The following is a 57671-nucleotide window of genomic DNA, read 5'->3' as shown; positions in this document are numbered from 1 at the left end:
AAAGCTTGCAGGTAGGTGGTTACACGGTCACGCGTCTTACAGTGATACGGTGAAACGGTGATACGGTGATGCGGGGATACAAGCAGTTACACGGTGATACAGTGATACAGTGATGCGGTAATGTCGTCATTCCGTCACACCGCTTGCCCGATTACTTCGAAGAGGTGGGCGGGTCGCGCCGTCAAGAGGACAGTGACGCGGTGATACAGTGATACGGTGATGCGGTGAAACGGTGAAACGGTGATGCAGGGATACGGGTTATGCTGTCACACCGTCACACCGTCACGCCGTCAAACGGTTCTGCGGATTAAACGATGCTACGAACCGCAAACCTCGAATTTACCTGCCTCAGGCAGGCCGCGAACCGCCAACTGCGTAGTTCGAACCTCAAACCTCAAACCTCGAATTTACCTACCGAAGGTAGGCTTCGAACTTCAAACCTCAAATTTACCTTCCGGAGGCAGGCCTCGAACTTCCTTCATTCAATCACGATCCTCTTTCCGTAAAACCTGGGCTGGGTGTTCAGGGCGAGATCGATAAAAACCTTTACCCGGGCAAAATACTCCCGAAAATACACCTGGAATCCCCCGGTGCCGGAAAGTCCTTCTGCATTATACCCTATGGCATCCAGGCCTTTGACCTGGGCCAGGAAGATGGCTCTCTCATTATGGAATTCCTGGGAAATGACTGTTACGTGCTCCAGTCCAAAGACATATTTTGCCCGAACCATGGAGTCCAGCGTCCTGAAACCGGCAAAATCCAGGAAGATCCTCTCGGCGGGGACTCCGCCGGCGATAAGGTCTTTTTTGATCGTATTGGGCTCGTTGTAATACATGGTCGCGTTATCCCCGCTGACGAGTAAAAAATCAATTTTATCAGCCTTGTAGAGGGCGATGGCTGCTTCTATCCGGTGGGAATAAAAGGGGTTCAGCTCGGTGGGGGAGTTGTACCGGCTGGTACCCAGGAGTAAACCGACGCGGTTGTGGGGTAGATCCTCCATCTTCGAAAAAGTCTTCCCGATGGTGGCGATCTCGATCACTGAAGTGGATGCCAGCAACAGCACAACTGCACTAAGTATGGTCAGCAGCAGGATTTGCCGGATACGTTTCTTCATCAATACGGGATTATTAGCGGGGAGTGTATAAAGCTAGCTAATTTTTAAATAAAATGAAGCGGCAGCTCTCCTATGTGCTCCACGCACCACATTTTAATAATGTTTAACATTATTACAAAAACTTTAAACAAAAATTGGGAAAATGCTGGTGAATTAGGGCGTAAGTTTACGGTAATCAATTAATTAAAAACAAAAACACCATGATTAAGAGTATCAGTTTATGGAGCCTTGTCGCCTTTTTTTTAATGGCTTGCGGGGAAACAAAAGAAAAGAAAGAGAATACGACGGAATCAGACCAGATGGAGGTTGCAGAGGCCTACACTCCGGACACCGAAGAAGAATTGCCTACGATTGTTGGAATTGCTGTGGATAACGCGGATTTTTCAACCCTGGTTACCGCTCTGAAAAGTGCAGACCTGGTAGAAGCCCTGAACGGAGAAGGGGAATTTACTGTATTTGCACCGAACAACGCAGCCTTCGATAAATTACCTGACGGCACGGTGGCCGAACTGCTAAAGCCGGAGAACAAGGAAACCCTGACAGCGGTACTTACTTACCACGTAGTGGCGGGATTATATACAGCGGGAGATGTTGTCCAGGCACTGAAAGACAACGGGGGCAGCTTTACCGCCGAAACCCTGCAGGGAAGCAGGATCACCTTTAAAATGGAAGGCGATAAAGTGGTGCTCTATGATAATAAAGGAAATGCCGTGAACCTGATCGCGACAGATATCAAGGCTTCTAACGGTTATATCCACAGCGTGGATACCGTACTGATGCCGTAAACACGATTGCTTTACCATAATTGATCAGACCGGGCTTTATGCCTGGTTTTTTCGTTTGCAGGCTACTTCACATGGACACCGAATTTTATTCTCTGGTAAGTATTTAACTGTCCCCGCACACTTTTCTTTGTTGTTCGTCCTAATTCAATTTTATTCAAGAGGGTAATTCCTTAAATAAGCAATCCCGCAACAAGCGCACATAACACCTAAACTATACTGATCATGAACAAAGTAGATGATTGTTGCAGCATCCAGCCCTATTTTAAAGTACACCCGGGGAAACTCGATTCCTTTAAAAAGCTTTGCGAGCGATTCGTGGACCAGACCAAGAAGGAAGATAATTGCCTTTATTACAGTTTTACCTTCCACGATGACGAGGTGTACTGCAGGGAGGCCTATTCCGATGCCGACGGTGTCCTGGCACATTTACAGAACGTTGGTCCTATCCTGGAGGAGGCATTAAAAATTGCTGACCTCACCAAACTGGAGATCCACGGCCCGGAGAAAGAATTGAAAAAATTGGAAGATCCATTAGCACCGTTTCACCCGGTATTTTGGACGCTGGAATATGGCTTCAGAAATGTGCCTGTGTCCTGACGTATTCCGGTAGTTAATTATCGGTTCCTGAAAGCCCCGTTTAATACCGGGGCTTTTTGATGTTCTCTATGCTTAATTATACCACACCGCGTACCGCTTTCGCCGCAGTTCCAGGGCCAGGGTTTCTTCCATTCTTAGTGCTTCTTCCCGGCTGTCTATGGGGGCGATATGGTTGAACAGGCTTCCCCTCAGGTAGAGCCCGTATTTTTCTACGATATTCGATGATATTTTATGCCCCTTCTTATTGCGGTGGCCACTCTTATGTTGGTCAAACCGTTCTTTGGGTGTCTTACTGGTCATTCCAACATACAGGCATTCCAATACCCCGTTAAATTGTGGATTAGCAGCCCGGAACCTGGCATTTTCCGTAAATACGCGTTTGGACAGTTCTATGACATAGATGTGGTAAGTTGTTTTAGGCATTACGTTATCTGGTATGGTGCCAAATATACAGCATCACTGGTTTTAAAAATACCAAAACAGCCTTGGTATGGATTCCGGCTAAAGAATGATGCAAACTTTACTCCCAGAGGATAGTGTAGCTATAATTTGAAGAAGATATAAAAGAAAACAGCGATGGCCAGTATACATAGAATGAGTAAAAGATATTCCCGGCGCTTGTCCCTGGAGGCCTCCTGCCTGATGGTTTCCACGGCAGCTGACTCCTGCTCGGCAGAAAACTTAGTGAAGACAGCCCGTTCCGGATGATGAATCCCGGAATAGATCGTTTCCCGTTTATCAGCCTGGAATTTCTGGCGATTCGAGGGACGCATCGACTTATTTTGCCTGATGCGTTTTATCATGTCCAGTATATGTCCGGCCGAACTCATGATCGTTTTTCTTAAATATAGTAAATTTTCTTCACTTCATCAGCCGGGCTACGTCGTTATTATATGAAACCCCTGGTTCTCATTATGTCCAAGCTATGGATGTGATATTAATTTATTGCCCGCTTTTCTGAAATATACCAATTCCCAGGCTTTAACCAGACCGTCTTCCGGCCGATCTCCAGGGGTATTCTTTTTTTCCTTTTATAGACCAGGGTCAGGATAATGACCAATAGTACCGTAAACAGTCGAAAGATGTTCGCGTAGGTGTTTCCCATGGCATTTTGGCTGACGTCGAAAAGTGCCCAGGCCAGGTTCATAAAAAGGTGTAAACAGATGGGCACCCAGATGTTATACCCCCATTCTACGAAGATCCACGCAAATAATATCCCGCCCAGGAAGGTGATCAAAAAGATCATCAGGGACTCCATGGGGTCTGTGCTTTGATACAGGTGTAGTAAACCGAATACCAATGCCCCGAGAAATACGGATAGAATAAACCCGAGCCGGGTGTACCTGTACAGCTGCCCGAACAGGAAGCCCCTGAAGTACAGTTCCTCGAAAAAGGCTGCCGCAAGGACCCCCACTAAAATGTCATTCCATGAGAGTTCGGGGTTAATTTTAAAGAAAACAGCATACCCTATATACATGGGCAGGGTACATACCAGGGCAAAGACAGCTCCTGTAAGGAAAGGACGGTTCAACCCTAAAGCGCTGAAGAATTTCTTCCGGGGGTGTAAGAGCAGTAATCCCGCGAAAAGAGGTATGCCGGACAAGAGATACGCAAGGTTGTGGCTGATACCAAATTGCCCAATACCTTCATTTATCCAGGTCCTGACCTCCCTGAAATAAAGCATGTCTAAAACGAAATATAGGGCGAAGGTCAGCAGGGTAAGAAATATCACTCTCCTTGATCTGTCCATAATCAAAGTATTTGACACACGTATTATATTTTAAAACATTGACCGCTTTTATCGCCGCACAGGTCTGGGCTTCTGGGACCCGTTTACTTGCGCTTCCCTACTTCTATCCGGATAAATTCAGGTAAATAATTGGGAGTACAACCTCTTGACACTTTCTCGTCCCGGTAAAGACCGAATTTCTCTCCCATCGCTATACAGCGTGCCCGGTACGAGTGGTCAAAAATGCCAATCCAGGCTGCTGTAAAATTCATAGCCCACTGTACTTCGGGATCTTCTTCTTGTATCTTTTCATCTATTGCCTCAAGCAAACGCGAGGTATTAGGAGGCGGAGTCTGGCCTGTCCATCGCAGCCGTGCCTGGTAATACCAGAAGAGCCTGCGCTGAAGTACTGAGGGACTGTCTTCCCAGTTTTCCATCAGGGCGATGGTCTTTTTATCCCGGCTCAGCTGGTTGGCCATTAGCCAGTCTGAAAGCTGTGTACGTTCGTTAAACGGGTGTTCCTCCATATCCCCGAACAGCATATCCAGCAATTCTTGTGTCAGCAGCTTTTTGTCAAACAAGAGAATAGCTAGCTGACGGCACATAAAGTTCCCGGTACCCCAAAGCTCCATGCCCAAAGAATGGTCTTTTTTAATTTCCTTTGCAATTTTCCGGAGATCTCCCAGCTTGGTGTTGTCCTGGCATATTTGTGAATAGATCTTACGGGCTTCGGTTGACAATTCTGTAATCATAAGCAGTTCAATTTGAATGTAAACTATTTATGGTGTTCACAATCATTTTCATTAAATACTGATAGCCCGGAACTGTACTTCTATTTGGGCTCAAGACCCATGACATAATCGTAACTTTCATCCAGAAGTTTTACCATCTTTTCCCGGTTGCTGAGCATTGTTTCAGGGATCAGAACGTAGCCGTCCATTACAGAATTATGCGATCGGAAATGAGACGATCTGAAAGCCGCAATATATCTTTCCTGAACCTCGGGGGAGTAACGGATCCCTATATCTCCTGCATGGTTAAGAAGGGAGAACATATACCCGTTGGCCGAGGTATAAGGCATTGTTTTGCCTTTGCGCTCAAACCGGGGACAACTTGCTACCAGTTGATCGTAGACTTTTAATCGCTCCTCCCACTTGCTCATATTTCCCTTTTGATGACGTCCTTTCATTTAATAATATGGACTACCCTAAAGATAGGGAATATTCATAGATCAATCCTTGTAATACATTCAGGATCCCTATATAAACTGGGATCAACGCCTGGGCTGGAGATGACTTCTATCCTAGCAGGCGTCAACTGTATACGGACATTCTTCCCCACAGATCATCCTAAGTTGCCGGGGAAGTATCTTTAGACGGATCTGCCGGGCAGGGGGCATAAGTTCTCCGTCCAACTGCCATTGCCGGGCTTCGGTTAAATTGATGACTGCACTGGTGGTACTGATGATCTGCCGGTCCTCGTCCGGGAATAAGGATTCTTCGATAGCTGCCAGGGCAGATTTTAATAAAGTAGAGACAGCGATCTCTTTAAAGATCACCACCTCGAATTTACCGTCATTGGGCGCGGCATCCTTTGTCAAGGGGATCCCGGTTCCGTATTTCCGGGCATTGCAGAAAGAGACCATGCTGGCATTCCCTTTATAACTGCCCTCATCAGTTTCCAGGGTATAATCAAAACTACCACCCTCGAGGAACTCCTGGATAAAATTAGCAGCATTGTGCAAGGTATCCTTTTTGGAATTCTCCATCCGGGCTATCAGATTGGCATTTGCCCCGATATCCCCCAGGTGCAGCAGGTGGTATTTTTCATTTACCTGTATCATATCCATCCAGATCTTGTGTTTTTGTTCTATTGCCTGTCTAAAGGCTTCCACAGGATCTGAGGGTATCCCCAGGTCTTTGGCCAGGCCGTTGGCAGTACCTCCTGGGATAATCCCGAACAATAGCTCATGTTTCCTGGCATGAAGAGCAGCCCTGTTCACGGTCCCATCCCCACCCAGGGCAACGAGTAGCTCATAGGATGTCCCGGACAGCAATTCTTCTATCTTCTCATCATCATTCTTCCCGGTCGTGGTATAAATATCGAGACTGATGTTTTGAAGAAGCGCTTCTCTTTTTATGGTCCCAAGCAAATTTTGCTTATCGGAATTGCCGGATACCGGGTTGATCACTAAAAGTACCTTCATACTGCTGAGCGATTAAGAATTGAGGTTAATGTTTCTATAGCTTCGCCGGGCTTGTCACCGTCTTTAAAATAGATGGCGGGGACACCGGTAGCCTGCAACTTTTGCCAGTAGTTTTCGCGCTGCCTGTCAAAACTGCTCTGCCGGATAAAGACTTTTTGGATCCTTCCGGGGTAGTTCCGGATGATGGAGGTATACACCTCCATATCGCGCTGTGTATCATCCCCGATCAGGATAAAGCTCTTGTCCGGTTGCTGGGTCAGCAGGGTCTTCAGGTGGTTATACTTATAATCTTTCCCTTTCTTCGGTTTTGGCAACTGGTATAATTTCAAATAGGGACTCAGTAACAATGCTCCCTGGGGTAATTCCTGCGTATTGATAAAAGCATAGATCAGCTCAAACAAGTTGGACTCGCTCTTGGACAAATAGGTGACCCGGATATGCTGTTGTTTAAACCATTCCATCAGCTGGTAGGTATAGGCTACCGCTTTCCTTTTACGGGGACGGATAAAGAGGATGCTGTAGATCCTTTTAAGGGCCGAGGCCGTATGCGAGTGCAGTACGGTGTCATCCAGGTCTGAAACCACTTCCAGGGAAGAGGAGTTCTGGGGGAAATAGTACGGGTATCCTCCCGGAAGTTCCAGGATCTCACCCTGATGAGAGAGCTGCATCTCCCCCGGCATAAATTTATCTAAGAGGCAGGAGAACCTGCCCTTTCTATTGGTCTTAACGGTCTGTTCTTCTGTGTTAGTCCTTATCCGTAGCCTTACCCCTGAGGCCGGTTTCCGGAAATAAGAGAACAGTACTTCTATTAAATGCCCCATCCAGGTGGCATGTACTTTCCGTTGTTTATAATCACCATGGATCACCGTTCCTTCGATCCAAACTTTTTCGGTGAATTCCAGGGCGGTAATCTGCCAGATATATATTGACGTCTTTTTTCCCATATGAGTGTAAGCAGCAGGGGAATGAAAATACAACAGATTTCACAGGAGTTTGGTTGGGATTTACAGAAATCGTGTTCCATTTACGATTGCAAGGATCACTATGACAACCCGGCAGCGATCCTTACCCAATAACCTGGTTGCATTGGCGGCAATCGGCCTCGCCGATGAGCTTTCCCTCCTCGTTTAGGTCGTATCCACAACAGTCAGCGAATTTATCTTTCAACATATTCTTGGCACGGCGAATCCGGGCTTTTATATTGGGGAGGCTGATACCGAGCGACTCCGAGGCTTCCTGCTGTTTCTTGCCCTGTATATAGACAAGTTCAATACTTTCCCTGTAGCCCGGAGGAAGTTCTCTGATAAAGCGGTCAAAGCAACAGGGTTCCGGTTCCCTTTCTATGGAATTCCCGGAGCCGGGGTCGATAGCGGCAACTAACCGGGCTTCGCGTGAAAGATGGTCCTTCATCGTGTTCCTTGCTACCTGGAAAAACCAGGATTCCAGTTTTTCCGGGTCTTTTAACTGCCCGAGTTTATGATGTACTTTTAAAAAGGTTTCCTGAAGTATATCCATCGCAGCTTCAGCATCCCCCAGCTGCTTCAGCAGGAAATAGTACACCCGGTCCCGATATAGAAATGTGATCTCTTCAGTGGTCATATTCCTAATATAACAAAAGACAGGCCAAAAAGCCTGTCCCGGGAATTAATTACAGCAATCGCACTTGGTGCAGTCACAGTTGGTACATGGGCAGTTGGCCGTAGCACAATTTTTACAATTACACTGGGTGCAATTACATTGAGTACATATACAGGTATTCATAGCTGACAAATTTTTAAGTTCAACAGGTAGACCGGGAAATCCAAAAAAAGATACATAAAACTGTCATTAATTTGGATGGATGGTCTTAAGAAGATAGATCCGATTGTCTTCAGGCCCTGGCCGGGGCGTAATACTTATTCCTGAGCCAGAATGAGACACGCACCAGCAGGATGAGGGCCGGCACCTCCACCAGGGGACCGATCACCCCTGCAAAGGCCTGCCCGGAATTCAGTCCAAACACGGCAATAGCTACGGCTATGGCCAGTTCAAAATTATTGCCTGCGGCAGTAAAAGCTACAGAAGCGGTCTTATCATATGTTGCTCCCATCGCTTTGCTGAAGAAGAAGCCTATAATGAACATCAGGGTAAAATAGATCAACAGCGGCACTGCGATCACCAGTACATCCATAGGGATCTCGACAATCAGTTCCCCTTTCAGGGAGAACATGACCACGATAGTAAACAGCAGGGCGACCAGGGTAAGGGGCGAGATAGCCGGGATAAATTTTTCGTTATACCAGGCCTCTCCCTTTAGTTTTACCAGTACCAGCCTGCTCAGGATGCCCATCAGGAAAGGAATGCCCAGGTAAATGGCCACACTTTTGGCTATGGTGGCAATGGATATATCGACGATGGCTCCGTCAAATCCAAAATAGGGGGGGAGTACCGTGATAAAGATCCAGGCATAAAAACTATAGGCAAAGACCTGGAAGATACTGTTCAGTGCCACCAGTCCTGCCCCGTATTCACTGCTGCCTTCGGCCAGGTCGTTCCAGACCAGCACCATGGCGATACAGCGGGCAAGCCCGATCAGGATAAGTCCGACCATATATTCCGGGTAATCCCGTAAGAAGATGATGGCTAGGAAAAACATCAGTAATGGCCCGATGATCCAGTTCAGTACCAGGGATACAGAGAGTATCCTGACATTTCTGAATACCCGGGGTAAGAGGGCGTAATTCACTTTTGCCAAGGGAGGATACATCATCAGGATCAACCCGATGGCGATAGGGATATTGGTGGTCCCGCTGCCGAAGCTGTTAATGACAAGCGGGAAGGAGGGAAAGAAATACCCTATGCCTACCCCCACAGCCATCGCGATAAAGATCCACAGGGTGAGGTTGCGGTCTAAGAAACTCAGTTTTCCGGATGCCATGCTTAAGACTTGATTTGGGAAAATACGTATAACATTTCAGTAGCGATCTGCAGGCTGCGCTCCCTGTATTTTTCCGCTTGCTGCGGACTATTATCATAGGCCTTGGGGTCTTCATATGTGACCGGGATGCGGACTTCGGCCCCTGCGATGAAGGGACAACCGGCGTCGGCCTGGGAACAGGTCATCACAGCGGCAAAACCGGATTTTGGATTAAAATCGTGGTCCAGGGTTTTTGAGAAACCGATCACCGGGTGTTCCTGCTCTGCGAATTTAATGCTGTAAACCGGGTTGTTTGTTTCGGAAAGAGCCCGGATCACAAAACCGGATTCTTCCAGGGTTTTTGCGGCCACTGGGAAGAGGGCTGTGCTTTCCGTCCCGGCCGAATAACACTGTACGTTCTCAATACCAAAATAAAAGGCCATGGCCTGGGCCCATACCTGTGATAAATGGCTCCGGCGCGAATTATGGGTGCAGATAAAATTGAGACGGATCGCCTCCTTCTTCTTTACCTTGACCTGGATAAAATCGAGCAGGGGTTGCAGGGTTTCCTTTCTTTCGGCAGGGATATTATCGGGGTCCAGCGCTGCGACCTGATTGGCAATGGCTTCGTAAACCCCCGGTTTGGCAGTGATCATACTTTATTTATTAAAATTTTAATACTTAGCAGCAATTCCCGTCAGGGGAACAGCAGGGCTCTTCGTTCTTATTGACCGGGCTGAACAATTCTTTTTCAACAGGGATACCACAGTTATCCTTAGCCAAGCAGTCGGTTTGCTTGCTGGTCAGCAGGAAATTGGTACCGTCAAAATCCAGCCCGAATTTACCAATGGTGTCACCCTGGTATTCCACCTCGATCTCCAGGTCACCAATGTCCAGTTTCTCCTGGGAGAGTTCTATAATGTGGAGTAGTTTTTCCGGGTGCAGGCGGTGGTCGTAGTCATCAGCGTTCCAGAGCTGGAAATTCACTACCTCTTCATGCCGGACGGTGCCGCCACAATCAATGAAATGCTTGGTGATCTTCCCTACCTCGGTGACATGGAAATGGTTTGGTACCAGGTCCCCGTTGGGCAACTGGAAAGCGATCTGTTCCAGGCGGGCCAGTTTGTCTTTTATTTCTGAGAGTCTCATATTTTTATTTATTGCGATTAAACGATGAATGGGTATAAATTTTTTTAGCAGCACCCGGGCTCGGACAGGTCCTGGTCCAGGAATTCGAGAAGGACAGCTTTCATATCTGTCCAGGCTTCAGGATCGATACAATAGCAGACACTGGTTCCCTCTACATTGCCTTTGATCAGTCCCAGTAGTTTTAATTCTTTCAGGTGCTGGGAAATAGTGGGCTGGGCCAGGCCGATGACGTTGACCAGGTCTCCGCAGACGCAGGAGTCTATCTTAAATAGATGCTGCAGTATAGCCACCCTTGCGGGGTGACCGAATACCTTGGAGATCATAGCGATCCGGTTCTGCTGTTCGGTAAATATTTCGGTTTTGGTCAATCCCATGATCCACTATATTGTTTCATTGCAATATTACGATGAATAGTTTATACCGGCAAGAATTCTTTTAAATATTTACGAGTCTATAGAAAGCACCCAGCGGGATTATATCAAAGAAAGCAGATAGCCAAGCAGTGCCCCACCGATGACCGTCCACATGGCATTGATCTTCTTCAGGCCAAAGGTCAGCAGCAGGCTGATGGCCGCAATGACCATGGCTCTCCAGTCGGTCAGGGTGTCCCTGGCCATTACGAAAAGTACGGCGACCATCACGGCTACTGCGGCAATATTCACACTGTCGAGAAAGTACCCAAGTATCTTGGATTGCCTCATTTTGGGCACCAGGGGATTGAGGATAAGGACAAATAAGAAGGAGGGCAGGAAAATACCGAGGGTCGCTGCAACAGCGCCCCAGAATCCCGTTAGCTGGTAACCGACAAAGGTGGCTGTGGAAAGTACCGGGCCGGGGGTAAACTGCCCGACGGCTACCGCATCAATTAACTGTTGCCTGCTAAGCCAGCCCCGGGTTACCAGTTCGGCATCCAGGTATGCGAACAAGACATAGCCGCTCCCATAAAGCACCGCTCCTACTTTTAAAAAGGTCCAGAAAACTTTCAGGGAGGTGATCCCACTCAATGCAGTAACCGGTGCCTGTAGCAGGAAAAAGGGTAGAAATGTCCGCAGTTTTGCCCCGGATTGATTCCTGAAGTAGAAATAAAAGGCTCCCAGTACCCCGGCGCCCAGCAGGGCGAGGATCTCGTTCATGCCCAGCAGGCTGGCAGCCAGGACGAAGAAGCCCAGTACTCCCAGTTCCCAGCCTTTCAGGGCTTTTTTGCCCAGTTTCAGGATCGCAGCGGCAATGATGGCCAGTACAGCAGGTTTTATCCCGAAGATAAATGGTTCTACTGCAGGCAGCTGCCCGTATTCGGCGTACAGGTAGGCAAAGATGCCCGTGATCACCACGGCCGGGAAGATAAAGCAGGCCCCGGCTACAAAGAGTCCCGGAATTCCGGCCCGTTCGTGCCCGCAGTGCATGGTCATTTCGGTCGAATTAGGACCCGGGATAAGGTTGGTAGCGCCCATCAGGTCCAGGAAATGCTGCCGGTCCATCCATCTTCGCTTATTCACGATCTCTTCCTCCATCATAGCGATGTGGGCCGCGGGACCGCCAAAGGCGATACAGCCCAGTTTAAAGAATACCGCGGCTACCTCTTTAATTTCTTTCATCTTGTACTGGGAAGAATCATTATTTAAGCACTACGAAAAAGTCTTTTAAGCCACTGAGAATACTCTGTACCGCGTAAGCTGCGAGGATCAGTCCCATTACCTTACTGATGACGGTGATCCCGTATTCTCCAACCCGCTTTTGAACAATACTGGCAGCGAGTAAAATAAACATGGTGAGTATAATTACCAACAGTACCAGTCCTGTGGTGATCGCCTGTTGTTCGATGGAATAAAGTTTATTATCCGTTAAGAGTACCACCGCCATGATCGCGCCGGGCGATGCTATGGATGGAATTGCCACGGGGAAGATGGTAATATGCCTGTAATCGTGGATGAGGTGTTTTTCTGATTCGGGTTTTCCTTCTCCGAAGATCATGGTAAGTGCAAAGAGGAAGAGGATTACCCCACCCGAAATTTGGAAGGCATCCAGGGTAACCTCCATACCTTCCATGATAACCTGGCCTACCACGATAAAGAATAAGAGGATGAGGAAAGCGACCCCGGAAGCCCTCATGGCAACTTTCCGCTTGTGCTTCATGTCCAGCTGCTTGGTGGCCTCGAGAAAAACCGGGACGGATCCCAGCGGATCGATCACAGCGATCAGGAAAAATATTTTGGTCAGGACCTCGGTGAGCATATCATTGTATATTTTGACCCTTGGTAGTGAAAGATAAGCCCTGGGACCCGGAAGTGGAGATCATGACACCTTCAAAGTAGGGTTCATGTACGCCTGCTTTCACGACCCAGTCGAACAGGAAATTGGCACCGGTGCCCCCGGCCTGGTCTTTTTCATCGATCACGATTTCTACGGTTTCCAGGGGGGCGATATAGATAGGCTTGTTAAAATAGGTCCTGATAAGTTTCCCTTTGGTATCAAAGTATTCTGCTTTCGCGATATATACCGTGTCCTTTTTATTGATGTTCCTCATGCTGACGGTGGCGGTAAGATCATGTGTCCTGTGTTCGGTCTGGCTGTAGATCTGTGAATAGACAGAAAGGTAACTGGATCCCTCTTGCAGGGAATCGCCGGGGATAGATAAAATCGTCCGTTTATCCCAGTTGACCGGGTCACTGGAGCTGACGTTCCCTTCCTCCTTGCAGGAGAGGAAGAAGAAAAGCAGGGACAGAAAGAAAAAGAAGTACTTCATAAGGCCACTAATTATTCACAAAGTTACGGAGCTGTTTTTTAATCCAGTCGCACTGGTAAAAACTGAAGTCCTGGATTTAAATATAATCGGGAAATTGCAGAATCCGTGCAATTTCTTACTTCTTTAATCCATCCGGCATGATAAAAACTACTGGGAATCGTCATAAGTTTTCGAGGAATCGGCCAAAAGATCCTGGATCTCCCTGAGCTCCCCCTTGGTTAAATGCCGCCATTTCCCGAGCGGTACATCCAGGTTGATATTCATGATGCGGTAACGCTCCAGTTCCACCACCCGGTTCCCAAGGTGTTCACACATACGCCGGATCTGCCTGTTCAGTCCCTGGGTCAGGATGATCCTGAAACGAAACCTGTCCAGCTGCTCTACCACGCATTTCCTGGTTACAGTTCCCAGGATGGGTACCCCGTTGCTCATTTTGTGTATGAACGACTTGGTGATGGGATATTTTACCGTGACCAGGTATTCCTTTTCATGGTTATTCCGGGCGCGGAGGATCTTATTGACGATGTCCCCATCACTGGTCAACAGGATCAGGCCCTGGCTGTCTTTGTCCAGCCTGCCGATCGGGAAAATACGTTCGGGGTAGTTGATGTAATCGATGATATTATTCTTTTCCCGCCGGGTATCCGTGGTACAGACAATACCACGGGGTTTGTTGAAAGCGAGGTACACCTGTTTGCTCTCCTTCCCGGTGATCAGTTTTCCGTTCAACCGGACTTCGTCCCCGGGGGATACCTTACTCCCCATTTCCGCCAGCTTCCCGTTAATGGTCACCTGTTTCTTCTCTATCAGTTTATCGGCCTCCCTGCGGGAACAATAGCCAACTTCACTGAAATATTTATTGATTCGAACCAAATTCTGATCGTCCATATGCGCTGCAATAGTCTGCTGTTTACCGGGCAGATTAATGATATCCGGTCAGGCTTCTGAATTCCCGATTACAAATTTACTGCTTTTTAAAACTTTTGCGGCCTGCATAGGCGTAGAGAAGGAAAGCCCCGAAGGCCAGGGCGAGCAAACCACTTATCCGGGCATAGGGATTTAAGGCGGGGATAAGCGAGGAGATAAAGTGTTGAAAATCATCCCGGCCGGCAAGCAGCAGGATAATGGCCGCCAGCACAAAAAGGTATCCCAAAACTTTTAGAACACGGGGGAACGCGGAGTTTTTTGCAGTCAGGATGAACAGGATACCGATGAGCAGTCGCAGCACAATAGCTGTAACATATAGCCCTGTACTTGTCATATTGGTCTCTATCCACCCGATAATAAATTTTGGGTCATAGATCAGTGATACCCCTGCGAGGAGCATCAGCCATGCAAATATCCTGATCGTAAAAATCATCTTTGTCCGATTTCGGGGGTACCTGGCCTGTAGCCAGTCCCTTCTATATAAAGATAAGCTAAAATTAAAGGAGGTATTTATGACAAGTATCAGGCAGGGCAATCAGGGGGAACCAGGATTATTGTGCTAATTGAAATTCAGGGTTTAGAAACTCGTAAACCTGTTCCCCGATCCTGACGCTAATAACGTCGTCATCAATTTTTTTCAAAACATCATGAGTGTTTTCAAGTTCCAGTTCTTTGACAAAAAGAATCCTTTGTTGTGATTTGTTAATGGCATTGCGGAATACTCTACCTCTTTTTAAAGGACCATTCTTACTGGAGACTACTTGGATGGGAACTTCATGATTTAAATGGGTGGATGTACTGCTTAACGCGATCAAAACAATTAATGCGTTCTTATAGCCATCATACTTTTTCCAAAAGCCGGTCATTATATTTATGTCGGATGTGGCCATGTAATCCAGGTTGTAAAAATCCCCCTGTATTTCATTGAACGTATTCCCCTTGTTGTAAAAGAGGTAAGGAAGGAGGTTAAAATAATTCCCTTTATAGTCGGGATTCATAGCTGCGATTCCATTCTTATGCAAAACATTGAGCGGAATTTCCGGCTCAATTTCATCAAGAACAATTTGGGAGGAACTGGAGCAGGAATGCAGACATAACAGGAATGCTGCAAAACACAAAATCCTCATATAAATTAATTGTTTAGGAGTTCTTTTTGATTACAGGGAAACCCCCTGTATGGCGATTAAATATATAGAAAATATTCAATAGAGCAATTGAAAGCTGGAGATGCGGATTATACAGGCGTACATTAAGCGGTACACAAGTCTTTTCGTTAAGATAGTCTACGACTGAGGTTTACTTAATAAATCCAGACTAAGCAATATCTGGTAAGGCGTCAAATTCTGCTTCTTTACGTTTGGTCCAGTCTTTCATAGCCTCCGAACCGGGGGATACCATCCTGTCTCTCATCTCCTGCATTGCCTTGAGATGTGCCTTATCATTCTTTTGAAACATCTCCATTCCGTGATTTTTGCTCATTTCAGCGATTTCGGCGTAAGAATTCGCCATGAACTCCAGGTCGCATGCTCCCCCCAGTTGTCTGCAAGTCATTTTTTTCATATTTCTAAAGTTAGTCAATTATTGCAAACGGCTGAAGCTTAGTGGATTTCCGGCATTATTTCTTCAAAATTCCCATATACCTGGTCCAAGGGCCTACTTCTTGTGTATACTGTTTCGCCATTACCCTCGAAATTTGTGCGATGTGCCCCAGGTCATGTACAGCCCAGGCCGAGATCAGCTGTTTAAGCGTTACTTCCCCAAATTCAGGGTGAACTCCCACCCGGTCCAGATCTTCCCGTTGTATGTTTAAAGAAGCTAATTCTTCAAGATTATTCATTCGTAAAAGTCTGAATTCATCGAGCAGGGACTTCACAGGTATATTCTGATCCGCATCCATTTGAGCAAATCTGTCAAAAGGGGTAAATGATCTATTTTCCGAATCACTTAATATGATCCGGATGCGCACCATCCAGTCTGTTTTTTCGCCAAAAACCAGGTGACCGACCACATCATAAGGACTCCAAGTATTTTCACCTTCATTATTGCGTATCCATTCTTTTGAGAGGCCATTCAAAAGGGACTCGAGGACTAAGGGAGTGTTTTCAAGAATTTCAATGGCCTTTTTTAATTCGAATTCCATTATTCGTTCTATTTTCAAATAGTACCTAAAAGTATCATTCGGACCTTGCATTAATTAGTTCAATGGACACTACCGCGGGCCACAATACAAGCAGTACGCAAACCAGCCGCTCGTAAGCCCCGTCAATACCATCAGGCATAAAAGGGAAAGCAGCAGCGAAAACCAACCAAAGGCCGGCCACCCATAAAATGAAGCGGGTCAGGTAGGGTTTTAATTTAGCCAGGCCGGAACGGCTCAACAATGTTAAAAGCAGGAACAGCCCGGCCATGATATAGACCAGTTTCTGATGCAGGGTATTCTCTTTATCTCCGGCATACTGGTTATGTTCTGCGATCAAGATGAGGTCTGCACTTAACAAAATGAGGATCAGCAGGCTGATCAGCCATGCGGTTCCTGTTCTCTTATAAAAATAGAGACCTACTGCAAGGGCAAGGAAACTCATCGCAAATAGATCGATTCCCAGGTCCTGGATCCACCCGTATTTACCGATGGCCAGCATGCTGATGGTATCACTGATGGGGTCATGGGCCTCATGAACCATAATACCAATGATATCTGTTATAATTACGGACAGGCAACCCAGGAGACTTAAACCCCCGGTGATCTTGTAAATAGTACTCTTCTTCACGGGTCGTATGTTTTAAAGTTGAAATCGATTTGACCGAACTTCAATAAAATCCGAATACTTATTCACTTTTCAAGATTCTATAGGTTTAAATCCTTGCCCGATAGCAGCATTGCGAATGAGGGCCGGAAGACGCAGCAATCAGATTCCTACATACTTCAACTGCAATTATCTTTTAATTTTTCCAGGGCTTTCGGGAAGGTGGTTTTCATAAAGTCGAGATGTTCATCCATAATATCGATCTCCACCGTGAGGGTATTAACGTCTTGTCCTTCGGTCAGGGTATAAGTTTCCATAGCGCCTGCCCATTCTTTTGTTTTTTCATCCACGGGCTGTTTCTCACCTTTTTTTACCATTCCGCAATGTTTAAATTGCATGATCTTATTTGGAATGTGTTTCTCGATGGTGCTGTAGATCCCACTTTGATCCGGGGAAAGGAACATAACCGTGCTTCCTTCTTTCCAGTCATCTGTGACAACGTAGGATCCTTCAAAGAAAACCCCACACCAGTCCCGGTAACCACTATCGCTCCAAAGAGCATTCCAGATCGCCTCTTTCCCTGCCTTGATATCCACTGAAAATTCTAATCTGATCATCATCCTGATGTTTTCGTTAAAATATTTCTCACTTTTCGGCAAATTCCCTGAAAGCTTCGAGGTATTTAAAGGATTGTTTTTTGAACATTCCTTTCATCAGAGGCCCTGCAATTTTCATAAATCCTTTCAGTTGAAAATAACTGTTGTTGACCTGCCGGGTGGTGCTGTCATCGATTGGTTCGAATACCATTTCTACTTCGTTATACCCCATAGGGCTGGTAAAACCGAATTTGATCTGGTGAGGCATGTTCTGTTCAAGAATGGTCTCATCGATGACAAATTCTTTATTCTTATGTAAAGAATGAAACCTGCTTTTGGCACCCACCTTGTAGGGGTCCCCGGAAAGGCGTTCTATCTTCTGCAGGCCCTCCATCCAATGCAGGGCGCCATCAGGTTCCATGAATTTGGCGGCAACCACGTTCAATGGCCGGTTGATGGTATTTGTAACGGTATATTTCATAATTTAAGTGACCTCAATACTTTATTTCTTCGCTGTCTTGGCTATGGCCAATGATTGATTTGCCCATATGGCGAGTTCTTTATCCATTGGTGCCGGCCTTTCATGCCTCGGCTGATAGACCCCCAGCTTTCCCCCACCGGGTAGGGTCAGTTCTGTCAAAAGTCCCCACTCCTGGTCCTGTATCTCGCTGCATTTAATGTTCTTAGTGCTCATCTGGTCAACAAATTCCTGTACGTCTTCTACCATTAAATACAGCTCGTGTTGCTGACTATCCTCTGAAGGAAGTACGGCAAGCTCAGAAGGCGGGAGGCCAAATATCAACCAGCCGTGACCCACATCAACATTGGTCAATTCCAGGATAACCCGGAAGAATGCTTTATCGGCATCCGGGTCTTTCGAATAAATGATGGCATGAGCTCCTGATATCATAACTATGGTTTTGTACCCCTGTCTTACATCCCGTATTTTATACCCAACTGGAATTTAATACTGACCGAGATTCCGGTGCATTATAGTTGGTTTAGCATCAGGGGGTTACTGACTATCAATTTATGAAAATCAGGGGGAAATGTCTCTTGTACACCTCATTATTTTAACAGCGTTAAACTTGATTATATCCAAAGAAGATCAAAATGGTCTGCTGCAAGACATGAGCCAATCCATTTAAGACCGGCCTTATGTGAAATCGAGGATCAACTTGCTTTTATTCCTTAATGGCTATTACCCGTATCCTTTTATAATCCGCATACCATTTCCCGTTATGCCAGCACTGCTCCCTGCATTTTTGCTGCACCTCATTCAAGATCTCCTCCTTATGATCGCCGGGAATCCCAGTAAAAAATGGTCCGGTGAACATAGAAAGCCAGTCTTTGATTCCCGAATCGGGATCTGCAAGTTCTGTCGACCTGTCAAAATGTTCCGCAAAGATCACCCGGAAGCCGGCCGATTCCAGCTTGGTCGAATATTCTCCTACAGAAGGGAAATACCACAGCTCCAGCCCGGATTGCTGTTCATACCCCCTTTTACGGAGCACAGATCGCAATGCATGGATTATGGTCTGCACATTGCCCTTACCGCCAAATTCCAGGACGATCTTCCCGCCCGGGTTTAAATTCCCGTACATACAGCTGATCGCCCCGCAGTGGTCTTTGACCCAGTGTAGTGTTGCGTTAGAGAAAATGACATCAAACTTTTTCTGGAAACTGAAATCAGCGGCATCCCCAACATGGAACTCCAGCTTCGGAAATTTTATCCTGGCATCGGCGATCATTTCGGCCGAGCTATCCATTCCGACAGTTTCCCCTGCCATTTTGCTTATCCTATAAGTCAGCTGCCCGGAACCACACCCCAGGTCTAAAATTCTCTGTTGTGGATTTGGAGCTAGCAGCTGTAACAGGTCTTCTCCATAGCGATAGACAAAGGAGTGTTTTTCGTTATAAAATCCCGGTTCCCATTTGGTGGTCGGCGCGCTCATTTGCAGCTGGTGTCATTTAATGGAACTGGCCGGACAGGGGGGAGGATTCCGGCTTTATACTAAATAAAGATACACTTTTCCGTCCTTCCCCGGATTCGAAGGCCCGGTAACCTGCGTTCCTATTCCAGGTAACTGTTAGTGTTCATCAATTCATATTCCGGGGAGCTGTCAAATAACAGGTTCAGAAGATTCATATGCCCTGCCCCGTAGATCACCAGGATTTTATCACCGGGACTCACCGGTATTCTCTGAATATTTCTAAAGATCTTCAGGTTCCTGTTAAACCAGCGACCGGTTTCAAAATTCACCCCGAAGAAATCTCCTGTCTCACGCTCGTATTTAAAAGAGCCAACCAGGTAATTCCCGAGACTCTTTTTGATATTTGCAGGATCGTTCAGTTGAATCAGTTCGGCGAGGATCCCTTCTTCCCGGAAGACAGTTGCCGGCTCATATTTTAATGCAGCATCCGGGTTGCCTTGCAGGTAATTGCTGAATTTCTCAAGCTCCAGGGAATCCTTCCCAAAAATGACCTGGTCTACCTGCTGGTTAAACTCGCCCCATTCATCCACGCAATGCACCCTCCTGCTACCGGTTTTTTCAGCCAGGCGGAATCCCAGTTGCTGCAACTCATCGTTCTGCAATTTATGTTCTCCCTGCAGGTAGGAATTCAGCAAGGAATCTATCTTTGGCTGGGCAGCAGTTCTGCATTCCAGGATTATTACCGTGGGCTGAAACTTTTCCAAGCGCTGTACGATTCCCCTGATCTCTTCCTGGTAACGGGGCTGTAACACATCGATCTGTTCTGATGCGGCAGTCTTAACCACATCTTTGTTGGGGAAATTAAAGTGAAAGGTGCCCAGCGTCAATACTTCTGTTGGGCGCTGCTGCGCGTAACTTTGGCAGACCAGTAAAAGGAAAAGCAGGAGTTGGTAGATCCTCATTGTTGTTTTTAAAAAAGGACTATTTAGTCTCAAAAATGTTACACCCGTAAAGCACATTGCAGTGAACAGGATAGAAGAATGGAGATTTAAAATCAGGGTAGGAGAATAGGTGTTTGCGGAACTGGGCGGCCAGGGAGGAGAACCAGATGATCTACGAGATGCTTATGAGTTTCCGCCCACGTATATGGTCTTAAAATATTCGCAAATAATGATCATATCATCTTCGAATTTTTCACCATAAGGTTCCATTTCTCTTTGGTAATAAGCCTTATGTACTTTTTTCCAGTAATCTAGCGAACCGTCTCCTTCCCCTTCGGTTGCAGCAAATTCAGGGGTTACCTGGCTGTATGGTGTAGGTTCTGTTCTTACCGTTTCTATGACCGCTTTAGGTGTACCCTCCCAATCCGTGATTATGGCCAGATCTCCTGTCTCTGGTAATGGTTTATCAAATTTTTTGAACCACCAGAGCGATGTGGCAGTGGCCCTTTTAATCTTTTTTACCACCAGTTCCGCACATTCATTTGCATCCTTTTCGTTGTCACAGAAATAATAGGATTCCGGTAGATCCTTGTTTTCTATACCAGGGTGTAATGATAAAAACTCGTTCCAAAAATCAACTATAGATCTGCTACCTGATTCTCTCATAATTAGGAGGAAAAAATTGCAGCAATATATTACAATAATAGCGACCGAATTGCTGGTCCTACCGGTAAGTTGTACTCCGGTCGGAATGATAGTTGATTTCGCAGTGGTATAAAATCGGTTGGGTAGGGGAAGGGGGGCGCCGTCAGATATTAGAGTCGATATAGACATTCCATGTTCCGTCGGAATCTTTCTTCCAGACCAGCATATATTTTCCATTGTAACTCCCGCTGCACTGCCCGATCTCGAAGACCAGACCGGCGTTCACTACTTCTACTTTCAACGGGTGGAGATCCAGGGTATAATTCTCATTGTTCATATATGCATATTCCCGGGCCAGGTCACTTTTTCCTATGACCAGGGGTTTATGATTATAATACATGGTGTTTTCACTGTAGACATTCTGAACTAGATTTTCGGCCTTATGTGCATTACATAATTTCACCCATTCATTACGCCTGGCTGAAATAACTGCTGTATCTACACGGACCGATCCCACCCCGGCTTTGCCGGTATATTCAAATTCCCGCCTGGCTTCTTCTCCCTCCCCCCTGCGAATCAGCAGCTGGGTATACTCCTCCATGTCTTCCGTCCTGTAACTGACTATTTCATAGTGGATCCCTTTCTGGCTGTTGGCTTCTATTTTGAACAGGGAGTGCACCCTGCTGATCTTCGGGTGATTGGAGCTATAGTATTCCGCTATTCCGGGAGCCCCGTTGATGATATTATTATGAGCGATAATTTTAACGGCATTATTGAGATAAGCTTCCTCAATGGCGGTAGTGTTATCCGTGTTAATGGCATTCATCCATTTATCGAGATGGGCAGATAGCTTGTCGGTACCCGGGTCCGTTGCTGTATGACCGGTATGGTTTCCCTCCTCCTGCCCGTTCAGGCTGATACTAAAACTCAGGCAGATAAAACAGAGCGCTGTTACTCTTATATTCATATAGTAATGTTTTTAATCAGATATTTCGGATCTTAGGTCTGTTCATCATTATCCGGGTACAGGAAAACATTTCATCGCCAGGAAAATTTTCAGCGTTTATCCTTCCTGTATTTACCGGAATTCGCATTGATAAGGATATAGGGCAGCCCAACGACCAAAGCCCCGAACAGGGCGTAATTCTCGATCCCGGGATGGTCTAACCACCTAGCTGCCAAATACCCCAACACGATTATAACAGCCATCCCCAGCAATCCATAGCACATCACCGTCGCTAATCCTGCCGCATTATATTTAGCTTTCTCTTCCTTTGGGAGGGTGTTATAACCGGCGATCAGGAAATACATTTTTCCGAACTTTATCAGTCCGCCGGCAATGACAAAAATGATGGCAACTGCTATCATAGGTTCAGATATAACATTCAGCACCTGGTTTATTCAGACCTTATGCCGTTAATAAAGTCCAGTACTACGTCCCAGTTCTTACTTATATCATGCCCGACCCGGGATTCGACCAACATAGAAGACCCATGGACCCCATGTTCGGCCGCGTAGGTCTGATGCCCGTACCTGTCGGCCAGTTCAAATTGCATTTTGCTTCTTTCACTTTCCACTTCATTAGGGGGTTTCAGGATGAGCAGCGGGGACTTCACTTTATCCATAAAATCCTCAGGGTTACAGCCTTTCATGACCTCTCCGGAGGCAGGAGAAAACGCCAGGACGCCGAGAATTTCGGATGGCCGTTCACTCGCCAGTTTCATGGATAAGGATGCACTGTAGCTGCTGCCCCAGACTATCTTCCTTCCCGAAAATCCCTCTTTTATTAAATAGTCCAATGCCCCTTCAAGATTATTGTAGGCGTCGCAATACCCGTAATTGTTATCAAAACTATTGGATGGGATGTTGGCGACCGTCCTGTTACAATTCCCATATATCTGTCCGCCTACCCGCTGGTCAATAGCCAGGATATTCAGCCCTAATTCCAGTAATTTTGGGATTATGGTCCTGTACTCTCCCCTGGCATTTGATCCACCCTGGTGGAAAAGCAGGATCACATCTTCCTCCTTTTGACTTACATAAAGATCTCCGAATATTTTTATACTGTCCGGGGTTGTAAAACTGATCTCCTCCTGTGGCATATCCGGCTTTACTTCTTTTGGCATGTCTTGCCCGTATGAAGCCAGGCTACTGGCAAACAGAATTAAGTAGAAGTATAGAGTTTTCATAAACCTGATTTATGAGCTTCCCGGTAACCCATGCCTCCCGGTACTTTCTTTTAAAGATAAAGTAAATTATTTTTGGGTGTGAAGCTTTACCACGGCCAGTCTATGGCTCGTTGCATTTTTTAAAACTGAACTCGTATTCAACAAGGCTGTCATTTTCATAGCCTTTTATGGTTCTGCGGTAATTATCGCCAGAGAGGAATTCGTACGTAACCTGGAAGGGGTTGTTATAATCCTTATTTTCAAAAACAATCTTGTTCTCTTCTCTTGATACAGCTTTAAAAATTTTGGGATTGGAATTTTCAATTACACTGAAAAGGATAATATCTTCATTTACTTTCTGGATCTGGGTAACAGCGGCATAGGTGGTATCGTTTTTTTCAATGTAGTATCCCTGCTGCTGCATCCAGCCATCATTGTTAAGTTTCCATTCTTCATATAACTTACCATCAAAGGCTTTGGCCGTCCATATCCCTGCCAATTTGGATTGAAGTTCTAAATGATCTTTAACCTCTTTTTTTTCCTGGCATGAAAATAGGGCCAGGCTAAGCAGGATCAGTACACAAATTCTCATGGGTTTAAGTTTTTCATCTCAGCTTGGATCTAAACAGTACCACTCACCTTTAAATATAGCGTATATTTTCCTGAGTACAGGAAGTAGAACAGCAGACCCTGACTGAAGACAGTCAGAAAAATAAACTGATCCCACCTTTATACAAAGAGAACAGGGACCAGCTGTCTACCAATGCATGGGCGAGGATAAGGGCGTATAAATTCTTCCTGCTTAAATAGTATCCGCCTCCGAAGACTGTAGCAGCCAGCATGATGCCAAGTACCCCTGCTATTCCTTGAAAACTGTGGGATATACCAAAATAGACCGCTGTGATCAGCACCACTAAGACCTTCTGATACGGGAAATTCTTAAAAACCCTTTCCAGGAAATAAAAGGTGAATCCCCGGTAAAAAATCTCTTCGGCGATGGCCGCACTGATCATGGCTTTCCACCAGTAATTCCTGAAGAATTCTGTGTTTCCTTCCAGGTCACCATAGGCAGATACATCGACCTCCCGGTCTAGTAAGCGTTCTACGATAGGATTGAAAATATTACTTATCCCGACTACAATGGTCAAAGCGATCACCACTCCCCAAAAAAGAGTGTTCTTCCATTGTAACTTCCCTATACCTAGCTGATCGAGATTACCGTAGTGATAAAACATATAAATGATGATCAGTATAGCGATCAGGGGTACTTTCCAGGGGAAGGGAACGGGCTTAAAATAGGAGATGGTTACCAGGACTAAAAAGAAAACCAGATCGGACCAGAGTGGTGACCTTTCTCTTTTACTGATTTGCATGAACTAAATGGTTTTGGTTGGAGTGATACAAAAATAAAATTTGTAGAAAATTTTACAAATCTTTTATAGAACGTCGGACAAATACTCTATAACTGGTCCAGTCCAATCCTGTAAATATTGCCAAAGCCGTTCAAGGGGCTGTTGGAAAGTTCCCTGATGCTATCTATATTTTTTATTTGCCCACTTCCGGGGGTAAATCGCTCACTCGTGAAATATAAATTACCCGAATTCCAGTCTATAAACGGGCAGTAGTCCAGTTTATCAGAATTGATACCCGGGCCGAGGTTTTCGGATTTTGTCCATTTTCCTGAATCATTCTTCCTGCTTATATAAAGGTCTCCTCCGCCCAGGCCATCCGGTCTGCCGAAGGAACTGAAAATGATCAGGTCTTCATCCGGATCTATATAGGCATTGAATTCAAATAAGGGCGTATTTATTTCTTCTGGCAGAGGCACAGGAGTTCGAAATTTTCCGTCGATGAATTCGGACATAAATATGTCTTCCCGGCCCATCCCATCTTCTCTCGTGGCCGTGAAATACAGGTTCCCCTTCCGGCTCAAAGAAGGATAGAACTCATCGCCCCGGGTGTTAATAACAGAATCCAGGGCTACCGGCTCGGTCCAGCTGCCATTTGCGCGATCACTGTACCAGATATTGTAATCCTGCCTTGTACTGTCATTATAAATTGGCCTGTTGGAAGCAAAATACAAACGGTTGCCGCCAGGGCTGTAAAAGGGTTCTATATCCTGGTATTTTCCCGAGATATTCAGGATCTCGCCCTTTGTCCATTTTCCGTCTTGCTGTTTTACGACAACCAGGCATCTTTTATTTTGTTTATAATCCCCTAAAGTATAGATCAGTTCGTTCCCGCCGGGTGAAATTGCCAGGTCCCGTTCATATAAGGGAGTAGAGATCACCCCCTCTCCAAACAGGGTAAGGCTGTCTGCGGTACTCCTTAGATCCAGGGAAATTGCAGCAGGCTGCTCCTTACGGGGCTGGCACTGCAAAAGGAAAAAGGAAATTATTAATACAGGTAGATATTTCATGGATTCAGCGCTTAAGTCGGTACCGAATTAACAAAGAGTTGGTTGCTTTGATAACTGTTAAGGCAATTCAGATCATCTCCTTCATATGCTCCCGGATACCGGCATTTTTATAGAGTTTCTGTACGGCCCCAGTGTAGGTCTTTGTGAAGCGTTCGTTCTCAGCGAGCCTGCCAAAAAGCGATTCCTGCCTGACAAAAGCGAGGGAATCGGTATGGGTCAGACCTGCTGCCTGCTGCAGTTCTGAGGTCATGGCATCGGTAATGACAATGGGCTGTCCATGCCGGTCCGTACCTTTGTCATTGATATAACACCAGGCCGCAAGGACGAGGGTGGCATATGTTATACTGCCGCCGCTCGCTAAATTATCGTGGATGGTGGAAATCAGGAATTTGGGTAATTTGGCGGAGCTTTCTGAACAAATTCGGCCCACGCTGTCCTTGATATTCGGGTTGGCGAAACGCTGCAACAGGATGTCCTTATAATCGTCCAAGTCTATACCTTCAATTTCCCCCAGGACAGGGGTAGCTTCCTTGTCCATAAAGGCGCGCAGGTACTCGGCAAAGATCTCATCTTCCATACAGGCATCAATAGTGGGATAGCCGTGTATGGCTCCCAGAATTCCCAGGACCGAATGCCCTGCATTCAGCAGGCGGAGCTTCATTTTCTCATAGGGTCCAACATCAGGTACGAACTGGACACCTACCTTCTCGAATGGCGGTCTCCCGTTGGAAAATTTATTCTCTACGACCCATTGAATAAAAGGCTCACAGGTTACGGGCCAGGCATCGTTTACGCCATAGGTGTTCCTAAGCATTTCAATATCCGCCTTCCTGGTAACCGGGGTGATCCGGTCTACCATACTATTCGGGAAGGAGACTTCCCTGCCTATCCATTCGGCCAGCCCCGGATCCTGGGCACCGGCAAAGGCTAAAAGCATTTTTTTCGCCATATCTCCGTTGTGTTCAATATTATCACAAGACAGGATGGTAAAGGCCGGTAAATCCTGCTCGCGACGCCTTCGCAGGGCGGCGGTCAGGAAACCATATACAGTGCGCGGGGCATCCGGGTGGTGCAGTTCATGTTGTATATCAGGATTGTCAAAATTGAAATCTCCCGTAGCGGGGTTAAAATTATACCCCCCTTCAGTAATGGTCAGGGAAACGATCCTGGTAGCCGCGTCTGCCATACGGGCGATAACAGGTTCCGGGTCCGTAACCCCCAGTTCAAAATCGACGATGGCCCCGATGACCTCGGGTTCTATCTTTCCGTCCGGATGTTTGACGAGAAGGGTGTAGAGGTGGTCCTGTTCTTTGAAAATGTCGTGTAATTTTTTATCCGCATCGCGGATACCTATGCCGCAAATCCCCCATTCCGAAGCCTCGCCCAGTTGCCGGAGTTGGTGCAGGTAATAAGCCTGGTGCGCACGGTGAAACCCGCCTACACCAATATGCACTATTCCTGTCTCGTGGTCCTTGCGCTCATAGGTTGGGACAGGCATGGTTGTGCCCACTATTGCCAGGTTTTCTTGCCGGAGTTGTATCGGTGTTTTCATCAGGTAGTTGCTGTTTTTAATTTCCCGCGTTTTAGTGCCCAGTAGGCGAGAGTGAAATATAAAATAGTACAGATAAAGGCGTAAGTGTAAAACAATTCCCGGTTCTCCACATAAGCCCTTTCCGAAGCACTGCCGAACATGACATTGGAAGCCAGCGCCAAAGTAGTGATCAGCGCTGAAACCGCAATGAATTTCAACCCCCTGGAGAACAGTGAAACATCTTTGGTCACTTCAGGTTCATTCCTGGCCTTTTCCTCCTGGAAACGTTCGATCGTTTCCTTCCGGTCCTTTTCTTTCTTAACTTCCTCTGGGTAGGCCTCCTTAGCCCCGTACCGGGATGCCAGCAAGGTATACACCAGGATGGTAAAGAACCAGGTTGGGATAAACAGGTAATAGAAAGAGATAACATCCAGCGCGTTCAGGCCAAAGCCGAAGACCAGGCCAAGGCCCCAGGCCGCAACGGCCGGGGTACTGAAGGTCAGCTGCCGGTACGAAGACCAGTAGCGCGTAAACCCGATCCTGGGGAAGATCTGGTGTTCCGCAAACACAATGGCCCCCACGGGAACTACCAGGAGTCCCGCATAGGTGAGCAGCGGCAGGATCTGCGAAAACACGAAGGGGAAACAGGCAATAATAATAGTGCAGAGCCCCACAACAATGGTCGTAAGCTTCCGGGAATGGTTAAAGAAGATGGCCTGCGCAGCCAGGCCTGCCCGGTACAGGTTGGTGATAGCCGTAGTCCACCCGGCTACGATCACGATGACAAAGCCGGACCAACCCAGGGCATAATATGCTACATCACCCGGATCGAGTTCAACGATAGATTTTCCCAGGATTACGGCGGCACCTGCCCCCATGATGCCTGCAGCGATCCATGCCACGTAATGACCGAACAACATGCCGGTACTGGTGGCATAGCCGTAGGATTTCTTTTTTGCAAACCGCAGCAGGGCCATATCAATTAGCCCAAAATGGGTAATGGTATTGGCTGCCCAACCAAACCCGATGACCTCCACCAACCCGATACCCGGTTCCCCGTCGCTGTTTATGCCTGTCCAGATCGACTGGTTGCCCAGGCTCATAATATCCGACCAGCCTGCTGGCAGGGGCTTGTCCAGTACATCTAAGGACAAGGCAGGGAGGAGGACCATGGCGCCACTGGTAAACATCACGAAAAGCCAGGGAGCACAGATGCCCGAGAATTCGGATACTGCATTAAACCCATAGAGGGCAATGAGGACCACGAAGACACCTACAGACAGCACGATCAGGATAAACCAAAGGTTCGTAGGGTACCAGTTGAGCTGCGCCGGGATATCAAAGGCAAAACGAACGGCGGTAGCCGAGACCGTGATCATGGCGGCCGAAATCACCGAAAAGATGATGACATTGGCCCAGTTGTAGAGTTTGGTCATGGAATCCCCTGCGATCTTATTCAGGTAGGTATAGAGGCTCAGGCGGGTGTCTACAGCGATTGGGGAGGTGATGAACCTCCAGCTCAGGACGGCGAGGATATTCCCAATTAACAACCCCAGGATGATATCCATGGTTTTGGCCCCCAGCGCCACGAAGGTGGCCCCAATGACAAACTCGGTCGCAGCTACATGCTCCGCAGCATAGAGTCCGGCAAAATGGGTCCAGTCGTGCAACTTATGTTTTGCAACCGGTAATTGCTCATCTTCCAGCCCTTCAAATTGGTGAAAATCTTCTGTTTTATTCATAGTTCAGGTTGGTTGTAAAAATGTATTCCTGTAGCATCCGCTATAAAATACCTGTGCGGGCATTCAGGGACAGATATGTAATAAAACCTATGGATCGTGGTTTTTGTGACACTGTTATTCAGAGGGCTCGCGGGTTCAATAGTATTTAAATATAGAGCAAATTTTCCTGAGAGAGTAAGAAACCTTGCTCGTCGTAATTAGGAGGAGTTTAAGATCCCAGATAGGTTTCCGGTTCCGTTTTGCAAGTTATTCTATATCCCACCTGCGCTGAATCATAATTATATAAGCTGTCAGATAGTATTGACACTAAAGTGTAGTAGAATAATGTACTCCTTGGTCTTCGTTAGAATTACCTCAATAAAGTTGAAATATCTTGTGTATAAAATGCGGGAAATTCTCCTGTTAAATCCTGTACGGAGCCGTTGTTCACTTACTTAGGCGCCACCGGCATGACTTTTATGGTATTTTCGAATTTCTAACAGCAGCTCTTGTTTTCCTGGATCGGGGGGCAGGGTACGGTCCCGTAGCTGCAGTACACACAGCAATCGCCCTGTTTAGGCTTCAATACTTCTTTACAGTTTTCACACTCGTAGAAGTATTCACAAGCGCTTGTCGGCATAGTTTCCTCTTTCTTATGGCCGCAGGAAGGGCAGGTGATAATGGCTTGCAAGGTTATGTTCATTCTGCTTTTTTTGTTCCTGTTACGGTATACCCGGTTTTAGTGATGGCTGACTCTATCTCTTCCACTGAAGTTTTCGCCGGATCAAATTCGACCATGGCATTCCCGTATTCGTAAGAAACGGTGGTCCTGAAAATCCCTGGCACCTTGTTTATTTCATGATCTATAGGGGCTTCACAACCCGTACAGGTCATTCCACTGATCTTAAATTCTGCCTTCTGAAGCTTGGCCTGGTCGTCGAGAAGTATTTGCTGATTATTTTGGTGGTAAAAAATGTGCGCATACAAAGGGAATGTGAGCAGCAGTGCTGTAAAAAGAGTCAGGATGCCCAGAAACTTCCCTGTCTGGAGAAAGGGCTTTTTATCTTCTGTTTCACAAAGGCAGTCTGTTTGCCGGACAGGCCTGAGGGCCTTATACCAGGCTAAACCCAGGATTAAAATGGTCAGCCCTATAAAATAGGGCTGCAAGGGGTCTAACCAGGAAAAAGTGGAAGCAAGTCCACTGGTCCCTGCTAACAATGCCAACACGGGAGTAATACAACAGAGAGAAGCCGAGATTGCTGTTAATAATCCAAGGCCCCCAAGTTTGTTTCCTGATTTCATTATAATGCGCTAATTTTTCTAAGGCAGGCATTTTTAAAACATCCAAAGATTTAATAAATAAGAACAACCGAAAAAGCTGAACTTCAAAACCCTTGGGTTTCTCAGTAAAATTACAATTTTATTATTTTTTAAATAAAGGCATTATTATAGAATAAGAAATCCGGAATCTCCGGGTACGTTCGAAATTATTATTCACTCCTGAAGTATGCTTTATTTCCATGAACAGAGTTGGATGGTATCAGGGTTAAAAAGGATTTCTCGGAAGGAATGTATTGACTTACAGATATATAGGTATTTCTTTTTATTCAAAATAATTGACAGGTACGGTCAGATTGCTTTTTTCCGATTCCCAAATCATTGACAGGATTTTCCACTGATCCTTTATTTTCACTAATTGAAAATTAATTATTCCTTTTTCGGCCAGGCTATCTTTCGTATTGAAATGAACGCCGTATAAACTGGTCCTCTGGGCAATGTTTCCGAAGAGTTTTGTCTCTCCCTGGATTTCCCACTCTTTCAGGTATTCTACTTCGTTTTCAGATAACATACCTTCCATTGTATCAAAGTAATCACTGGGATTTTTAAGAATCAGGGAATCTTCTTTGATAAACCCTAAACGAGCGTTTTCTGTAAATTGATCCTTTATGGCCCTGAAGTCTGGTTTATTGTCCGATTCCACTATTATATTGTTATAGACGTTGTTAACTGTAGTGAGTATTTCGGCCTGATCCGTACTCTGTATAGTGTTAGCTGCCCCTGTCTCTTTTACTTCAGTTTCACAGCAAAAACTAAGTAAGGAGACCATCAAAAGGATTAAAATATTTCTCATTCTTATAATATTTACAGAGGGCAGGAGGGAAGGTTGTGCAGCCCGGGTTATTTGAAATTAATTTTAACTGCCGGCAAACGGGCTGCCGAATATCCCGACGGCAAGTTCCGCCCACACAAGCAGGAAAACTACGAACAGGGCCAGGGCGAGCAGGATCCTGTAGCGCATACTTTTGACTTTCCTTAAAATGAGTTCCAGCGTAAAGCCCGTGCCAAGCAGCAGAATTCCTGCTACAAGAAAATCGAAAACATTCCAATTCACCTCGCTGCTAAAATTCATCGCGATCAGCGGGATCAAAAGCACTGCCACGACTGCAGCCAGGATAGTGAATAGACGTTTGTTCTGATTCGTGATTTCCATAGTTCCTGTATTTGTCAGATGATAAATATTCCCTGCCACAGCCGGCCGGAACAGGAGAATGACCTCCTTTATAAAGAGCCGGTTTGCTTTACCGCGCCCATATTTTAAAACATGCATATGATACCGCTCTGTCAGGTCCCCTTCAATTTCTTCCCTGAACCGGGGGTGGCAATACCATTGAAAGAAGGCCAATGCGATCCGGGATGGTTTATATTCATTTTGCTCCATCGATCAGAAATTAAACGAAAACCGGGGTACTGCCTCCCACAGGGAATTCCGCTGCATCCTGGTCCGGTCCATGATCTTTCTGCCTTCCGCGGTAACCTCGTATAGGCGTTTGCGTTTCCCGCCCCTCTCGTTGGTAGCTTCCCCGAATGCGGACTTCAGTAAACCTTTTTTCTCCAGCCGTTTCAGAACCGTCTGTATGGCTCCAAGACTGACGCTGCGTTCCAGGCGTTCCTCGATCTCCGCGATGATACCCACACTGTAGGCATCACCATCAAGAATGGCGACGATCAGCAAGACCACTTCCTCAAATTCTCCCAGGGTTTTCTGACTCATTAATACATATTTATCATAAATGTAGTTAATATTGTTTTATAAAACTACATTGTAGTTAAAATAATTTTTAAGTCTGTCAGACCAGAGAATATTATCCGGATCACCGGGGTCAGAACGTCTGGGTAGTTCAGACCGAACCTCCAGACAGGATCATTATCCCGCATTCTTCTGAATCATAATGGTTTGCAACGCCCTTGGTGCAATTTGAATAGTTTGGGTGGCGGATGCAAGGGTAAGTTGCAGCTGCAAAGGTGCTGTACTACTGTTGAACACTATTACTGCCACGGTTCCGTCGGGGTTCATGGCAGCCGTGTACACCAGGCCCTCGTGCTCTTCACCCTCCATGCCGATCCTGTGGGCGCCGGGCCGGATGAACTTACTAAAATGGCTTAACAAATAATAGAGCGGGGTATAGATCACCTCGTCGGTTACCGGGTTGATCAGTACCGGGGCGCTGTTAAAGTTATCATAAGGATTTGGCTTACCTTCATTACTCAGGATCATACACCATTCAATATACCCCTGAACTCCGTGATTCAGGTCTGTGATAATATCGTAAACGTAGGTGTCAAAGGGTACAAAGGAGCCGGCGTAGTCCGTACTTTCTCTCCAGTATTGTCTTACCGGGTCCTCCGCATCGATGTCAATACTGGACTCCGTGTGGATCATTCCTTTTCCTGGCCAGCCCGTTCTTAAACTATCCAGGGCCAACTTGTACCAATTATTTTCTTCGAGTTGAGAAGGCGCATACCAGTGAAATGCTGTTCCCCAGGCATATTTAGCCGCTTCAGGGTCGTTATATGTAGCCTTGACATAATCGTTAACAGCAGATTTATTGTGGTCATAGATTAGAACACGTAACCCGCTGTCCAGATCGCCTGGGTCAAGATGGCCATCCGCAACCAGCCGGGGCCCTAAATGATCCCTTAAAAAGTCGCGCCCTTCCTCAGGTGTAAACCCGTTACTGTCCCAACGAGCATCATGAGCATGTAGTGGTTCATTCTGAGGGGTGATACCCCAGAGGTCTATGCCTTGTTCCGCATAGGCGGCCACATACCTGGAAAGGTAGTGTGCCCAGACCTCGTAGAACTGTGGCAGTAAAGAGCCATTGGTCATCTCTGCAGTTTCCCCCGATTTCATCCATGAAGGTGGACTCCAGGGAGAGGCAATGATCTTAAAATCGGCTCCGGGGATATTCTGAGCTTCGCGGATCATTGGGATGAGGTCATAAGATGGAGTTGTTAACTCAATTCCTCTTACCTGCTCATTTTCTTCACCGGTAAAGCCCTTCATATCTTCCTTTATACTGAAAGTAGTGAGGCTGGTATCTCCCGGTTCAACATAAGAGTAATGTTTATTGGAATAGTCACTGCTGTTGATATGCGTCCGGGTAAGGGAGAAGCCGGCACCGGAAGTGGGACTAAAAAGCCGGGTCAATACCTCCTCTCGAAGGTTTTCCGGGATAGTCGCCAGGTTCCAGGCCGAAGATTCGGTAAAGGAAGCACCAAAACCAATGATCTCCTGAAATTGTTTACTTGGCTTAAGGTGCAGCCGGACTTTCTTTATATCTTCATCTGCAGTAAAAGATTGTTTTTCCTGAATTTGCTGAAGGTTGTCCCCGGCTTGCGAGGTCTGGTATACTTCATAGGTATACTCCTTGCTTTGGGAACAGGAGTAAGTCAGACCTAATAAGGTCAGTACCAGGATAAACGGAATAAGAGATCTTAACATTGAGCGCTGAGGTTATGGTTGATTATTAGAATGATGCCCGGATGAATACTTTAATTTATAAACATGAATCAATGATCTGGCCGTACCGTCATATACCATTGATCCTGATCGTTTTTTAAGTCGATTAATCCCGGGTATAATCACTCCTGGAATATAAGTATCCATTTTTCATTGTGAATTCTATTTTCCTGAGATTTCCAATGTTCACGGTGGGATCTTCCTTTAGTACCACCAAATTGGCTGTTTTCCCTATTTCGATTGTGCCGTGGGTTTTCTCTATCCCAATGGCTTTGGCCCCGTTCAGCGTGGCGGCCAACAGGGCTTCTCGCGGAAGTAGGATACCATCCGAAACCAACCGCTCAATTTCATGAAAAAGGGATGGAAAGGGTTCTGAAATATCATTGAAATAATCTGTTCCTGTACTAAAAATCACGCCTTCATCCCGACCTGCGAGAACATAATTTCTATAGACCTGTTGAAGTTGTGGATCAGTGGTGGCCGAATAGGTTAAGTCCCAAATGACCTTCCTGTCAGACATTTCTTTGAACAAGGACCGTAGTTCCGGGCTGTCTGTATTTAATACAGCCAGATCAGTGGGAATTATGGCTGATTTGGCATTCGCGAAGTCTGTGTGTGTAAAGGGAATCTTCAGGGAAGGGTCCAGATCCGGGTCTTGCCAGAAGGCCCCCCATACGTGTGAAACTACATCTACTCCTGCTTCTACCACTTTGATAGGCCTGTCCGGGAACACCGTAAAATGAGCCCAGGATTTTAATCCCTTGTCATGAGCTTCTTTCGTGATCGCTCCAATCATATCAGACTTGACACCGGCATAGAATTTTATGCCGGATACTTTACTTTCTACAGCCATTGAAATATTCTTTGCAATGTCCATACCTGGTTTGACTTCTATGATATAACCGGCATCTTGCAGTTCCATTCCTTCTGTAGCTCTTTTTAAACGTATATCTTTTGCTAGCTGGTCACTACTCCCCACGGTCGCGCAGAAAAATATTTCAGGACCTGGTTGTTGATTTTCGCTGATCCGCAAATTTTCCCGGAACAGTGCCCGGGCATCGCCACCCATGTCCCTGACGCTTGTTACCCCACTGTATATCCACCTTTTGAACTCCTTTCTGGAAGGTTCCGGGGATTTTGTCAATCCTTTCATCCCCATATGGACATGTGTATCGATAAGGCCCGGAATAACATAGTACCCGGTTAATTCAATTTTGGGGATCGCAGCACGAATTGGCTTTGTCCCGTCTTTAAAGATATCTTTGATAATTCCATCTGAAACGAGGATCGTCATCTCCCCCTGATCCCCGGATTCACCCTGGAATATAGTAACTCCGGTGAGCGCATACGATCGGTTCTCCTGCGCAGCACATGGAAGCGCAGTGAGGAGCACAAAAACGGACAGTACTATTGTTTTGATATACATGAAAATTTATGAATACTTTGGTTCGGTTTATTCACTGAATATTTGATACGTCAGATACCCGGGCAGTCTTACTATGAGTTATCTGGTTGAACTCATTAAAACCTGTACTTTTAATTTCCACTCTTATCAAAGTGCTGACCGGATTACTTTCACATAAATATAGAGGAAATTTTCATGAGTTCAGGTTGAAAGTCTTGACTTACAGTAGTATTATCCCCTGGTTTAAGAGGCTTGAAATATGAACCATGGGACAACCAATGGATTAAACAATGTATTTACATTGCTATATTAAAGACCGAATTTTGAGCACCAAAAACAGGCCCTTGTCTGCCAGGGGTACATCGCTTTTAAAATTAATTTGTCAGGAGCGTTTGGCCCCTGCCCGGTCTACTTGATCTTCCCCTTAACCATCGTTTGCTACATGTTTTTCAAAATGCTTTTTCGTCCTTTATTAAGGCGATTAAGTAATGAGAGTGGTGACGATAACGATTACTAATATTCCTGATGTCGAAGGTGGCGGAATAACACCAGGCCCGGAATTTTTAATGTCCACTGAGTTGTCTCTCGTACTCATCCGCATCATATGTCCCTATTGACCTCAGGACAAGACCCTGCTCATTCATTGTCCATTCCTCGAATCCACTGAAATCTACCTTATTTCCCGTGCCGTTTTGCCCGGTATTGGTTCCTTTGAAAGTCCAGTAATACCTGTAAGAGTCATTTACCTTTACCAGGCTGTCCATGGTCAATTCCATATCCGGAAAAGCTTCCATATACGACCGTGCTGTTGCCGCTAATTGTTTTCTCCCGATGGCCGGGGTACCATTATTCACCGTCAGTATCCCATCCTCCGCATAAAAGGAGGCCATCTTTTCCGGTTGCCGGCTATTCCAGGCATCAGTATATCTTTGCCCAAACTCGACCATTTTATCGTATTCACCCTTGTCCGATTTACATCCTGCCAGCAGCAGCATGGTAATAAGAATTGTCGCAAATCCAGTTTTCATAATATCTCGTTTTTATAGGTTTCTGGTGGTTCAGTCCAGGGATAATTTTCTTCTGTTAGATGACTTGAATTACCCGGGTATCCCGAAGGAAAAAGCAATGCTCATCACAGGGGTCAATCACCCTACAGATCATCCAGGAACTGGAATATTTTTATATATGCAGCTGATAATTCCTCTTCTGTCGGACTGTGCTTCCCTTCAGGTATAAAGCTGAGGACATCCCTGTTCCTACGCAATTTTGAAGTGAAATCCCGGAATGTTTCCGGGGGGACCTGGTTATCCTTTCCTCCGTGCCATAAAAAAACCGGGGGGTCGTTCACGTCAAAATAGGTAATGGGTTCATATACGGAAACCACTTCTTTCTTTTCATAACCTTCTGAAGGAAACAAGGCTTTACCCGCCTGGCTGAAGAGTTCGTGGTCAAAATCGACAAAGATCCTTTCTATAACATCCAGGTCATCTACCGGCCCTGAAAAGTTGATTATGCCCTTTATAGTTATTCCCTCTTTAAGGGTATCAGGGAACGAAGCATTGTTCCGGGCCAGCCCGGTATTCGTAGCGATCTGGGCCCCGGCAGAAAATCCGGTTACAATTAAATCGCCCAGGTCAAGATCATAGTTGCTATTATTTTCCTTTAAGAAATTCAGGGCATTGGTAAGGTCACTGGTCGCCGGGGCGATACCTCTCTTAAGACGGTAATTCATGTTGACGACATTCAGCCCTTTTTGAAGGTATGGCCGGATATATTTTTCCTCCTGGGTTTTATCGCTGAGGTAATACGCACCCCCGTGGAGGAAAACAATGGTATAGTTCTTATCCCCGTAGGAATTGGCATCTTCGGACAGGTAGATATCCATATTTTGCTCCTTGTCCGGCCCGTAGGGAATATCTTTAAGCACCTTGTAGGTAGCATCTACTTGTTGCGATGTCTTTAGCGGTACAGAAACCAGTTTTTTAGCACAAGATGACAGGATAAGCATGCAGGTTAACAGGAGGATCAGTTTATATTTCATAGCTGTCTGTTTTTTCCTTTCAGTGCATTTGTCACGGTTGTACTGCCGTCCGAGATCTTTGAACTATTTGCGTTGTTCAATATTCCTTTTTAACAGGCGGAGCATTTCCTGTCTTGACTTTATTTTACCTATGCTATTATAGGTTCTTCCCAGGTCCCCGATGATGTAGTTCTCCAGTAATGGCGTTCTCAGGATCCTTTCATAATCATACTCAATCTCCCGATTATCTTTTATGGAAGCTATCTTATCATAGAATTCCTGTGTGTCTTCTTCATTGATTACTAAATCCCCTGTGCTTGCCGTCATATAGCCCTCAGGCAACGAATACATCAAAGGCTCAAATTGATTTTCCACAAACCTTGTAATCGAGCTGAATAAATTCTCTAACAGGATAAAATCTGCATAGTACCGGGAAAGACCTTTTAGCAATTCCATTTCTTTAAAATTATTAAAGGTTCCCATGGATTTTGCCGACTCAAAAGTTGTCGAATAACTGGTGGTATTTATGGAATAAAAAATAGGTTCAACATATTGGCCAAATTTATCGATACCCATCTTTTTGTGAGGGTTTCGCACATAGGTCAGCAAGGTGTCCAGGTATTCGATTCTCTTGGTGTGAAAATGCAGGTAGAAATTGAGGTTTTCATCATCTTTTTCAAGATCTAAAAGGATATTTGCGAAAAATTTAACTTCAACTTTCGTGGCTTTGATCTCATCGTTCCAGGTATTGATCTGTAAAGCGATCAGGATCCCGATTACGACCAGGGCTATTTCCCCGATGGCGTACAGCAGATATTTGCTGAATTTGTTTTCAGCAAGTAAATGCTGACGGATACGTCTGAAGAATTTAATCATCGGTCATTACTTTAGTAGCTTAAAACACAACACACAGTGGAGACTTAAAAGGTGTTCACCATTTTTGAATTAATGGTTCCCGGTGTATAGAATTTCTAATAAAATACACTCATATAATAAAAGCACTTCACTCAAGGCTATTGATCTCTTTCGCCGCCCTGTTCCCGGATTCTATTGCTCCCTGTATCCACCCATGGTAGGCAGAAGCGTGTTCACCGGCAAAATAGATTCTACCTTCCTGTTTGATCAGATGCGGCAACAGATCGGTCATTTGATTCCGGGTGCCTATAGAATGCGCTCCTAAGGCCCAGGGGTCTTCTTTCCAGCATTTTGTAAACCCGCCCTCAAAATGATCCATCAGCCCGGGAAAGGCTTTATTCACCTGGCCGGAAGCGAAATCCAGCCGCTCTTTATCAGACCAGCCATCCATTAATTGAGAATCATCATTTTTAGCATATGCCGCGATCAACCCTCTCTTTGAATCCAATTCATAATTCGGATCCCAGATTTCCATGGGGCGGTCCGTAGCTGCAAAGCCATTAAGGTTATCTTTTTTCCAGTAGCGGTCACTTACCTGGATCACGGTCCGGGAGAGGTCCCAGTAGGTCAGCTCATTGATGGCTCTTTGCTTCTCCCTGGACAGGGTCTTCATAAACTCCATTTTTTTTATCACAGGTAGAGGGAAGGTGCAGATAACCCGATCCGCGGTAAATTTTTTATTCTGTTCATTCTTCGATACGTGCACTACCACATCGTTTTCACTTTGCTCAATAGACAGCACCTTAGAACCATATTGAATGTGATCGCTTAACGCTCCGGCCATCCTTGTCGGTAAAAGATCATTACCACCCACAATTTTATATCTTGGAGCACCGAAAGAGAGACTCAGCTCTCGCATCACTTCAAGAATAGACATATCCATTCCCAGCTTCGTCTCCCATCCTATCATCAACAGGTCGGCAATTTCGCTGCTGTAACCCGATTGCTTTAAAAATTCTTTCAGGGAGTAGGCATCATATCCAGAAATCGACTGCGGAGGCCAATCCATAGCTTTAGGATCCCCCAGCTTAGCCACCAGCTCCTGGAATGGAGCTGTGGAGATCCCTGTCCACCCCATATTCAATTCCTCCGAAGTCAGGTTAACGGGGTAATTGTCCAAGCTCGCCGGGGACTGACTGTTATATCGGATTCTTTTCCCCTTCATTAAATGAATATAATCCCCTTCTACCGGGTTGAACAGCTGAAGTTGAAGATCATATTCTTTTATGTACTTCATGGTCCATTCATGATCTTCGGGAATCCTGGCAGCTCCCATATCCGCATATAATCCCTCAGGAAAAGGCTCACGTAACGTTCTTATCCTACCGCCGGCCCTGGACTGTCCTTCCAGGATAATTACTTCGTGTCCGAGTTTTATTAATTCCAGCGCAGCAGACATTCCCGCCATCCCGGCACCAAGGATCAGTACTTTCTGAGGCTTTCCTCTTTTCTTGTTCCAGGTGTCATGAACAGACAGGGCGCTTAAGGGGTGGGTTATGGCAAAACCTGCGGATAGTGCACTTAGCCTTAAAAAATTACGTCTTGATTGGTTAGATTTCATGAGTAAAGTATTGCCTTGTCCCTGCTATGATTCTCTTTTGTAGGGCATTAAATAGTTACGGAAGAAATCGGGGCCCGGGAATTAAACCTGTATTTGCCGGCTATTCCTTCATCTCTACCCGGATCAGCCTTATCGTTTTCGTATCGCTTAAATTTTCTACTGAATGAGGGGCCTCGGGTTTTTTATACATGGTCAGCGGAAAAACCAGCGGTTCCGGGATCTTGCGGGAATCCATGATCACGTTTCCTTCTGCATCCCGATCTATAAAGTGCCCCGCTTCCATGATATACAGCACACTGTTCCACCGGTGATGGTGAACAGGTTCTATCTTTTTCGGCAAAACGGTTACCTCCAGTACCCTTACTTTATCATTTTCCAGTAATATCTTATGATTACCGGGTGCTGAAACCACGGCATCCTGTTCTTTAGGCCAATCCGCCGGATTCCCTGTTCTGTATAACAGTGACTTATCTTCAAGGGTTTGACCTGAAGCTGAAGTGGCCGAAAATGCTGAAATACATATCACAGCAATAACAAATCTGCGTATTGATCTCATCTGGGTTGGTTTTAGTTAAACGTGTACTCTGTTCGGTTACCGAATTACCCAATAGCAAGAGATAACGCTTGTGGAGATCAGGGCACCACTTAATGGTTACTAAATATAGAGTAAATATCCTGAATAAATACCAATAAATCAGTGGATTATAAGGCTGGAGTGTTTTGTGAGTGGTTGTCACCTTTATTTATACTGAAATAAATTGGCAAGAAAATGTATATATAATTAACCGGTATTTTTTAAAGTATAAAGAGGCTTAAAATATTCCGGAGTATAGGAGGGAAAATATGGGGATTACTTGCGGAGTAATTATAACTGTTTATCATACAGTGGTTCTACCGATTCTCTTAAATATGCAGTAATCACTATAGAATTATTTGATTTAACAACCAGATTTTCTAATTCGATCCTCTCCAAGCCCATACTATTGATGACTATAGGGTATTGATAATGATTGCTTATATTGTTAATAAGTTTTGGCAACCGATCGATCTGTATATCTAACCCTGGACCTTCAAAATCAAGGTGGTTACCTCCAAAAAAGTATTATTAAGCAGTTTTGATAACTTCCCTTATCCCAAAAATTATCAGATTTATTTGTGCCATTACTTTTTACCCGCAAATTGCAGTATACCATTTGAAAAAGAACCAGCGACTACTGAAAAATGAGACTCCTTGTCATAAACCTTATAGACAGTATCAAAATTTGAGTGTTCCAATTTCTTTTGAAATAGTTCTATGAAATTGTGGAGTTCTTTTTCCTCACCCCCAACTGAAATAAAAACTGAAATATCACTTTTATTTATTTCGTCCGGTTTTAAGCGCTTAACGAAATTACCATCATCCCAATTAAGAGACGGACTGCTGATTAAATAAAAATTAAATAGTTCAGGTTTATTTATCAGCGTGTAAGCCGTAAATAACCCTGCCAAGGAATGTCCTAACAAACCCGATCTATTATCTACCCGATAGTTTTTGTCAATATATGGAATTACCTGGTCTGAGATTACCTTTAAAAACTCATCTGCTTTTCCAGATAAGACAGATCCTTTTTTCAATCCCATTATTTGGCTAAATCTGTTTTCATATACAGTATCTCTCAGGGGAGTATAATCGGGAATTCTATGTTGCATAAGTCGGTTTCTCGGAATATTACCTTGAATTCCGACAATGATAAATTCTTCCAGGTAATTACCAATTTCCATGTACTGTCTGATGCTATTTAGCATAGGAACACTGTGCATTCCATCCAGCGCATATAATACCGGATATGATTTACTGTCATTATCATAATAGGTCTTAGGTAATGAAACCTGAATATTATAGCGGTTGCCATTAATATTCGACACTAAAATTTTTGACTCTATAAGATCTTCAAAATTGCGATTATCAATTTGGCTATATCCAAGAATTGAAACAAAAAGCATTGATAGAAATGCGGTTAAATTTCTCATACCCTATTGATTATAATTTATACTTTAAAAATAGAATTTTCTTTGAATTTGTTGCCAACGGCTGGATATACCCTCGTTATAATTAGCGGTTATTTCATGTTATACTCAGTTTGGACTTATCTTTACCTGTTCTGAATACAAATCCTTTTGCACCTTAAGTAAGTACTGATGAATTGCTTCCACATCTTCTTCGCTTAAGGTGTTATCAAAACTGGCCATACCCCCTGATGAAAATACTCCCTTTAAAACAATGTCATTAAATATGTGATGGATCGCCGGTGTCATCTTGCTCAGGTCCGGATGCAAGGACCTGTGTTGAGCACCAAAATCCCCATGACAGGTGATGCAATATGTGTCGTATAAATCTCTTCCTTTATTAATGCTTTCAGCGGTCAGGGGTATGGAAGGTGGTTCCGGGATCTCAAGTTGAGCCACTTTCGGTGGAATAGGCGTATTTCCTCCTCCCAATTTGAAAGCTAAGATCCTGCCATAGTTCTGGTATTGGTGCATAACTGCGTCCGGATGATAGCCAAACGTGGGAGCACCTCCGTACCCGGCCATCACCGCTATAAACTGCTCTCCATCCACCATGTATGTCATAGGAGCAGCCCGTATCCCGGTACCGACGAAAATCTCCTTTAAGAATTTACCGGTGCGGGCGTGAAATATTCTCAGAAACCCGGTTGAACTTCCCTGGAAAACTAAGTCTGGCGTTGAAAGTATTCCGCCTCCAGGCATGGATTCCTGTACTTGCCATACCTGCTTTTGCGCTACAGGATCCCAGGCTTTTAAGCTGAAACTTACGATAGTATCTTCAGCCGCCTGGACCTGCTCTGCCACATCTTTGAATGATGTCACTCCATATTGAAGTCCAGTATCAGGAGTATCAGCTTTCCATGTATAACTTTTCTTCGCTGTATAAGTCATGGGCATTGTGATTTCCGGTATGTATACCAAATTGGTCATTGGATTAAACGACATAGGTTCCCAATTGTGGGCTCCGGCCTCGCCCGGGATCACAAGTTTTGGTTCATCCTTATACCAGGCTTTCCCCGTCAGGACAGGTTTGCCTGTTTTCATATCAACATGACTCGCCCAGTTTACCCTGGAAAATTTTTCGGCGGATTTGAGTTCACCTGTAATCCTGTCCAGCACATAAAAGAAGCCGTTTTTTGGTGCTTGCATCAATACTTTCCGAAGCCGCCCCTCAATTTCCAAATCAGCCAGGATGATGTTCATGGTAGCCGTATAATCCCATATTTCACCGGGGGTGGTCTGGTAGTGCCAAACCAATTTACCGGTATCGGGATTGATGGCCAGGATTGATGCCAGGAAAAGATTGTCTCCACCGGATGGACTTCTGAGCCAGATGGGATAGGGTGAAGAGTTCCCCGTTCCAACATAAAGCAGGTTTAGTTCCGGGTCATAAGCTGATTGCCCCCAGGAGGTGCCCCCGCCACCAGCTTCCCAGTCCGAATTAGGATCCCATGTTTTGGCGGCCATTTCCAATTCTTCGTGTTCGTACCCGTTTTTCGGATCTCCCGGGACGGTATAAAATCGCCATTTTTGTTCTCCGGAATTGAGATCATAGGCTGTGACATACCCCCGAACACCGTATTCCCCTCCTGAGTTCCCAATCATCACTATACTACCTGCCACTTGAGGTGCGCCAGTGATGGTATATGATCTGGTTCGATCAGTAAACGTATCTACTCTCCAGAGTTCTCTCCCATCCGTTGCCTCCAGGCATACCATGAATCCATCCAGGGTGGCTACATAGACTTTACCTTTCCAAACAACGACGCCCCTGTTTACCACATCGCAACAGGCCCTGCGACCGTAAGAAGCGTCTACTTTTGGATCATACCGCCAGATTTCATCGCCCGTTTTCGCATTAACCGCATATACAAAGCCCCAGGCACCCGAAGTATACATAATGCCGTCCACGACAAAGGGGGTTGCTTCTAATCCTCTTGATACCCTGCCTACGGTTGAGCGTGCATCGTACTCCCAGGCGAAGCCCAGATGAAAAACGTTTTCTGCATTGATCTGGACGAGGGGTGAGTAATGCTGCTGTTTATAATTACCTCCAAGGGATATCCAATCTTCGGGATCCCTGTTTAAGAGACGTTCCTCATCTATCCATCCTACGGGGTTAGTATTTGTACAGCTGGCAAAGAACAGCGCTAATGGAACTATCAGAAGCAAATGTTTCATAAAACTTATCGATGTATTGAACTGTTTGGTTCAATTCTGCCGGGGTGAGGGAAGTCCCAGGTATCTTGCAGGAAGAACTCGTCCTAACAGCATTATGCGTGGGCATATCAAAATAGAAGCTTTCGCAATATGACGACTGCTTCTTAATTTATAAATATAGAGTAAATTTTCCGATTAACCACCAAGAAATCAGCGTGTTAAAGCCCGGTTTGGTCCTGGGTGAAGAGGAAGGGCATTAGGGGCACTTATAATATTTTATCATACAGGGGTGCTAATGACCCAGTATGCTATAATCACAATAGATATTATTGAATTACAACCAGGATAAATTCGGTGCTTTGTATCTACTGCTGTGGCATCAGTAAATTATATACTACTTCTTACTTAATTCTAGTTCTTCAAATATCAGGTTTGTTATCTCCCAACTATCTACCGGGCTCCATTCAGCGTGATAATTAGTTAATATTATAAGCGTCAGGTTATAGTCCGGATACCTATCTATGCGAGAAAGATAACCGGGAATGAAGCCGGTGTGAAAAACCATGTTCAAGGTGTCATTTTTGACAATGTCCCAACCATATCCATAGTTTTCCTTTACCGGTGTATACATCTGTTTGGTCATCTCCCTGGACAATATGGAAAAACGGGAAAGGGCCCGGTCCCATTTCAACAGGTCCTGAGCAGTAGAATACAGGTGACCTCCCCCTGTAAGAAGTGGAACGTAAAAATGCGGGGCATTACGAACACCTGTACTGTCAATTATATAACCTCTCGCCAGTTTTTGAATAATTACTTCCGGGTCGGCAGCGCCCGTGTCTTTCATGTCCAGGGGTTCAAAAATGATTTCTTCCAGGAATTGGTCAAACGTGGTATTCGTTAAGGATTCAATAATCCCTGCAAGAAGAAGATAGCCGACCCCGCTATAGGAGAAGGAAGTTCCCGGTTCAAATTCAAGTGGCTCTTTGAAAAACCAACTAAGCGTGTTTTTAAGATCTGACTTTTGGAACATCAGGGTTGAATCTTCGAGAAGATCCCAGGTATGAGTAAGTCCTGAAGTATGGGAAAGTAATTGATGAATGGTTAAAGGTTGCCAGTGGGGAGGTAAGCCAGGCATATACTGGCCGGCACTATCAGAAAGGGAAAGCCGACCATCTTCCACTAATTTCAACACGGCCATTGCGGTAAAAGGTTTGGTGATGGACCCGATCTTGAATTTTGTTTCCCCATCATTCAAAATTTTAAATTCCTTATCTGCATATCCGTAGCTTTTACTGAATAGTACTTTACCGCTTTGAGCTATCAGCACATTTCCACTGAAACCGGGAATCCTTTGAAAATATTTATCAATTGATCCAGATAAATGTGTGGTTTCTTGAGATGGCTCAATAGTTTTTTTTTCAGAGGGTTGACACCCGGTAATAGCGAGCAGGGGGAGCAAGAAGCAAAAGAATAAATATCTCATTAGAATGGAATTACAACATGGATTCCAGCAGTTACGTGCACGGCAAGCAGCGGATTTAAACTTCCTGTCCCGCTATCGTTTATTGACAAGAGTTTTAACTCACTTCTTTCCGTAAAATTTTCTCCATCTTACGACCTTTTGCCAATTCATCGATCAGCTTTTCCATCCGTCTGCATTGTTTATATACTTCAAATTCATCCGCTATTTCTTCAATGCGGTACCCACATACCATGCCTTTTATCAAGTGTGCATTGGGATTAACTTCTGCTTTTTCAAAAAAAGTTCCGAAGCTCGCTTTTTCATCGATAAGTGTTTGTAAAGCATTCTGATCAAAACCCGTGAACCATGTAATTACCTGGTCCAGCTCTTCCTTTGTTCTTCCTTTCTTCTCCACTTTGTTCAGGTATAGGGGATAGATGGACGCAAATACCATATTGGCAACCTTTTCATTTTTTTCGGTTGTGACTTTCATAATGATTCATTTAGATGATGCGTATAAGCCTGTGTTTTCAGGCTAACGAGTTAACTTTCAAATTACAATGCCGTCTTACCCAATACCTTGTTTTAGCAAAGCCTGTTTCCTCGTTCTCTGCCCGGTGTATTTTATTTTAAACCAACCTTCAGATCAGAGTGGGGGCCCCACGAACTCCTGCCCGTGTTTTAAAGAGATCTTCGCCATTTCTTCCAGGGTTAACTCGCTATGCTGGGAGCGTTGGTAAAATTCCCGGAACATTTCTTCGATCGTCCGGGCAGGGGAGAACATGTAACGCAGCTTTGCACCGGTATCCCCTATATTTTTAAAAGCGTGTACGGTGCCTTTTGGAATAAAGGCTACATCACCGGGATTACATTCATAGGTTTTTCCTCCTACCTCGGCGATAAATTTTCCCTCCAGAAAGAAGAATGTTTCGTCCTGATGGTGGTGGATATGCCTTCCGGGGCCTACCCCGGGTTCAACGATGTCCTCAAAAATTGCCTGTGATCCGTTGGTCTGCTTTCCTGATAAGAGTATTTTTAAAGTAATGGCATTGGGGAAGATCAGGGTTTCTGCCGTATGGTATACACTATGGATTGGCGCTGTACTTTTCATCTCAAATTGTCCTGGTTTGGTTTGTAACGGTTGGGCTTTGGCACCAGTCGGGCTCTGAGGCACAATGCATTACCTTGCCCCGGTATTAAATATAGAGATTTATTTCGATAACGTGGAGAGGTCGAGTTGCAGGTCAGATCCGGCTTGATCCCGGATCGTTTTACCCGGATCGCGTACATTAAAATGGAAGAGGTTAAAGGTCTGGACCTTTACTTCATTATTATCAAATAAATAATTTTAGCCACTACTTTAGACTATGACCCCTTCCCCCTACCAGAAGGCAAGGTTTTACCCCTAGCCCAGATATTATGGCTGGCGGACCCTACCTGGGAACCTGGTTAAGCGTGTACCAGCTTTCGCGATTCCAGAGTGGCCGGCTCTCCCCATTCTTAAAACGGTCCGATAACCTGAAATAAACCACATGTCCTGCCTTCATTTCCGGTAAGCGGATATTCAGGGTCTGGCGATCATCTCCCAGCACTACGCCGGCGACCTTGAGTGTTTCATGGTCCAGTTTGGGGCCACCGTAGTCTGCGGTGGGTTCATACCTCCACTGCTCGATATGCAGGTCTTCTGTCGTCACATCGGTTCCATTTGCCAATGGCTCGGTTAGTTTAATAAGAAAACCTCCAGGTTGGGCACTGACTGAGAGAATCTCGAAAGTACTTTTTTCATTATATACCAACCGCTGCAAACCATACCAGTACGTCCCGTAATGGTTCCAGTTCCCGGAAGAGCCAACACCGCCTGCCATAAGAGAGCCATCAGGCGCCCATTGCAGCCGGTTCACCCCGGCCTCCATTCCCTGGGTAAAACGGAACAATGCACCTTGTAACTGGCCATTCACCTCTTCTACAAAGATCCTCTTGATGCCCCCGTTGGTCACCTCACCAACCAGCAACTGATCCTTGTAGGGACCGATATCTATCCCGATGGGGGTGCTGGGAGAATTGCCGATCTCGTCCTGGGGCATCCAGACCACGGGTAATTGTTCTGTTTTTTCCAGGCTACCTTCCGGGTCTACAGAGCGGGACCCATAGAAGGCATCTTGTTGCAGGTGTACCACCTTACTGGCTGGCAACCAGTCTCCCTGGTTATCTGAAATGAAGATCTGTTCATCCAAGCCCAGGCCGATCCCGTTGGGGGTTCGCAGCCCGCTGGCCACGAATTCCACGGCCCCGGTCTTAGGGTCGATGCGGATAGCTTTCCCACGGTCGGGGATCTGGGGGTTCGCACTGGCACCCCCGGGTTGGATGGCGGTGGCAAGGGTAGCGTAAAATGCCTTGTCCTTATACACGAGTCCAAACGCGAATTCATGGAAATTACCCGAAACTTTCCATTGGTTACTAACCGTCCTGTATTCATCGATCAGTCCGTCATTGTCATGGTCCCGGAGTTGGGTCAATTCTTGCTTCTGCAATACGTAGATGTCACTGCCTACCACTTTCAATCCCAAAGGTTCGGCAAGGCCAAAGGCGATCTTCTGCACTTTGATGGAAGAAGGGTCCTGGCTTTGCCAATTCTTTATGGCATACACCGCCCCGTCCGGATCCCAGGTGCAGATCACCATGGTGCCGTCTTCCAGGAAATCGATACCACCTACCTTTGGTTTAAAATCATCGGGCCTGGCCTGGCGCAGATCAAAGGACGGGTGCACGCCTTTTAAACTTGGAGTCGGTGTCGATGCCATGGATGCCAGTCGCTCCGGGGTACTTTCATCACTTGGGACAGCATTGTTTTCGTGGGAGATCATTGCTCCATCGAGCAGTGAATAGGCTTCTTTTTCTGTATCGAATACCTGTAAGGAAATCATAGCCCCTCCCTCGCCCTGGCCGTAAACCACCTGGATGGGGTGTCTGCCTTCATTCAGATGTACTTCCCCGTCCTTGATACGACTGCCATGGGGACCACTGTTATCAATAACCTTCTTCCCGTCTACAAAGAGGTAGGAACCATCGTCGCTGATAAGGCGAAACGCATAACTGCCGGCTTTTTCAATATTTAGAAAACCGTCGTAAACAATAGCGAAGTGATCGGAAGCAACTTCAAAATCTGCCTTTTCATTAATATGAATTGCAGGGGCGATCCTGCTGAGGTCGGCTTCTTTTTTCTCCAGGAAACCGAGGATGTCCTGTTCCTCCGGGTTGGAATATATCCTGGCCAGGAAGCCCTTGCCCGTGTTGTCTGCGGAAGGCTTTAAAAATTTAACGGATTCATGGTTCAGGGTGTATTTGGAAACAGCCGTTTCCACAGTGTCATCGATATCTAAGATATATTCTGCGATCTGGTAGGCCTGTTCCTCAGAAAGTTGCTCGTGCGGGGTCATCATTGCTTCTCCCCAGGATCCTTTGCCTCCCTTGATGATCTTATCTGCCAGGAGTAGCTTATTCTCTTCGTTATCATGATACCTTTTGGCTATGGCCAGGTAGGAGGGGCCCACAGTTTTAACGAGTTCATTGTGGCAGGCCCTGCAATCACTTGCCTCGACCAGGCTTTTACCGGCGCCGGCAGCGCTTTTCACATCGATAGCTCCATCGTTTGCTATTGGCGTGGCTTTTGCGGGATCCATTGTGAAGGTCAGGGTGGAGTTGTCCCGGATGGCTATTTGTTTTCCAGGAGCCTGCCGGATAGTTGAAGGAGCGTCTGTCAATCCGGTTTCTTCAACCTGTACAGCATCATGCTCAAAGGCATCGCTGGCTAGATATATTTCATAGTCCGTATCATTGGTGACCTTGAAGCGACGTTCAAGGGCAGTTTTTCCATTCTTTAGTACAAATTCCGGGCTTTCCGTTACCTGTATGCTATCCTGTGCGGGAGTGATGAGCAGGGTATTCAGGTACAGGCGTCCTTTTTTGAACTGGTGCCCGGAATAGCGAATTTTAGGTTGAATGGTTTCCCCGTCATTTTGAAGGATCCACAGGTCCCTGCTATTCTCGTAGAACTGTATCCCTGTGGTAGTAGGCTGTGGCCCGTGCATTTCATCGTACACGGCTCCGGAGAAAAGGACATCTCCATCCCAGGCTTTATAAAGCAAACCATCCTGGGTATTGTAAGCCACCCAAAGGTCCTCGTTCAGTGCTGCTGTAAGGATACGGGGCTGAGTGTCCAGTACGGAGCGAAAAACCCAATGTTCCCTTGGTCTTTCCGGCTGATCTCCCTGCTTACAGCCTATGGCCAGTGCCAGTAGTGTGGTAACATATATGAGGCCTGTGATCTTCGATTTCAATGTCATGGTTGGTAGTAAATGGTTTGAAGTATATGAATTACAAACATCGTAAAATCCGGCATAAATCCCCGATGCTTTTTAAGGGAAGAATCATTGTAGAATTTAGAAAGTGAATAATCCCAATATTACGGTATTCCCAAACAACGGGCTTTCAAAAAACGCTAACCGTTTAATTAGCTTAGCGATAGATTGGATTAATGAAAGCAGGGGGGAGGCTGTGGCTCAGAGCCGATCTGAGTTACTAAGCCTTGCAGACATCTATCTTCATTTTCTTAGTTCATCCCTAAGGTTTTGGGAACCATCATAGATCAGAGAACTTTCTTCTTTACATAATATCCGGCGATCCTGTGAATGACCGCAGAGATCAGCACCAGGAAGGCCACGGTACTCCATAACAGCTCTTCCTGTTCAAAATCGGTTTCATGCAGGGCAAAGGCAAGGTAAAAGAAAGATCCAACTCCTTTGATTCCCAGGAACGCCACGGACCAACGATGCTTCCAGGGCATAATAGTTTTAAATGTGGCCATGATCCCAAACAAGGGGCGGATCACGAAAATAAAGAGCAGGCACAAGCCTATGATCGGGAAGGTCAGTACATCAAACCAATTGGTGGCGATATAGCCCCCCAACAGTAACAGGATGATGGTGATCAGGAATTGTTCTACCTGTTCCACCACATCGTGCATCTCTTTCTGCATAGAATGTTGTTTTTCGTAATGGCGGAAGGTAAGGGCAGCGACAAATACGGCGATGAAACCATATACATGCACAGCCTCGGATATACCATAGATAAAGAAAGTTGCGGCCACAGCAAGGAAGCCTATGCGTTGAGGTTTAAAGTTGATCTTTTTCGGCAAAGTCAGGAAAAGCCAGGCGAGCAGTCGGCCGCTACCATAACCGACAAGGACTCCGCCTGCGATGCGGTACAAGAGGTCTTTTAGCAGCCAGGTGCCAACCCATTCTGTCATATTAAAACCATACATGGCTACCCATATGGCGAGCCAGGTAAAGGGGAATGCCATTCCGTCGTTGATTCCGGCTTCAGCGGTAAGGTTAAATTGCACCGGGTGTTCCTCATCCTCATCTTCTTCGATTTTTACCTGGACATCACTGGCGAGCACCGGATCGGTGGGAGCAAAAACGGCTCCCAGCAGTAAGGCAGATGCCGGAACCAATCCAAACCACCAGCCCAACGCGGCGGTAGTAACAATGCAGCCTGTCATGGTAATTAGCACCAATAAAAGAGGTACCCGGTAGGCCTTTAGAGAAAAATCACGGTTGATCTTTAACCCTGCCCCCATCAGGCTTATGATCACGGCTATTTCCGATAGTTTCAGTATTTCATTTTCGAACTTCACCGGGTTGGGATCGGGAAGGCTGATCGGGAGTGAAAACAGTACCATTCCCAAACCTATGGCAATGATGGGTACATTGAGAAGTTGAATTTTTTCCAGGCTCTTCAGCCATGGTAAACACAGTCCAAAAAAACCAATAACGATGTAGATCCAGAGGTGGGTATCCATTAGCTTCGTGTATTTGCTAAAGGTTTTACCGGAAGAATATAGTGATGCATGAACGTTGGAATAAATATGAATCCCTAATTTACCAAACTTCCTTAAGCTTCAGGAGTTTATTGAAGTAAGGATGTGCTGTATCCTGGTATTTTACAGGATTACCTCCTGTATTTTTGATAGGAAAACAGGAAATTTTCGGAATACGGATAGCAGCGCTGAAGTATAGCCAGTGTTGTAGTACGTTAATTCTTCCCATTGATCAACATGAGATCGTAAGCACTTTTACTGAAGGGTTTAGTACGATTACAACTGGTAGTTTCGAATTGGCCATCATCATTTAAAAAGCCATAAAAAAGATAGGTTTCACCAAGTGTATAGTAATATGAGCACATAGCACCGCCACTTTCTGTGGTAAATATTTTAACTGTTTCTGATTGGACCTGGCCCTTGTAAACTTTTAAAACTTGAGCTTCTAAAATAACCTGGCCCATATATGGAAGTTCCGCTATGAGTGAATCTTTAACAATGTATCTGCGATTAGATTGACTATTGATTCTACCTTTAAGAAGTTTTGTGATCTTGATTTCCATGATGTAATTCACCCTATTCCATTCAGCTTCGAAAGCTTCTTTTTTGTTTTGATGATTTGGGGTACAAATGCAAGCAAATGCCTGAGAAGAAGTAAATAGGAGGAATAATATTATGGTGACTTTAAACTTCATTTATTAATATACGGTCAGGGCTATACGCCTTAGCGAATTTGGACAGTTGTTTGGAGCTGGCATTGTGCAAGCCCTGGCGATCAGACAGTGCGTTATCTTCTGAAGATCACTATTTCCTGATCATTCCCAACCGACTGTCCCAATGAACTAACCCGGTTATTGATTAAATATAGAGTAAATATTCTTGAGTGCAGGAGGGGAGCTATGTTGTATAGCCGGTTTTAACACCTGTTATTTACAGGTCATGCGTTGTCACAAAACTTCGATATTTACCTTCAGCTCCATAGTAATAAATACCAACTGTTATTTCCGAAGACTTTGGTATTCTCACCTGGTTATTATTGTATAGTTCAAAACCTTCCCTGAAACATTGAATTACGATTCCATTGAGTGTCTCGTTTTGGAATCCTTTTATGCTGGTAACTTTTTGCACTACTAGTTTTTTATTTACCTTAATTTTAAATATTCCAAAAGCACCTTCTTCAAGGTCAAATCCTTTACCATTGTCAAGACAATCGTTCAAAAAGGTGTATTTCAATCTAAAGTCGTTTTTAATGTTTATTTCATTTTCTTTAATGAAGCGAAGTACATTAATTTTTCTTTGATTACTCAGTTCGAATTTTTTGGTGAGCCCTGGGTATCTCTCTTCGTTCATTTTTCTGTCCAGTTGAATGGCACCAGAGCATGAACCAAAAACAAGTTCTTTTTCATCATTCCTGAATGCGAAAATCAACCAATTTGACTTTTCTGGTGTATAAAACGCACAAGATGAATTTAAGATACTTTTGATTTTCAGTTTCGAAACTACAGAACCCTTAAAAACCTCACTGATTTTTATTTCAATATCGTGATAATCATTTCCCGCAGGAGTAATTTTTTTGATTTCGGCTGTGGCTACAAAATCTGCCCTTTCAAATCTGTCAAGAAGTCCTGTTATTGTACAATCACAAGCAAAAACACTTTTGCAAAACAGGATGAAGAATGCAAGGATCAGGTTTTTCATAATTGGTGCCAGTGTTCTAGTATACGGATTGGTTGCGAATAATTTATACTGATTTTTGTTTTGGTAAGAAGATAGGCCTTTCAAAACTACCTTAGACTATTTGAGCGATGAGCCATATGCGTAGTTGGTAACAGTTACTCTGCCTATTCTTTGTTCAACAATTCATCCAGTTTTTCTCTTGAATCTTCATTACCTAATTCCACTGCTTTTCTGTAACTTTTAATGGCTTCATGGTTCATATTATATTTTAAGAAAGCTTCACCTAATGAATCCCATAAATTACCATCTTTGGGGAATAGCTCAACATTAAGTTTAAATAATTCTAATGCCCAATCTGGTTTGTCTTCTTTTTTCAATCTGCTAAATCCTAATCGATTCAGAATGGCATGGTCATTAAAATCAATTCCAAGTTCTTTCTTTAAAAATTCAGGCAACATTTCTGCTTTGGATGAAGAGTTATTTTGCATAAAATCATGACTTAACTCATAAATATTCTTCGGAATTGGTGTTGTGGTATAATTCGAATCAAAAACCATTTTACCAATTTCTCTAGCAACATATTCTGATTTCGGTCCTAAAAACACATTTGTAAGATAGATGACAACTACATCATCATCCACATACCTTACAAAATCTGAAAAGTACAGTCCATTGCTTCCATTATGAGACACGATTTTGGTACCTCTTTCACTTTCAGAAATAGCCCAACCATATCCATAATAGGATGTAAGTGCAGTGTTTTCCGCTACATGCCGTGTTTCCTGAGTTGCCCTTGTTGCAGGTTTTAAAACAATATTGTTTGTCAAAGCAACATGCCATTTATATAAATCCTCAACGGTAGAGTGAATATCTCCTTTACCTATACTATACCAATGTTTGTCATTGTAAGGAAGATGCTGTTGTGTTGTCCCCCAATCTACCCATTGCTCATCATTTCTGTTATAGTAGTAGCCATGGGCTAATCTTTCTGAGCTGAAATTGACACTCTTGTATCCTGTACTATTCATTAGAGAAGGCACAAACAAATAATCATTTAGAAAGGAATTATAGGTTTGTCCTGAAACTGTTTCTATTATTGCAGTGAGCATAATATAGTTGGCATTTGCATATAGATGTTTTGTTCCAGGTTTTGATTGTAATTCTGATTCAAAAAATTCTTTTAGAAACTGTTCTTTACTAGCCTCATCATACCTAAAACCACCAGTTCTATTGGAAATTCCTGATGTATGTGTTAATAATTGGTGAATAGTTATATCTCTCTTGTCAATAGGTGCCTGACTAAAATATGAACTTATTCTATCTGATGTTTTAATTTTTCCTTGATCCACAAGTTTTAGAATAGCAGATGCAGTAAACTGTTTTGTTACAGATCCAATATTAAAAGCCGTTGAAGGCGAGTTTGGTATTTTATTTTTCCTGTCGGCCCATCCATATCCTTTAGATAAAATAATTTCACCTCTCTTCGAAACTAAAACAACTCCAGAAAAGCCATTCGATTCGCTAGCCTCCAAATAAGAGTCAATTTTATCGACAAGCTGATTGGTATTTTGGGAATAAGAGTTTAATGAATTGAGAAAAATGAAAGTAAATGTAAATAAAGCTTTGATTGATAAATTCACTGTAAATGCAGTTGTGATTGATGATTAATAGGTCTACTTTTTTCTTGTATGTTACATTCTTTTTCAAAATGTTGCCAACGTGTAAGGATATGCCTGCCTGCCGGCATGCAGGCGCAGTAGCGGATCTGGTGCACTGCGCCTAACCAGGTTCAGGATTTAAATATAGAGGAAAAATACGATAGGAGGGAGAGGGTTAGTTATTGGGTATACCCCTTGTTGGCGGTAGTTATTTTTTTAAATCAGTTAAGACCCAGTTTAAGATTTTGTTCTGTTTCATAGTTGACTCAAATTGAGTTGTAGAACAGAGTTGTTGAATATTTATAAGGTTCCCCGTAGCAGTTATCTCGGAAATAAAACATTTTTTAACTACAGCGGTGGCTTGCCAGAAATCGCTCAGATTTATGACATATCCATTATATGGGTTATTAAAGCCATTATCTTCCATTTGAAGGTCCGAACGATCAAATTGAGTTACAAACCCCGCTTGTGAAATAGTACTGGCGTGGACATATATTCTATCATTATGTATCGGTAGTTCTCCTTCATTTCCGCCACCTATAGTTCGATAGCGACCATTTCTGGATTTAAGGAAGAAGAGTGATGTATCACCCAACTCGTATTCTTTCCAACGCTGGCCACAATTCCATTCTTTGAATCTGACAATGGTAATTGTCAATGAATCGTGATTAATACTGTTGTATACATTTAATTCGATCACGGATTCATCCATGCAAACAACTTCACCATAAAGAATTATGTCGGCTCTAAGAATTAATTTATTCAGAGTAGGGGGAATGTAATCAGCTTTGATAATGCCGGTCATGAGAAGCATTAGTAAGAAGATCAATTCTTTCATAATTGGTGCCATCGTGTACGGGTATGCCTGCCGGCAGGCAGGTACACATCAAACTGATAATCCACGAGGATTTTCAGATATAGGCGAGAACCTGTCTGCCGAGAGGCAGGCAAACAATTACTTATAGCCATGGTTGTGCTTTCGTCATTTATTCTTTAAGAATTCTTCTATTCTCTTATTAAGGGTATATGCTCTTCTTTTACTAGATCGAAGTGGCCTTTCAATAGAATAAGTGTAAGTTAGTTCTTGGTTAATTAAGCTATGAAATTCATCGGTTTTTAATTTTTTTAAAATTCTTGGAATTTCAATTGTATTAATGCTATCCGGATATTTTGAGTTATACACTTTAGTTCCATTCACATAGGTGGCATAATCACTTCTTATATTACTCAAATATTCCTCTAAAAAATCCTTGCCAGCATAATATTCCACTATTAATTCTCGTATGCTGTCATTGGATATAGAACTTAAATTTCCTGTACTGACCAATTCACTGTAGGTACGAGAAGAACCTGTAAAGGATGCTCTACTATTTATTCCACCAAAACCAACACTATTTATAAATTGAATTGTATCCATTGGGCTATAATTTCCCATCACATAGTTTCTGGCCAGTTTTAAGCTCTTAATTTTTTTTTGCCTGTTATTAAACCAGCCTCTTTCGAGCGACAGAGAATCATTGATAATTTCCTTATTTAGGTTTGCCAAATATTTATTTTCCTTTTCTGTGTCTTTTCTTTTTTCGTTCCAATTATTGATTTGAAGTGCAATCAAAATTCCAATAACTACAAGAACAATTTCTCCAACAGCATAGAGTAAATACTTACTGAACTTATTTTCAGAAAGAAGTTTTTGCCTAATTTTTCTAAAGAATTTTATCATGGGTTATTGGTTGGTTATAATGAAGCACAACGTTCAGGGCTATGCCTGCCTGCTGGCAGGCACGCGCCGTAGCCATTTCAGACAGTTGTTTGGAGCTGACCCCTGGCTGGCTATCCCAGGAGATCAGACTGTGAGTTATCTTCCCAAGATCACCATTCCATGGTTTTTCCAAGCAACTGGCTTTCGCAAAGCGATGACCAGATTAATTAGGTATTAAATATAGAGTAAATATTCTTGAGTGCAGGAGGGAAGCTATGGCTCATAGCCGGTGTTAGCCTTTCGTTCTTTTTATGTAGCTATTTCTAGTACCATTCATTCTTTGCGTATAAATGATTGTTCCAGTCTTTGTTTTCTTAAACTCCCAAAAACTTGCTGATTGATATAAAATGAATATATTATTTTTATGCCAGTATAAGGGTACGTTAAACTCCTCATCATAGTTTACATCCTTATATTCATATCTCCACTGGAGCTGGTTGTTGTCAACTATGAATTTAAACGAATCACTAAAATGTTTTTCACCTTGTTCAATCTGATAATCTCCAGCAAATTCCGATAATCTTTCTAAATCTGGATATGTGTAATTGACATGCTGTGGGATCGGGATATCGGTATTGGTTAGCTTTGCAATTTCTTTGTAGGCATTTATGGCAAGTATTTTAAATCTAATAACTCGAGTAACAAATTCATGATTATCATTGAAATAATGCCTTACCTCATTTTTGTAGCTATTACTTTGAAAATAGGTAATCATATCCTCAGTCAGTTCCCAATCCCAAAATTTACTAGATCCACTCTTAGTTTTTAGATTATCCCTATTGCCGTATGTATTGGTCTGAACCCGTTGGTTAAGAGTAACCAATTCATTATTTTTTTCTATATAAATATCATTTAATAGTGTCATCACCTCCGTATATTCATCAGGTATGTAATCTATGTTGTTAACCAACCCATCAAATCCTTTTGTTTTTAATCTAAAATTTTCAAATTCAAAAATTAATGTGAAGCTACGTCTGTTTTCGGTATGTTTTTCTTGTGTAAGATTGACTTTATTTAATGTAATATTTCTGAGAATGGAATCTTCCTCAATAAATTTATCTATAATATAATTCGCCTTGGTAATATCACTGCTAAGATTATTTTGAATTTCAATAAGAAAATTAGCTAAGCGTTTTTGGGATTTTCGCTCCTCATTTAAATTGTTTATTTGCAGCGCAATTAATATCCCAATAACCACAAGTACAATTTCTCCAACAGCATACACCAGATATTTGCTGAATTTATTTTCTGTCAATAATTGTTGCCTTATTTTTCTAAAAAATTTAATCATTGGTTCATTATTTGGTCATAATGAAGGCTAACGGTCTCGTATAACCGTCAGTTGCGGTTTTTAAATAGTAAGATTTTCAACTGGCACTATCTCCTTATAGGAACGAATTATCCGCCGTTCCGAGCGAAGCGAACAGCGCAGCAAATTGCGGTTATACATTGTTGTAACACGTTTTTATTTTATTTCACAATAC

Annotated in this window: 64 protein-coding genes; 2 read left to right on the top strand and 62 right to left on the bottom strand. The window is 44.5% G+C overall.

The window, feature by feature from the left end; translation table 11 throughout:
• Positions 1–478: 478 nt before the first annotated feature.
• Positions 479–1114 (bottom strand): SanA/YdcF family protein, encoded by a 636-nt coding sequence (locus CLV82_RS00320; protein ID WP_133642320.1) that lies wholly within the window; start codon positions 1112–1114, stop codon positions 479–481.
• A 200-nt stretch (positions 1115–1314) separates the two neighbouring features.
• Between CLV82_RS00320 and CLV82_RS00315 the strand changes: the two genes are divergently transcribed.
• Both CLV82_RS00315 and CLV82_RS00310 read left to right on the top strand, forming a co-directional pair.
• Positions 1315–1899, top strand: coding sequence for a fasciclin domain-containing protein (locus CLV82_RS00315; protein WP_133642319.1), 585 nt, complete (start codon positions 1315–1317; stop codon positions 1897–1899).
• A gap of 222 nt (positions 1900–2121) precedes the next feature.
• The gene (locus tag CLV82_RS00310) at positions 2122–2496 is read left to right on the top strand and encodes a putative quinol monooxygenase (RefSeq protein WP_133642318.1); all 375 of its coding nucleotides are present in this window, start codon (positions 2122–2124) and stop codon (positions 2494–2496) included.
• Positions 2497–2568: 72 nt separating this feature from the next.
• Here CLV82_RS00310 and CLV82_RS00305 read toward each other — a convergent pair whose 3' ends face one another.
• The 61 genes from CLV82_RS00305 to CLV82_RS00005 all read right to left on the bottom strand — a co-directional run bounded on the left by CLV82_RS00305 (position 2569) and on the right by CLV82_RS00005 (position 57478).
• Entirely contained in the window at positions 2569–2919 is a 351-nt protein-coding gene (locus CLV82_RS00305; RefSeq protein WP_133642317.1) for a GIY-YIG nuclease family protein, read from the bottom strand.
• Positions 2920–3038: 119 nt separating this feature from the next.
• Positions 3039–3326, bottom strand: a complete 288-nt coding sequence (locus tag CLV82_RS00300) for a hypothetical protein (protein WP_133642316.1) — start codon at positions 3324–3326, stop codon at positions 3039–3041.
• Between the two features lie 107 nt (positions 3327–3433).
• Complete coding sequence (locus CLV82_RS00295; RefSeq protein WP_133642315.1) at positions 3434–4246, bottom strand: CPBP family intramembrane glutamic endopeptidase; 813 nt, start codon at positions 4244–4246, stop codon at positions 3434–3436.
• 83 nt (positions 4247–4329) lie between these two features.
• Positions 4330–4977 carry a DNA alkylation repair protein gene (locus CLV82_RS00290; protein ID WP_133642314.1) on the bottom strand — a complete coding sequence of 216 codons (648 nt, stop codon included), beginning with the start codon at positions 4975–4977 and terminating at the stop codon, positions 4330–4332.
• 80 nt (positions 4978–5057) lie between these two features.
• Positions 5058–5387 (bottom strand): hypothetical protein, encoded by a 330-nt coding sequence (locus CLV82_RS00285; RefSeq protein ID WP_133642313.1) that lies wholly within the window; start codon positions 5385–5387, stop codon positions 5058–5060.
• Positions 5388–5528: 141 nt separating this feature from the next.
• On the bottom strand, positions 5529–6431 hold the full coding sequence (locus CLV82_RS00280) for a diacylglycerol/lipid kinase family protein (RefSeq protein ID WP_133642312.1): 903 nt from the start codon (positions 6429–6431) through the stop codon (positions 5529–5531).
• On the bottom strand, positions 6428–7375 hold the full coding sequence (locus CLV82_RS00275; protein ID WP_133642311.1) for a phosphatase domain-containing protein: 948 nt from the start codon (positions 7373–7375) through the stop codon (positions 6428–6430). The genes CLV82_RS00280 and CLV82_RS00275 overlap by 4 nt, the downstream gene beginning before the upstream one ends.
• Positions 7376–7496: 121 nt before the next feature.
• Entirely contained in the window at positions 7497–8030 is a 534-nt protein-coding gene (locus tag CLV82_RS00270; protein ID WP_133642310.1) for a sigma-70 family RNA polymerase sigma factor, read from the bottom strand.
• A 271-nt stretch (positions 8031–8301) separates the two neighbouring features.
• Positions 8302–9348, bottom strand: coding sequence for an ACR3 family arsenite efflux transporter (gene arsB / locus CLV82_RS00265; RefSeq protein ID WP_133642309.1), 1047 nt, complete (start codon positions 9346–9348; stop codon positions 8302–8304).
• 2 nt (positions 9349–9350) lie between these two features.
• Positions 9351–9983: an arsenate-mycothiol transferase ArsC gene (locus CLV82_RS00260; RefSeq protein ID WP_133642308.1), complete on the bottom strand. Its 633-nt coding sequence runs from the start codon at positions 9981–9983 to the stop codon at positions 9351–9353.
• A 25-nt stretch (positions 9984–10008) separates the two neighbouring features.
• Positions 10009–10476: a DUF6428 family protein gene (locus tag CLV82_RS00255; RefSeq protein WP_133642307.1), complete on the bottom strand. Its 468-nt coding sequence runs from the start codon at positions 10474–10476 to the stop codon at positions 10009–10011.
• A 44-nt stretch (positions 10477–10520) separates the two neighbouring features.
• Positions 10521–10850, bottom strand: a complete 330-nt coding sequence (locus tag CLV82_RS00250) for an ArsR/SmtB family transcription factor (RefSeq protein ID WP_133642306.1) — start codon at positions 10848–10850, stop codon at positions 10521–10523.
• Between the two features lie 99 nt (positions 10851–10949).
• A complete protein-coding gene (gene chrA / locus CLV82_RS00245) occupies positions 10950–12071 on the bottom strand; it encodes a chromate efflux transporter (RefSeq protein ID WP_133642305.1) in 1122 nt (373 codons plus the stop codon).
• Between the two features lie 19 nt (positions 12072–12090).
• Positions 12091–12708: a MarC family protein gene (locus CLV82_RS00240; protein WP_133642304.1), complete on the bottom strand. Its 618-nt coding sequence runs from the start codon at positions 12706–12708 to the stop codon at positions 12091–12093.
• 1 nt (position 12709) lies between these two features.
• Positions 12710–13219: a DUF3124 domain-containing protein gene (locus tag CLV82_RS00235; protein WP_133642303.1), complete on the bottom strand. Its 510-nt coding sequence runs from the start codon at positions 13217–13219 to the stop codon at positions 12710–12712.
• 147 nt (positions 13220–13366) lie between these two features.
• Positions 13367–14107: a 23S rRNA pseudouridine(2604) synthase RluF gene (gene rluF / locus CLV82_RS00230; protein ID WP_133642302.1), complete on the bottom strand. Its 741-nt coding sequence runs from the start codon at positions 14105–14107 to the stop codon at positions 13367–13369.
• 76 nt (positions 14108–14183) lie between these two features.
• Complete coding sequence (locus CLV82_RS00225) at positions 14184–14579, bottom strand: hypothetical protein (RefSeq protein WP_133642301.1); 396 nt, start codon at positions 14577–14579, stop codon at positions 14184–14186.
• Between the two features lie 118 nt (positions 14580–14697).
• Positions 14698–15273: a hypothetical protein gene (locus tag CLV82_RS00220; RefSeq protein ID WP_133642300.1), complete on the bottom strand. Its 576-nt coding sequence runs from the start codon at positions 15271–15273 to the stop codon at positions 14698–14700.
• Positions 15274–15460: 187 nt separating this feature from the next.
• On the bottom strand, positions 15461–15697 hold the full coding sequence (locus CLV82_RS00215; protein ID WP_243744108.1) for a DUF1059 domain-containing protein: 237 nt from the start codon (positions 15695–15697) through the stop codon (positions 15461–15463).
• A gap of 64 nt (positions 15698–15761) precedes the next feature.
• Positions 15762–16286 (bottom strand): DinB family protein, encoded by a 525-nt coding sequence (locus CLV82_RS00210; RefSeq protein WP_133642298.1) that lies wholly within the window; start codon positions 16284–16286, stop codon positions 15762–15764.
• A 34-nt stretch (positions 16287–16320) separates the two neighbouring features.
• Complete coding sequence (locus CLV82_RS00205; RefSeq protein ID WP_133642297.1) at positions 16321–16914, bottom strand: DUF998 domain-containing protein; 594 nt, start codon at positions 16912–16914, stop codon at positions 16321–16323.
• Between the two features lie 155 nt (positions 16915–17069).
• Positions 17070–17510, bottom strand: coding sequence for a hypothetical protein (locus tag CLV82_RS00200; protein WP_133642296.1), 441 nt, complete (start codon positions 17508–17510; stop codon positions 17070–17072).
• 25 nt (positions 17511–17535) lie between these two features.
• Complete coding sequence (locus tag CLV82_RS00195) at positions 17536–17967, bottom strand: SRPBCC family protein (protein ID WP_133642295.1); 432 nt, start codon at positions 17965–17967, stop codon at positions 17536–17538.
• A gap of 21 nt (positions 17968–17988) precedes the next feature.
• Entirely contained in the window at positions 17989–18396 is a 408-nt protein-coding gene (locus CLV82_RS00190; RefSeq protein WP_208107957.1) for a VOC family protein, read from the bottom strand.
• Between the two features lie 274 nt (positions 18397–18670).
• Positions 18671–19441: a methyltransferase domain-containing protein gene (locus CLV82_RS00185; protein WP_133642294.1), complete on the bottom strand. Its 771-nt coding sequence runs from the start codon at positions 19439–19441 to the stop codon at positions 18671–18673.
• A gap of 119 nt (positions 19442–19560) precedes the next feature.
• On the bottom strand, positions 19561–20382 hold the full coding sequence (locus CLV82_RS00180; RefSeq protein WP_133642293.1) for a DUF5694 domain-containing protein: 822 nt from the start codon (positions 20380–20382) through the stop codon (positions 19561–19563).
• Positions 20383–20544: 162 nt separating this feature from the next.
• Complete coding sequence (locus tag CLV82_RS00175; protein WP_133642292.1) at positions 20545–21027, bottom strand: ASCH domain-containing protein; 483 nt, start codon at positions 21025–21027, stop codon at positions 20545–20547.
• A gap of 142 nt (positions 21028–21169) precedes the next feature.
• Positions 21170–21973: a Cif family virulence factor gene (locus CLV82_RS00170; RefSeq protein WP_133642291.1), complete on the bottom strand. Its 804-nt coding sequence runs from the start codon at positions 21971–21973 to the stop codon at positions 21170–21172.
• 89 nt (positions 21974–22062) lie between these two features.
• On the bottom strand, positions 22063–22374 hold the full coding sequence (locus CLV82_RS00165; RefSeq protein WP_133642290.1) for a DUF3784 domain-containing protein: 312 nt from the start codon (positions 22372–22374) through the stop codon (positions 22063–22065).
• A gap of 29 nt (positions 22375–22403) precedes the next feature.
• Positions 22404–23195 carry an alpha/beta hydrolase family protein gene (locus tag CLV82_RS00160; RefSeq protein WP_133642289.1) on the bottom strand — a complete coding sequence of 264 codons (792 nt, stop codon included), beginning with the start codon at positions 23193–23195 and terminating at the stop codon, positions 22404–22406.
• A 100-nt stretch (positions 23196–23295) separates the two neighbouring features.
• Positions 23296–23766 carry a DUF6265 family protein gene (locus tag CLV82_RS00155; RefSeq protein WP_133642288.1) on the bottom strand — a complete coding sequence of 157 codons (471 nt, stop codon included), beginning with the start codon at positions 23764–23766 and terminating at the stop codon, positions 23296–23298.
• Positions 23767–23878: 112 nt separating this feature from the next.
• Complete coding sequence (locus CLV82_RS00150; protein WP_133642287.1) at positions 23879–24547, bottom strand: CPBP family intramembrane glutamic endopeptidase; 669 nt, start codon at positions 24545–24547, stop codon at positions 23879–23881.
• Between the two features lie 86 nt (positions 24548–24633).
• Positions 24634–25593, bottom strand: a complete 960-nt coding sequence (locus CLV82_RS00145; RefSeq protein WP_133642286.1) for a TolB family protein — start codon at positions 25591–25593, stop codon at positions 24634–24636.
• A gap of 67 nt (positions 25594–25660) precedes the next feature.
• Complete coding sequence (locus CLV82_RS00140) at positions 25661–27145, bottom strand: mannitol dehydrogenase family protein (RefSeq protein ID WP_133642285.1); 1485 nt, start codon at positions 27143–27145, stop codon at positions 25661–25663.
• A complete protein-coding gene (locus CLV82_RS00135) occupies positions 27145–28866 on the bottom strand; it encodes a purine-cytosine permease family protein (RefSeq protein ID WP_133642284.1) in 1722 nt (573 codons plus the stop codon). The genes CLV82_RS00140 and CLV82_RS00135 overlap by 1 nt, the downstream gene beginning before the upstream one ends.
• A gap of 475 nt (positions 28867–29341) precedes the next feature.
• The gene (locus tag CLV82_RS14870; protein ID WP_133642283.1) at positions 29342–29548 is read right to left on the bottom strand and encodes a GDCCVxC domain-containing (seleno)protein; all 207 of its coding nucleotides are present in this window, start codon (positions 29546–29548) and stop codon (positions 29342–29344) included.
• A complete protein-coding gene (gene merTP, locus CLV82_RS00125; protein ID WP_133642282.1) occupies positions 29545–30147 on the bottom strand; it encodes a mercuric transport protein MerTP in 603 nt (200 codons plus the stop codon). Before merTP ends, CLV82_RS14870 begins: the two co-directional genes overlap by 4 nt.
• 301 nt (positions 30148–30448) lie before the next feature.
• Entirely contained in the window at positions 30449–30976 is a 528-nt protein-coding gene (locus tag CLV82_RS00120; protein ID WP_133642281.1) for a hypothetical protein, read from the bottom strand.
• 63 nt (positions 30977–31039) lie between these two features.
• A complete protein-coding gene (locus CLV82_RS14865) occupies positions 31040–31564 on the bottom strand; it encodes a permease prefix domain 2-containing transporter (protein WP_243744107.1) in 525 nt (174 codons plus the stop codon).
• 3 nt (positions 31565–31567) lie between these two features.
• Complete coding sequence (locus CLV82_RS00110) at positions 31568–31897, bottom strand: PadR family transcriptional regulator (RefSeq protein WP_133642280.1); 330 nt, start codon at positions 31895–31897, stop codon at positions 31568–31570.
• 153 nt (positions 31898–32050) lie between these two features.
• The gene (locus CLV82_RS00105; RefSeq protein WP_133642279.1) at positions 32051–33628 is read right to left on the bottom strand and encodes a glycoside hydrolase family 30 protein; all 1578 of its coding nucleotides are present in this window, start codon (positions 33626–33628) and stop codon (positions 32051–32053) included.
• A gap of 124 nt (positions 33629–33752) precedes the next feature.
• On the bottom strand, positions 33753–35072 hold the full coding sequence (locus tag CLV82_RS00100) for an amidohydrolase family protein (protein ID WP_133642278.1): 1320 nt from the start codon (positions 35070–35072) through the stop codon (positions 33753–33755).
• A 542-nt stretch (positions 35073–35614) separates the two neighbouring features.
• Positions 35615–36079 carry an ester cyclase gene (locus CLV82_RS00095; protein WP_243744106.1) on the bottom strand — a complete coding sequence of 155 codons (465 nt, stop codon included), beginning with the start codon at positions 36077–36079 and terminating at the stop codon, positions 35615–35617.
• 122 nt (positions 36080–36201) lie between these two features.
• Positions 36202–37092 carry an alpha/beta hydrolase gene (locus tag CLV82_RS00090; RefSeq protein WP_133642277.1) on the bottom strand — a complete coding sequence of 297 codons (891 nt, stop codon included), beginning with the start codon at positions 37090–37092 and terminating at the stop codon, positions 36202–36204.
• A gap of 63 nt (positions 37093–37155) precedes the next feature.
• A complete protein-coding gene (locus CLV82_RS00085; RefSeq protein WP_133642276.1) occupies positions 37156–37947 on the bottom strand; it encodes a DUF6090 family protein in 792 nt (263 codons plus the stop codon).
• Positions 37948–38074: 127 nt separating this feature from the next.
• Positions 38075–39547: a flavin monoamine oxidase family protein gene (locus CLV82_RS00080; protein ID WP_133642275.1), complete on the bottom strand. Its 1473-nt coding sequence runs from the start codon at positions 39545–39547 to the stop codon at positions 38075–38077.
• A 100-nt stretch (positions 39548–39647) separates the two neighbouring features.
• Positions 39648–40103 carry a hypothetical protein gene (locus tag CLV82_RS00075; RefSeq protein WP_133642274.1) on the bottom strand — a complete coding sequence of 152 codons (456 nt, stop codon included), beginning with the start codon at positions 40101–40103 and terminating at the stop codon, positions 39648–39650.
• A gap of 605 nt (positions 40104–40708) precedes the next feature.
• The gene (locus tag CLV82_RS00070; protein ID WP_133642273.1) at positions 40709–41557 is read right to left on the bottom strand and encodes an alpha/beta hydrolase; all 849 of its coding nucleotides are present in this window, start codon (positions 41555–41557) and stop codon (positions 40709–40711) included.
• A 105-nt stretch (positions 41558–41662) separates the two neighbouring features.
• Positions 41663–43774, bottom strand: a complete 2112-nt coding sequence (locus CLV82_RS00065; protein ID WP_133642272.1) for a PQQ-dependent dehydrogenase, methanol/ethanol family — start codon at positions 43772–43774, stop codon at positions 41663–41665.
• 373 nt (positions 43775–44147) lie between these two features.
• A complete protein-coding gene (locus tag CLV82_RS00060) occupies positions 44148–45236 on the bottom strand; it encodes a serine hydrolase domain-containing protein (RefSeq protein ID WP_133642271.1) in 1089 nt (362 codons plus the stop codon).
• A gap of 94 nt (positions 45237–45330) precedes the next feature.
• The gene (locus tag CLV82_RS00055) at positions 45331–45708 is read right to left on the bottom strand and encodes a DUF2200 domain-containing protein (RefSeq protein WP_133642270.1); all 378 of its coding nucleotides are present in this window, start codon (positions 45706–45708) and stop codon (positions 45331–45333) included.
• 153 nt (positions 45709–45861) lie between these two features.
• Positions 45862–46326, bottom strand: coding sequence for a cupin domain-containing protein (locus CLV82_RS00050; protein WP_133642269.1), 465 nt, complete (start codon positions 46324–46326; stop codon positions 45862–45864).
• Between the two features lie 322 nt (positions 46327–46648).
• Positions 46649–49558, bottom strand: coding sequence for a PA14 domain-containing protein (locus CLV82_RS00045; protein WP_133642268.1), 2910 nt, complete (start codon positions 49556–49558; stop codon positions 46649–46651).
• A 302-nt stretch (positions 49559–49860) separates the two neighbouring features.
• The gene (locus CLV82_RS00040) at positions 49861–51075 is read right to left on the bottom strand and encodes a cation:proton antiporter (RefSeq protein ID WP_133642267.1); all 1215 of its coding nucleotides are present in this window, start codon (positions 51073–51075) and stop codon (positions 49861–49863) included.
• A gap of 233 nt (positions 51076–51308) precedes the next feature.
• On the bottom strand, positions 51309–51788 hold the full coding sequence (locus CLV82_RS00035) for a hypothetical protein (protein WP_133642266.1): 480 nt from the start codon (positions 51786–51788) through the stop codon (positions 51309–51311).
• 235 nt (positions 51789–52023) lie between these two features.
• Entirely contained in the window at positions 52024–52791 is a 768-nt protein-coding gene (locus CLV82_RS00030; protein ID WP_133642265.1) for a hypothetical protein, read from the bottom strand.
• Between the two features lie 143 nt (positions 52792–52934).
• The gene (locus CLV82_RS00025; protein WP_133642264.1) at positions 52935–54410 is read right to left on the bottom strand and encodes a serine hydrolase domain-containing protein; all 1476 of its coding nucleotides are present in this window, start codon (positions 54408–54410) and stop codon (positions 52935–52937) included.
• A gap of 226 nt (positions 54411–54636) precedes the next feature.
• On the bottom strand, positions 54637–55278 hold the full coding sequence (locus CLV82_RS00020) for a hypothetical protein (RefSeq protein WP_133642263.1): 642 nt from the start codon (positions 55276–55278) through the stop codon (positions 54637–54639).
• 132 nt (positions 55279–55410) lie between these two features.
• The gene (locus CLV82_RS00015) at positions 55411–56148 is read right to left on the bottom strand and encodes a DUF6090 family protein (RefSeq protein WP_133642262.1); all 738 of its coding nucleotides are present in this window, start codon (positions 56146–56148) and stop codon (positions 55411–55413) included.
• Positions 56132–56320, bottom strand: coding sequence for a hypothetical protein (locus tag CLV82_RS00010; protein ID WP_133642261.1), 189 nt, complete (start codon positions 56318–56320; stop codon positions 56132–56134). Before CLV82_RS00010 ends, CLV82_RS00015 begins: the two co-directional genes overlap by 17 nt.
• A 99-nt stretch (positions 56321–56419) precedes the next feature.
• A complete protein-coding gene (locus CLV82_RS00005) occupies positions 56420–57478 on the bottom strand; it encodes a DUF6090 family protein (RefSeq protein WP_133642260.1) in 1059 nt (352 codons plus the stop codon).
• Between the last annotated feature and the right edge of the window lie 193 nt (positions 57479–57671).

The organism is Zeaxanthinibacter enoshimensis (assembly GCF_004362865.1).
Taxonomy (GTDB): Bacteria; Bacteroidota; Bacteroidia; order Flavobacteriales; family Flavobacteriaceae; genus Zeaxanthinibacter; species Zeaxanthinibacter enoshimensis.
The sequence above is the reverse complement of the archived record's forward strand: the minus strand, read 5'-3'. Positions and strand labels throughout refer to the sequence as shown.

Coding starts and splice junctions, on each gene's coding strand:
- CLV82_RS00300 (WP_133642316.1), bottom strand. CDS start 3,326: ATGAGTTCGGCCGGACATATACTGGACATGATAAAACGCATCAGGCAA.
- CLV82_RS00275 (WP_133642311.1), bottom strand. CDS start 7,375: ATGGGAAAAAAGACGTCAATATATATCTGGCAGATTACCGCCCTGGAA.
- CLV82_RS00235 (WP_133642303.1), bottom strand. CDS start 13,219: ATGAAGTACTTCTTTTTCTTTCTGTCCCTGCTTTTCTTCTTCCTCTCC.
- CLV82_RS00100 (WP_133642278.1), bottom strand. CDS start 35,072: ATGTATATCAAAACAATAGTACTGTCCGTTTTTGTGCTCCTCACTGCG.
- CLV82_RS00015 (WP_133642262.1), bottom strand. CDS start 56,148: ATGATAAAATTCTTTAGAAAAATTAGGCAAAAACTTCTTTCTGAAAAT.
- CLV82_RS00315 (WP_133642319.1), top strand. CDS start 1,315: ATGATTAAGAGTATCAGTTTATGGAGCCTTGTCGCCTTTTTTTTAATG.
- CLV82_RS00180 (WP_133642293.1), bottom strand. CDS start 20,382: ATGAGGATCTACCAACTCCTGCTTTTCCTTTTACTGGTCTGCCAAAGT.
- CLV82_RS00045 (WP_133642268.1), bottom strand. CDS start 49,558: ATGACATTGAAATCGAAGATCACAGGCCTCATATATGTTACCACACTA.
- CLV82_RS00225 (WP_133642301.1), bottom strand. CDS start 14,579: ATGATTTTTACGATCAGGATATTTGCATGGCTGATGCTCCTCGCAGGG.
- CLV82_RS00250 (WP_133642306.1), bottom strand. CDS start 10,850: ATGGGATTGACCAAAACCGAAATATTTACCGAACAGCAGAACCGGATC.
- CLV82_RS00165 (WP_133642290.1), bottom strand. CDS start 22,374: ATGATAGCAGTTGCCATCATTTTTGTCATTGCCGGCGGACTGATAAAG.
- CLV82_RS00085 (WP_133642276.1), bottom strand. CDS start 37,947: ATGATTAAATTCTTCAGACGTATCCGTCAGCATTTACTTGCTGAAAAC.
- CLV82_RS00170 (WP_133642291.1), bottom strand. CDS start 21,973: ATGAATATAAGAGTAACAGCGCTCTGTTTTATCTGCCTGAGTTTTAGT.
- CLV82_RS00055 (WP_133642270.1), bottom strand. CDS start 45,708: ATGAAAGTCACAACCGAAAAAAATGAAAAGGTTGCCAATATGGTATTT.
- CLV82_RS00075 (WP_133642274.1), bottom strand. CDS start 40,103: ATGAGATCAATACGCAGATTTGTTATTGCTGTGATATGTATTTCAGCA.
- CLV82_RS00210 (WP_133642298.1), bottom strand. CDS start 16,286: ATGGAATTCGAATTAAAAAAGGCCATTGAAATTCTTGAAAACACTCCC.
- CLV82_RS00260 (WP_133642308.1), bottom strand. CDS start 9,983: ATGATCACTGCCAAACCGGGGGTTTACGAAGCCATTGCCAATCAGGTC.
- CLV82_RS00070 (WP_133642273.1), bottom strand. CDS start 41,557: ATGAGAAATTTAACCGCATTTCTATCAATGCTTTTTGTTTCAATTCTT.
- CLV82_RS00160 (WP_133642289.1), bottom strand. CDS start 23,195: ATGAAAACTCTATACTTCTACTTAATTCTGTTTGCCAGTAGCCTGGCT.
- CLV82_RS00290 (WP_133642314.1), bottom strand. CDS start 4,977: ATGATTACAGAATTGTCAACCGAAGCCCGTAAGATCTATTCACAAATA.
- rluF (WP_133642302.1), bottom strand. CDS start 14,107: ATGGACGATCAGAATTTGGTTCGAATCAATAAATATTTCAGTGAAGTT.
- CLV82_RS00095 (WP_243744106.1), bottom strand. CDS start 36,079: ATGAAAACTGGATTTGCGACAATTCTTATTACCATGCTGCTGCTGGCA.
- CLV82_RS00140 (WP_133642285.1), bottom strand. CDS start 27,145: ATGAAAACACCGATACAACTCCGGCAAGAAAACCTGGCAATAGTGGGC.
- CLV82_RS00240 (WP_133642304.1), bottom strand. CDS start 12,708: ATGCTCACCGAGGTCCTGACCAAAATATTTTTCCTGATCGCTGTGATC.
- CLV82_RS00280 (WP_133642312.1), bottom strand. CDS start 6,431: ATGAAGGTACTTTTAGTGATCAACCCGGTATCCGGCAATTCCGATAAG.
- CLV82_RS00050 (WP_133642269.1), bottom strand. CDS start 46,326: ATGAAAAGTACAGCGCCAATCCATAGTGTATACCATACGGCAGAAACC.
- CLV82_RS00190 (WP_208107957.1), bottom strand. CDS start 18,396: ATGATATCAGGAGCTCATGCCATCATTTATTCGAAAGACCCGGATGCC.
- chrA (WP_133642305.1), bottom strand. CDS start 12,071: ATGAAAGAAATTAAAGAGGTAGCCGCGGTATTCTTTAAACTGGGCTGT.
- CLV82_RS00195 (WP_133642295.1), bottom strand. CDS start 17,967: ATGAAATATACCGTTACAAATACCATCAACCGGCCATTGAACGTGGTT.
- CLV82_RS00005 (WP_133642260.1), bottom strand. CDS start 57,478: ATGATTAAATTTTTTAGAAAAATAAGGCAACAATTATTGACAGAAAAT.
- arsB (WP_133642309.1), bottom strand. CDS start 9,348: ATGGCATCCGGAAAACTGAGTTTCTTAGACCGCAACCTCACCCTGTGG.
- CLV82_RS00090 (WP_133642277.1), bottom strand. CDS start 37,092: ATGAAATATAAACTGATCCTCCTGTTAACCTGCATGCTTATCCTGTCA.
- CLV82_RS14865 (WP_243744107.1), bottom strand. CDS start 31,564: ATGGAGCAAAATGAATATAAACCATCCCGGATCGCATTGGCCTTCTTT.
- CLV82_RS00120 (WP_133642281.1), bottom strand. CDS start 30,976: ATGAGAAATATTTTAATCCTTTTGATGGTCTCCTTACTTAGTTTTTGC.
- CLV82_RS00200 (WP_133642296.1), bottom strand. CDS start 17,510: ATGATGATCAGATTAGAATTTTCAGTGGATATCAAGGCAGGGAAAGAG.
- CLV82_RS00065 (WP_133642272.1), bottom strand. CDS start 43,774: ATGAAACATTTGCTTCTGATAGTTCCATTAGCGCTGTTCTTTGCCAGC.
- merTP (WP_133642282.1), bottom strand. CDS start 30,147: ATGAAATCAGGAAACAAACTTGGGGGCCTTGGATTATTAACAGCAATC.
- CLV82_RS00030 (WP_133642265.1), bottom strand. CDS start 52,791: ATGAAAAACCTGATCCTTGCATTCTTCATCCTGTTTTGCAAAAGTGTT.
- CLV82_RS00150 (WP_133642287.1), bottom strand. CDS start 24,547: ATGCAAATCAGTAAAAGAGAAAGGTCACCACTCTGGTCCGATCTGGTT.
- CLV82_RS00105 (WP_133642279.1), bottom strand. CDS start 33,628: ATGTTAAGATCTCTTATTCCGTTTATCCTGGTACTGACCTTATTAGGT.
- CLV82_RS00020 (WP_133642263.1), bottom strand. CDS start 55,278: ATGGCACCAATTATGAAAGAATTGATCTTCTTACTAATGCTTCTCATG.
- CLV82_RS00185 (WP_133642294.1), bottom strand. CDS start 19,441: ATGAGCGCGCCGACCACCAAATGGGAACCGGGATTTTATAACGAAAAA.
- CLV82_RS00215 (WP_243744108.1), bottom strand. CDS start 15,697: ATGACTTGCAGACAACTGGGGGGAGCATGCGACCTGGAGTTCATGGCG.
- CLV82_RS00040 (WP_133642267.1), bottom strand. CDS start 51,075: ATGGATACCCACCTCTGGATCTACATCGTTATTGGTTTTTTTGGACTG.
- CLV82_RS00320 (WP_133642320.1), bottom strand. CDS start 1,114: ATGAAGAAACGTATCCGGCAAATCCTGCTGCTGACCATACTTAGTGCA.
- CLV82_RS00145 (WP_133642286.1), bottom strand. CDS start 25,593: ATGAAATATCTACCTGTATTAATAATTTCCTTTTTCCTTTTGCAGTGC.
- CLV82_RS00310 (WP_133642318.1), top strand. CDS start 2,122: ATGAACAAAGTAGATGATTGTTGCAGCATCCAGCCCTATTTTAAAGTA.
- CLV82_RS00035 (WP_133642266.1), bottom strand. CDS start 51,788: ATGAAGTTTAAAGTCACCATAATATTATTCCTCCTATTTACTTCTTCT.
- CLV82_RS00175 (WP_133642292.1), bottom strand. CDS start 21,027: ATGAGAGAATCAGGTAGCAGATCTATAGTTGATTTTTGGAACGAGTTT.
- CLV82_RS00155 (WP_133642288.1), bottom strand. CDS start 23,766: ATGAGAATTTGTGTACTGATCCTGCTTAGCCTGGCCCTATTTTCATGC.
- CLV82_RS00255 (WP_133642307.1), bottom strand. CDS start 10,476: ATGAGACTCTCAGAAATAAAAGACAAACTGGCCCGCCTGGAACAGATC.
- CLV82_RS00135 (WP_133642284.1), bottom strand. CDS start 28,866: ATGAATAAAACAGAAGATTTTCACCAATTTGAAGGGCTGGAAGATGAG.
- CLV82_RS00305 (WP_133642317.1), bottom strand. CDS start 2,919: ATGCCTAAAACAACTTACCACATCTATGTCATAGAACTGTCCAAACGC.
- CLV82_RS14870 (WP_133642283.1), bottom strand. CDS start 29,548: ATGAACATAACCTTGCAAGCCATTATCACCTGCCCTTCCTGCGGCCAT.
- CLV82_RS00110 (WP_133642280.1), bottom strand. CDS start 31,897: ATGAGTCAGAAAACCCTGGGAGAATTTGAGGAAGTGGTCTTGCTGATC.
- CLV82_RS00295 (WP_133642315.1), bottom strand. CDS start 4,246: ATGGACAGATCAAGGAGAGTGATATTTCTTACCCTGCTGACCTTCGCC.
- CLV82_RS00080 (WP_133642275.1), bottom strand. CDS start 39,547: ATGAAATCTAACCAATCAAGACGTAATTTTTTAAGGCTAAGTGCACTA.
- CLV82_RS00285 (WP_133642313.1), bottom strand. CDS start 5,387: ATGAGCAAGTGGGAGGAGCGATTAAAAGTCTACGATCAACTGGTAGCA.
- CLV82_RS00220 (WP_133642300.1), bottom strand. CDS start 15,273: ATGAGGATTTTGTGTTTTGCAGCATTCCTGTTATGTCTGCATTCCTGC.
- CLV82_RS00270 (WP_133642310.1), bottom strand. CDS start 8,030: ATGACCACTGAAGAGATCACATTTCTATATCGGGACCGGGTGTACTAT.
- CLV82_RS00060 (WP_133642271.1), bottom strand. CDS start 45,236: ATGAGATATTTATTCTTTTGCTTCTTGCTCCCCCTGCTCGCTATTACC.